The organism is Pseudomonas sp. KUIN-1 (genome assembly GCF_009176725.1).
GTDB lineage: Bacteria > Pseudomonadota > Gammaproteobacteria > Pseudomonadales > Pseudomonadaceae > Aquipseudomonas > Aquipseudomonas fragariae.
In genome coordinates, this window is record NZ_AP020337.1 from 2233582 (window position 1) to 2290953 (window position 57372).

The 57372-nt window shown below is 59.5% G+C and carries 52 protein-coding genes (2 of these 52 cut by a window edge); 41 read left to right on the top strand and 11 right to left on the bottom strand.

The window, feature by feature from the left end:
* From leuC to KUIN1_RS10420, 9 genes are all read left to right on the top strand, one after another.
* On the top strand, positions 1–292 hold the 3' portion of the coding sequence (gene leuC, locus KUIN1_RS10380) for a 3-isopropylmalate dehydratase large subunit (protein WP_003406190.1). 1133 nt of this gene lie to the left of the window's left edge; 292 of the gene's 1425 nt are visible here — the last part of the coding sequence; the start codon falls outside the window, past its left edge; the stop codon is at positions 290–292.
* Between the two features lie 10 nt (positions 293–302).
* The gene (gene leuD / locus KUIN1_RS10385) at positions 303–944 is read left to right on the top strand and encodes a 3-isopropylmalate dehydratase small subunit (RefSeq protein WP_011267363.1); all 642 of its coding nucleotides are present in this window, start codon (positions 303–305) and stop codon (positions 942–944) included.
* A 155-nt stretch (positions 945–1099) separates the two neighbouring features.
* Positions 1100–2182 carry a 3-isopropylmalate dehydrogenase gene (gene leuB / locus KUIN1_RS10390; RefSeq protein ID WP_011267364.1) on the top strand — a complete coding sequence of 361 codons (1083 nt, stop codon included), beginning with the start codon at positions 1100–1102 and terminating at the stop codon, positions 2180–2182.
* A gap of 70 nt (positions 2183–2252) precedes the next feature.
* On the top strand, positions 2253–3365 hold the full coding sequence (asd, locus tag KUIN1_RS10395; RefSeq protein WP_002552957.1) for an aspartate-semialdehyde dehydrogenase: 1113 nt from the start codon (positions 2253–2255) through the stop codon (positions 3363–3365).
* Between the two features lie 180 nt (positions 3366–3545).
* Positions 3546–4550 carry a 2-dehydro-3-deoxygalactonokinase gene (locus tag KUIN1_RS10400; protein WP_011267365.1) on the top strand — a complete coding sequence of 335 codons (1005 nt, stop codon included), beginning with the start codon at positions 3546–3548 and terminating at the stop codon, positions 4548–4550.
* A 1-nt stretch (position 4551) separates the two neighbouring features.
* Positions 4552–5187 (top strand): 2-dehydro-3-deoxy-6-phosphogalactonate aldolase, encoded by a 636-nt coding sequence (locus tag KUIN1_RS10405; RefSeq protein ID WP_024640844.1) that lies wholly within the window; start codon positions 4552–4554, stop codon positions 5185–5187.
* A gap of 12 nt (positions 5188–5199) precedes the next feature.
* Positions 5200–6405, top strand: a complete 1206-nt coding sequence (gene dgoD / locus KUIN1_RS10410) for a galactonate dehydratase (RefSeq protein WP_011267367.1) — start codon at positions 5200–5202, stop codon at positions 6403–6405.
* 326 nt (positions 6406–6731) lie between these two features.
* Entirely contained in the window at positions 6732–8042 is a 1311-nt protein-coding gene (locus KUIN1_RS10415) for an MFS transporter (RefSeq protein WP_003366669.1), read from the top strand.
* A gap of 79 nt (positions 8043–8121) precedes the next feature.
* Complete coding sequence (locus tag KUIN1_RS10420; RefSeq protein WP_011267369.1) at positions 8122–8931, top strand: IclR family transcriptional regulator; 810 nt, start codon at positions 8122–8124, stop codon at positions 8929–8931.
* A gap of 11 nt (positions 8932–8942) precedes the next feature.
* Here KUIN1_RS10420 and KUIN1_RS10425 read toward each other — a convergent pair whose 3' ends face one another.
* Positions 8943–9995 (bottom strand): NAD(P)-dependent alcohol dehydrogenase, encoded by a 1053-nt coding sequence (locus KUIN1_RS10425; protein WP_003406175.1) that lies wholly within the window; start codon positions 9993–9995, stop codon positions 8943–8945.
* A 179-nt stretch (positions 9996–10174) separates the two neighbouring features.
* Between KUIN1_RS10425 and KUIN1_RS10430 the strand changes: the two genes are divergently transcribed.
* Complete coding sequence (locus KUIN1_RS10430; protein WP_054091721.1) at positions 10175–11068, top strand: AraC family transcriptional regulator; 894 nt, start codon at positions 10175–10177, stop codon at positions 11066–11068.
* Between the two features lie 52 nt (positions 11069–11120).
* On the opposite strand, the gene KUIN1_RS10435 is transcribed toward KUIN1_RS10430, so the two are convergent.
* Positions 11121–12776, bottom strand: coding sequence for an electron transfer flavoprotein-ubiquinone oxidoreductase (locus KUIN1_RS10435; protein ID WP_003406170.1), 1656 nt, complete (start codon positions 12774–12776; stop codon positions 11121–11123).
* A gap of 519 nt (positions 12777–13295) precedes the next feature.
* Here KUIN1_RS10435 and KUIN1_RS10440 point away from each other — a divergent pair.
* From KUIN1_RS10440 to KUIN1_RS10480, 9 genes are all read left to right on the top strand, one after another.
* Positions 13296–14045: an electron transfer flavoprotein subunit beta/FixA family protein gene (locus tag KUIN1_RS10440; RefSeq protein ID WP_003406168.1), complete on the top strand. Its 750-nt coding sequence runs from the start codon at positions 13296–13298 to the stop codon at positions 14043–14045.
* Complete coding sequence (locus KUIN1_RS10445; RefSeq protein WP_003366683.1) at positions 14046–14975, top strand: electron transfer flavoprotein subunit alpha/FixB family protein; 930 nt, start codon at positions 14046–14048, stop codon at positions 14973–14975. It abuts the gene before it with no gap.
* Positions 14976–15091: 116 nt separating this feature from the next.
* Positions 15092–15919 (top strand): substrate-binding periplasmic protein, encoded by an 828-nt coding sequence (locus KUIN1_RS10450; protein ID WP_011267373.1) that lies wholly within the window; start codon positions 15092–15094, stop codon positions 15917–15919.
* Between the two features lie 10 nt (positions 15920–15929).
* Complete coding sequence (locus KUIN1_RS10455; RefSeq protein WP_116830345.1) at positions 15930–16283, top strand: DUF4398 domain-containing protein; 354 nt, start codon at positions 15930–15932, stop codon at positions 16281–16283.
* Complete coding sequence (locus tag KUIN1_RS10460; protein WP_011267374.1) at positions 16280–17095, top strand: OmpA family protein; 816 nt, start codon at positions 16280–16282, stop codon at positions 17093–17095. Before KUIN1_RS10455 ends, KUIN1_RS10460 begins: the two co-directional genes overlap by 4 nt.
* Before the next feature lie 217 nt (positions 17096–17312).
* Entirely contained in the window at positions 17313–18752 is a 1440-nt protein-coding gene (locus KUIN1_RS10465; protein WP_003366691.1) for an aminotransferase-like domain-containing protein, read from the top strand.
* A gap of 114 nt (positions 18753–18866) precedes the next feature.
* Positions 18867–19508: a hypothetical protein gene (locus KUIN1_RS10470; protein ID WP_011267375.1), complete on the top strand. Its 642-nt coding sequence runs from the start codon at positions 18867–18869 to the stop codon at positions 19506–19508.
* 94 nt (positions 19509–19602) lie between these two features.
* Entirely contained in the window at positions 19603–19860 is a 258-nt protein-coding gene (locus tag KUIN1_RS10475; RefSeq protein WP_003406159.1) for a YkgJ family cysteine cluster protein, read from the top strand.
* Between the two features lie 56 nt (positions 19861–19916).
* Positions 19917–20528, top strand: a complete 612-nt coding sequence (locus tag KUIN1_RS10480; protein WP_003406158.1) for an START domain-containing protein — start codon at positions 19917–19919, stop codon at positions 20526–20528.
* 64 nt (positions 20529–20592) lie between these two features.
* Here KUIN1_RS10480 and gltA read toward each other — a convergent pair whose 3' ends face one another.
* Positions 20593–21882: a citrate synthase gene (gene gltA / locus KUIN1_RS10485; protein WP_002552974.1), complete on the bottom strand. Its 1290-nt coding sequence runs from the start codon at positions 21880–21882 to the stop codon at positions 20593–20595.
* Between the two features lie 362 nt (positions 21883–22244).
* On the opposite strand from gltA, the gene sdhC reads away from it, so the two are divergent.
* From sdhC to sucD, 9 genes are all read left to right on the top strand, one after another.
* The gene (sdhC, locus tag KUIN1_RS10490) at positions 22245–22619 is read left to right on the top strand and encodes a succinate dehydrogenase, cytochrome b556 subunit (RefSeq protein WP_003423585.1); all 375 of its coding nucleotides are present in this window, start codon (positions 22245–22247) and stop codon (positions 22617–22619) included.
* On the top strand, positions 22613–22981 hold the full coding sequence (gene sdhD / locus KUIN1_RS10495; RefSeq protein ID WP_003316551.1) for a succinate dehydrogenase, hydrophobic membrane anchor protein: 369 nt from the start codon (positions 22613–22615) through the stop codon (positions 22979–22981). The genes sdhC and sdhD overlap by 7 nt, the downstream gene beginning before the upstream one ends.
* Before the next feature lie 3 nt (positions 22982–22984).
* Complete coding sequence (sdhA, locus tag KUIN1_RS10500) at positions 22985–24757, top strand: succinate dehydrogenase flavoprotein subunit (protein ID WP_003394562.1); 1773 nt, start codon at positions 22985–22987, stop codon at positions 24755–24757.
* Between the two features lie 12 nt (positions 24758–24769).
* Positions 24770–25474 carry a succinate dehydrogenase iron-sulfur subunit gene (locus KUIN1_RS10505; RefSeq protein ID WP_003316554.1) on the top strand — a complete coding sequence of 235 codons (705 nt, stop codon included), beginning with the start codon at positions 24770–24772 and terminating at the stop codon, positions 25472–25474.
* Between the two features lie 259 nt (positions 25475–25733).
* A complete protein-coding gene (locus tag KUIN1_RS10510) occupies positions 25734–28565 on the top strand; it encodes a 2-oxoglutarate dehydrogenase E1 component (RefSeq protein WP_003366703.1) in 2832 nt (943 codons plus the stop codon).
* Between the two features lie 41 nt (positions 28566–28606).
* Positions 28607–29842, top strand: a complete 1236-nt coding sequence (odhB, locus tag KUIN1_RS10515; RefSeq protein WP_011267377.1) for a 2-oxoglutarate dehydrogenase complex dihydrolipoyllysine-residue succinyltransferase — start codon at positions 28607–28609, stop codon at positions 29840–29842.
* A gap of 172 nt (positions 29843–30014) precedes the next feature.
* Positions 30015–31451, top strand: coding sequence for a dihydrolipoyl dehydrogenase (lpdA, locus tag KUIN1_RS10520; RefSeq protein WP_011267378.1), 1437 nt, complete (start codon positions 30015–30017; stop codon positions 31449–31451).
* 208 nt (positions 31452–31659) lie between these two features.
* The gene (sucC, locus tag KUIN1_RS10525; RefSeq protein WP_003316561.1) at positions 31660–32826 is read left to right on the top strand and encodes an ADP-forming succinate--CoA ligase subunit beta; all 1167 of its coding nucleotides are present in this window, start codon (positions 31660–31662) and stop codon (positions 32824–32826) included.
* Positions 32826–33707 carry a succinate--CoA ligase subunit alpha gene (sucD, locus tag KUIN1_RS10530; RefSeq protein WP_003316562.1) on the top strand — a complete coding sequence of 294 codons (882 nt, stop codon included), beginning with the start codon at positions 32826–32828 and terminating at the stop codon, positions 33705–33707. The genes sucC and sucD overlap by 1 nt, the downstream gene beginning before the upstream one ends.
* Before the next feature lie 98 nt (positions 33708–33805).
* On the opposite strand, the gene KUIN1_RS10535 is transcribed toward sucD, so the two are convergent.
* Positions 33806–34381, bottom strand: coding sequence for a GNAT family N-acetyltransferase (locus tag KUIN1_RS10535; protein WP_024660985.1), 576 nt, complete (start codon positions 34379–34381; stop codon positions 33806–33808).
* Positions 34382–34682: 301 nt separating this feature from the next.
* Between KUIN1_RS10535 and brnQ the strand changes: the two genes are divergently transcribed.
* Positions 34683–35996: a branched-chain amino acid transport system II carrier protein gene (gene brnQ, locus KUIN1_RS10540; protein WP_152091975.1), complete on the top strand. Its 1314-nt coding sequence runs from the start codon at positions 34683–34685 to the stop codon at positions 35994–35996.
* Between the two features lie 94 nt (positions 35997–36090).
* Here brnQ and KUIN1_RS10545 read toward each other — a convergent pair whose 3' ends face one another.
* Positions 36091–36351 carry a lipoprotein gene (locus KUIN1_RS10545; RefSeq protein ID WP_002552985.1) on the bottom strand — a complete coding sequence of 87 codons (261 nt, stop codon included), beginning with the start codon at positions 36349–36351 and terminating at the stop codon, positions 36091–36093.
* A gap of 313 nt (positions 36352–36664) precedes the next feature.
* Between KUIN1_RS10545 and htpG the strand changes: the two genes are divergently transcribed.
* Positions 36665–38572, top strand: a complete 1908-nt coding sequence (gene htpG, locus KUIN1_RS10550) for a molecular chaperone HtpG (protein WP_003406139.1) — start codon at positions 36665–36667, stop codon at positions 38570–38572.
* 90 nt (positions 38573–38662) lie between these two features.
* A complete protein-coding gene (locus KUIN1_RS10555) occupies positions 38663–39391 on the top strand; it encodes a dienelactone hydrolase family protein (protein WP_058822265.1) in 729 nt (242 codons plus the stop codon).
* Positions 39392–40045: 654 nt separating this feature from the next.
* Here KUIN1_RS10555 and fabB read toward each other — a convergent pair.
* From fabB to KUIN1_RS10575, 3 genes are all read right to left on the bottom strand, one after another.
* Positions 40046–41269 carry a beta-ketoacyl-ACP synthase I gene (gene fabB / locus KUIN1_RS10565; RefSeq protein WP_152091976.1) on the bottom strand — a complete coding sequence of 408 codons (1224 nt, stop codon included), beginning with the start codon at positions 41267–41269 and terminating at the stop codon, positions 40046–40048.
* Between the two features lie 10 nt (positions 41270–41279).
* Positions 41280–41795, bottom strand: a complete 516-nt coding sequence (fabA, locus tag KUIN1_RS10570) for a 3-hydroxyacyl-[acyl-carrier-protein] dehydratase FabA (RefSeq protein WP_003316569.1) — start codon at positions 41793–41795, stop codon at positions 41280–41282.
* Positions 41796–42016: 221 nt separating this feature from the next.
* A complete protein-coding gene (locus KUIN1_RS10575) occupies positions 42017–43954 on the bottom strand; it encodes an ATP-binding protein (RefSeq protein WP_003406132.1) in 1938 nt (645 codons plus the stop codon).
* 284 nt (positions 43955–44238) lie between these two features.
* Between KUIN1_RS10575 and KUIN1_RS10580 the strand changes: the two genes are divergently transcribed.
* The 8 genes from KUIN1_RS10580 to KUIN1_RS10615 all read left to right on the top strand — a co-directional run bounded on the left by KUIN1_RS10580 (position 44239) and on the right by KUIN1_RS10615 (position 50576).
* The gene (locus KUIN1_RS10580) at positions 44239–45264 is read left to right on the top strand and encodes an NAD(P)H-dependent glycerol-3-phosphate dehydrogenase (protein WP_003406131.1); all 1026 of its coding nucleotides are present in this window, start codon (positions 44239–44241) and stop codon (positions 45262–45264) included.
* 24 nt (positions 45265–45288) lie between these two features.
* The gene (locus KUIN1_RS10585; RefSeq protein WP_003343544.1) at positions 45289–45633 is read left to right on the top strand and encodes a DUF4389 domain-containing protein; all 345 of its coding nucleotides are present in this window, start codon (positions 45289–45291) and stop codon (positions 45631–45633) included.
* Positions 45630–46085 (top strand): phosphohistidine phosphatase SixA, encoded by a 456-nt coding sequence (sixA, locus tag KUIN1_RS10590; RefSeq protein WP_003406129.1) that lies wholly within the window; start codon positions 45630–45632, stop codon positions 46083–46085. The genes KUIN1_RS10585 and sixA overlap by 4 nt, the downstream gene beginning before the upstream one ends.
* 62 nt (positions 46086–46147) lie before the next feature.
* A complete protein-coding gene (locus tag KUIN1_RS10595) occupies positions 46148–46591 on the top strand; it encodes a hotdog fold thioesterase (RefSeq protein WP_003406128.1) in 444 nt (147 codons plus the stop codon).
* A 250-nt stretch (positions 46592–46841) separates the two neighbouring features.
* Positions 46842–47651, top strand: coding sequence for an alpha/beta fold hydrolase (locus KUIN1_RS10600; protein WP_024660660.1), 810 nt, complete (start codon positions 46842–46844; stop codon positions 47649–47651).
* Positions 47648–48502 (top strand): alpha/beta hydrolase, encoded by an 855-nt coding sequence (locus KUIN1_RS10605; protein WP_024660659.1) that lies wholly within the window; start codon positions 47648–47650, stop codon positions 48500–48502. Before KUIN1_RS10600 ends, KUIN1_RS10605 begins: the two co-directional genes overlap by 4 nt.
* A gap of 139 nt (positions 48503–48641) precedes the next feature.
* On the top strand, positions 48642–49460 hold the full coding sequence (locus tag KUIN1_RS10610; protein ID WP_024660658.1) for a DUF4892 domain-containing protein: 819 nt from the start codon (positions 48642–48644) through the stop codon (positions 49458–49460).
* A 69-nt stretch (positions 49461–49529) separates the two neighbouring features.
* Complete coding sequence (locus KUIN1_RS10615; protein WP_003406124.1) at positions 49530–50576, top strand: AI-2E family transporter; 1047 nt, start codon at positions 49530–49532, stop codon at positions 50574–50576.
* Positions 50577–50621: 45 nt separating this feature from the next.
* Here the strand turns inward: KUIN1_RS10615 and xopAW are convergent, their stop codons facing one another.
* The 3 genes from xopAW to KUIN1_RS10630 form a co-directional block, all read right to left on the bottom strand.
* Complete coding sequence (xopAW, locus tag KUIN1_RS10620; protein WP_024660657.1) at positions 50622–51377, bottom strand: XopAW family type III secretion system calcium-binding effector; 756 nt, start codon at positions 51375–51377, stop codon at positions 50622–50624.
* 115 nt (positions 51378–51492) lie between these two features.
* Positions 51493–52527, bottom strand: coding sequence for a sensor histidine kinase (locus tag KUIN1_RS10625; protein WP_011267386.1), 1035 nt, complete (start codon positions 52525–52527; stop codon positions 51493–51495).
* Positions 52524–53273, bottom strand: a complete 750-nt coding sequence (locus tag KUIN1_RS10630) for a response regulator (RefSeq protein WP_024660656.1) — start codon at positions 53271–53273, stop codon at positions 52524–52526. The genes KUIN1_RS10625 and KUIN1_RS10630 overlap by 4 nt, the downstream gene beginning before the upstream one ends.
* A 409-nt stretch (positions 53274–53682) precedes the next feature.
* Between KUIN1_RS10630 and KUIN1_RS10635 the strand changes: the two genes are divergently transcribed.
* Both KUIN1_RS10635 and KUIN1_RS10640 read left to right on the top strand, forming a co-directional pair.
* Positions 53683–55761: a hypothetical protein gene (locus tag KUIN1_RS10635; RefSeq protein ID WP_011267388.1), complete on the top strand. Its 2079-nt coding sequence runs from the start codon at positions 53683–53685 to the stop codon at positions 55759–55761.
* Positions 55762–56056: 295 nt separating this feature from the next.
* Positions 56057–57372 carry the 5' portion of an autotransporter outer membrane beta-barrel domain-containing protein gene (locus KUIN1_RS10640; RefSeq protein ID WP_116886718.1) on the top strand. It continues 883 nt past the right edge of the window, so the window shows 1316 of its 2199 coding nt (coding positions 1–1316); its start codon is at positions 56057–56059; its stop codon lies off the right edge, out of view.

Below are 57372 nucleotides of genomic sequence, written 5' to 3' on the forward strand. Positions count from 1 at the left end.
GGCCATCGTGGTGCCGGGTTCGGGGCTGATCAAGGCGCAGGCCGAGAAGGAAGGGCTGGACAAGGTGTTCATCGAAGCCGGCTTCGAATGGCGTGAACCGGGCTGCTCCATGTGCCTAGCGATGAACCCGGACCGCCTGGGTTCCGGCGAGCATTGCGCGTCGACCTCCAACCGTAACTTCGAAGGTCGTCAGGGCGCCGGTGGCCGGACGCATCTGGTGAGTCCGGCGATGGCCGCTGCCGCTGCAGTGAATGGCCGTTTCATCGATGTTCGCGACCTGATCCAGCACTGAGGAGTCCCGTATGAAAGCCTTTACCCAGCACCATGGCCTGGTCGCTCCTCTGGATCGTGCCAATGTCGACACCGACCAGATCATTCCCAAGCAGTTTCTCAAGTCGATCAAGCGCACGGGTTTTGGCCCGAACCTGTTCGATGAATGGCGTTATCTGGATGTCGGCCAGCCGTATCAGGACAACTCCAAGCGCCCGCTGAACCCTGACTTCGTCCTCAATCATGAGCGGTATCAGGGTGCCAGCGTGCTGTTGGCCCGGGAGAACTTCGGTTGCGGTTCCAGCCGCGAACACGCGCCTTGGGCACTGGAAGAGTACGGTTTCTGCGCAATCATTGCGCCGAGCTATGCGGACATCTTCTTCAATAACAGCTTCAAGAACGGCTTGTTGCCGATCATCCTGTCCGAGGAAGACGTTGATCAACTATTCAAGCAGGTGGAAGCCTCGCCCGGTTATCAGTTGAGTATCGATCTGCAGGCGCAGACCGTGACCCGTCCGGATGGCAAGGTCCTGAGCTTTGAAATCGATGCGTTCCGCAAGCATTGCCTGCTCAATGGTCTGGACGACATCGGCCTGACGCTGATGGACGCCGAGGCCATCGCCGGTTTCGAGAGCAGGCACCGCGCCAGCCAGCCGTGGTTGTTCCGCGACTGATCGATTGATCGATCGACAGCGGATGCATGTTTGCCAGTAAGGTGTAATTGCGCCTTGCTGGCAAAAGTGTTTTGGCCGGACGCTAAATTTTCTGTGGTATTGAGCGTTTCAAGCAGGCGTTGTCAAAGACGCCGATGCACAAAATCGAGGATGTTATGAGCAAGCAGATTCTGATTCTCCCAGGTGACGGTATTGGTCCGGAAATCATGACCGAAGCGGTCAAGGTGCTGGAGCTGGCCAACGAAAAGTATCAACTGGGCTTTGAATTGACCCACGACGTGATCGGCGGCGCGGCCATCGACAAGCACGGCGTGCCGCTGGCCGATGAAACCCTGGAGCGTGCCCGTGCGGCCGACGCCGTGCTGCTCGGCGCAGTCGGCGGACCGAAATGGGACACCATCGAGCGTGACATCCGTCCTGAGCGCGGTCTGCTGAAAATCCGTTCGCAACTGGGCCTGTTCGGCAACCTGCGTCCGGCGATCCTTTATCCGCAACTGGCCGACGCGTCGAGCCTGAAGCCGGAAATCGTCGCCGGCCTGGATATCATGATCGTTCGCGAGCTGACCGGTGGCATCTATTTCGGCGCGCCACGCGGCACGCGGGTGCTGGATAATGGCGAGCGTCAGGCTTACGACACGCTGCCTTACAGCGAAAGCGAGATCCGCCGCATTGCCAAGGTCGGTTTCGACATGGCCATGGTGCGTGGCAAGAAGCTCTGCTCGGTGGACAAGGCCAACGTGCTGGCGTCCAGCCAGCTGTGGCGCGAAATCGTCGAGCAGGTCGCCAGGGATTACCCTGAAGTCGAACTGAGCCACATGTACGTCGACAACGCTGCCATGCAACTGGTGCGTGCACCCAAGCAGTTCGATGTGATCGTGACCGACAACCTGTTCGGCGACATCCTCTCCGATCAGGCATCGATGCTCACCGGCTCCATCGGCATGCTGCCGTCGGCCTCGCTGGACACGGCCAACAAGGGCATGTACGAGCCATGTCACGGTTCGGCGCCGGACATCGCCGGCAAAGGCATTGCCAACCCGTTGGCGACCATTCTCTCGGTGTCGATGATGCTGCGTTACAGCTTCAATCTGACCGATGCGGCCGACGCCATCGAAAAGGCTGTCAGCCTGGTTCTGGATCAGGGTATCCGCACCGGCGACATCTGGTCGGAAGGCAAAGTCAAAGTCGGTACGCAGGAAATGGGCGATGCGGTAGTCGCCGCGCTGCGGAATCTGTAATCTCTCTGGCCCGCCGCCTGCTGTGTACGCGCAGAGCGGCGGTCCCACTTTTATTCAAGGTGTAGTTGCGATGAAACGTGTAGGTCTGATCGGTTGGCGTGGCATGGTCGGTTCCGTGCTCATGCAGCGGATGCGGGAAGAGCAGGACTTCGATCTCATTGAGCCGGTGTTCTTCACTACTTCCAATGTCGGTGGCCAGGCGCCTTCGGTGGGCAAGGATGTTGCGCCCCTGAAAGATGCCTACAGCATCGACGAGCTGAAAACCCTGGACGTGGTGCTGACCTGCCAGGGTGGCGACTACACCAATGAGGTGTTCCCCAAGCTGCGCGAAGCGGGCTGGCAGGGTTACTGGATCGATGCGGCGTCCAGCCTGCGCATGCAGGATGATGCGGTCATCGTGCTTGACCCGGTGAACCGCAAGGTCATCGACCAGCAACTGGATGCGGGCACCAAGAACTATATCGGTGGCAACTGCACCGTCAGCCTGATGCTGATGGGCCTGGGCGGCCTGTTCGATGCCGGTCTGGTCGAGTGGATGAACGTCATGACCTATCAGGCGGCCTCCGGCGCCGGCGCGCAGAACATGCGTGAGCTGATCAGGCAGATGGGCGCGGTGCATGCTTCGGTGGCCGATGATCTGGCCAACCCGGCCAGCGCCATTCTGGACATCGACCGCAAGGTGGCTGAAGCCATGCGCAGCGAGTCGTTCCCTACCGAGAACTTCGGCGTACCGCTTGCGGGCAGCCTGATCCCGTGGATCGACAAGGCCCTGCCAAACGGCCAGAGCCGCGAAGAGTGGAAAGGCCAGGCCGAGACCAACAAGATCCTCGGTCGCTTCAAGAGCCCGATCCCGGTGGACGGCATCTGCGTGCGCATCGGCGCCATGCGTTGCCATAGCCAGGCGCTGACCATCAAGCTGAACAAGGATGTGCCGATTGCGGACATCGAAGGTTTGATCAGCCAGCACAACCCGTGGGTCAAGCTGGTGCCGAACAACCGCGAAGCCAGCATGCATGAGCTGAGCCCGACGGCGGTGACGGGCACCATGAGCATTCCGGTGGGGCGTCTGCGCAAACTGAACATGGGTTCGCAATACCTGGGCGCTTTCACCGTGGGTGACCAGCTGTTGTGGGGCGCTGCGGAGCCGCTGCGTCGCATGCTGAGAATCCTGCTGGAGCGTTGAGGCTTCGGTTTCACAGCCAACCCGCTTCCTGAAAGGGAAGCGGGTTTTTTAATGGCTGATACTTTTGGTTGATCGCCCTTTGTCCCTATATATGGGATTGAAATTTACATATTGAGATAAGTGTAACAACGGGTTTATAGTCGTCCTGCACTCACTTCCAAAAAAACAACAGGTGACGCAATGCAGGCGCAATTGATCGCGCTCGATTGGGGGACAACCTCACTTCGTGCTTATCGACTTGGCGAACATGGCCAGGTACTGGAACAGCGCGCGTTGAGCGCGGGCATCATGCAGTTGCCAACCACGCCGCGGCTGATCGCGGGGCAGTTCTGCAGTGACGGTTTCGAACTGGCCTTCGACCAGGCGTGCGGCGACTGGCTCGATGCCCAGCCGGATCTGCAGGTGATTGCCTGCGGCATGGTCGGCAGCGCGCAGGGCTGGCGCGAGGCGGCTTATCGGGAAACGCCGGCCAGCGTCAACGAGCTGAGCGCAGCGTTGCAGACGGTACGCAGCGTGCGCGGCGTGACGGTGCACATCATCCCCGGCGTCCTGCAGCGCTCGACCCTGCCCAACGTCATGCGTGGCGAAGAAACCCAGGTGCTGGGTGTGCTGGCAGGGCTCGAAGACGGGCAGGGCAGCCAGCCGCTGCTGATCGGTCTGCCGGGCAGCCACTCCAAATGGGTGCAGGTAGAGCGCGGTCGCATCGTTCACTTCGATACCTTCATGACCGGTGAGGTTTACGCCGCGCTCTGCGCCCACACCATTCTCGGGCGCACCATGCAGCCTGCCGAGGCGTTCGATGAGCAGGCCTTTGACCGCGGCTTGTCGATTGCCCTGTCCGACGCGGGCTCCGCCGGGCCACTGTCGACTATTTTCAGCACGCGAACGCTCGGCCTGACCGGGCAATTGAGTGCCAGCGCGCAACCTGACTATCTTTCCGGCCTGTTGATTGGCCATGAACTGGGCGCCATCGCCAGGCTGCATCTGCACAACCACGAACAATTGCCTGCGGTGATCCTCATCGGCAGCGATTCGCTGTGCACGCGTTATGCACGCGGGCTGGCCGTTTGTGGCTTTCCCGGGGTGACATTGGCCGAGCAGGCGACCGAGCGCGGCCTCTGGCAGGTCGCCGTGCAGGCCGGCCTGATCGCGCGCCGCTCGTCCCAACACATTCGAGAGGTTTGACATGCTCAAGCAAGCATTGAAAGAAAATGGTCTGGTCGCGATTCTGCGCGGCCTGCGTCCCGAAGAAGCGCCTGCCATGGGCGATGCGCTGTACGAAGCGGGTTTTAGGGTCATCGAAGTGCCGCTCAATTCCCCGCAACCGTTCGACAGCATCCGCCTGTTGCGTCGGCAGTTGCCTGCCGATTGCCTGATCGGTGCTGGCACCGTGCTCACCCCTGAGCAGGTGACTCAGGTCAAGGACGCCGGCGGGCAAGTGATCGTCATGCCGCACAGCGACGCCAAGGTGCTGCGTGCGGCCAAGGCGGCCGGGCTATTCCTGTCGCCAGGCGTCGCGACGCCGACCGAAGCCTTTGCGGCACTGGCCGAAGGCGCCGATGTGCTCAAGCTGTTTCCTGCCGAGCAGATGTCGCCGGCGGTGGTCAAGGCGTGGCTGGCGGTCTTGCCCAAGGGCACGATTCTGCTGCCGGTCGGTGGTATCTCGCCGGACAACATGAAGGTATTTCTCGACGCCGGTGTGAAGGGGTTTGGTCTGGGCTCCGGGCTGTTCAAACCTGGCATGAGCGTCGCAGACGTCACCGAGCGTGCCCAGGCCTATGTGGCGGCCTGGAAGCAGCACAGCGCAGCGCTTGCAGACTGACCGGCGCAGCAGATGCCGCCGTGCAGTAGCCGCTATCCAATAAGAGAATCAACAAGAGAAACCGCACCCATGAAAATCACCAAACTCACCACGTTCATCGTTCCGCCGCGCTGGTGCTTCCTCAAGGTCGAGACCGACGAGGGCGTTGTCGGCTGGGGCGAGCCAGTGGTCGAAGGCCGCGCGCATACCGTCGCCGCTGCCGTGGAAGAGCTGTCCGATTACCTGATCGGCAAAGACCCGCGCAACATCGAAGACATCTGGACCGTGCTGTATCGCGGCGGCTTCTACCGCGGCGGCGCGATCCACATGAGTGCGCTGGCCGGCATCGATCAGGCGTTGTGGGACATCAAGGGCAAGGCGCTGGGTGTGTCGGTCAGCGACCTGCTCGGCGGTCAGGTGCGTGACAAAATTCGCGTCTACTCGTGGATTGGCGGTGATCGGCCCGCCGACACGGCGCGCGCCGCCAAGGAAGCGGTGGAGCGCGGTTTTACGGCGGTGAAGATGAATGGCACCGAAGAGCTGCAGTTTCTCGACACCTTCGACAAGGTCGACCTGGCGCTGGCCAACGTGGCCGCCGTGCGTGATGCGGTGGGGCCGAATGTCGGCATCGGTGTGGACTTCCACGGCAGGGTCCACAAGCCGATGGCCAAGGTGCTGATGAAAGAGCTGGACCCGTACAAGCTGATGTTCATCGAAGAGCCGGTGCTCAGCGAGAACTATGAAGCACTGAAGGAACTGGCGCCGCTGACCAGTACGCCGATTGCGCTGGGCGAGCGGCTGTTCTCGCGCTGGGACTTCAAGCGCGTATTGAGCGAAGGCTACGTCGACATCATCCAGCCGGATGCCTCGCACGCCGGTGGCATTACCGAAACCCGCAAGATCGCCAACATGGCTGAAGCCTACGACGTCGCACTGGCGTTGCACTGCCCGCTGGGGCCTATCGCGCTGGCGGCGTGCCTGCAACTGGACGCGGTTTGCTACAACGCCTTCATCCAGGAGCAGAGCCTGGGTATCCACTACAACGAAAGCAACGACCTGCTCGATTACGTCAAACACCCGGAAGTCTTCGACTACGACAAAGGCATGGTCAAGATCCCCAACGGCCCCGGCTTGGGCATCGAAATCAACGAAGAATACGTCATCGAACGCGCCGCCATCGGCCACCGCTGGCGCAACCCGATCTGGCGTCATGCGGATGGCAGTTTTGCCGAGTGGTAGAACAGCAAATCCGCTAGCCATCTTTTCGGCGCTCTGCGCTCATTGCCATACATAAGTCCTGAAGAGCCTGGAAAATGGGCGTTCAGGCTTCTGCCCACAGGGCGTGGGAGCGAACTTGTTCGCGAAAAGGCCGACATGTTCTCTGAAAATGTTTCGTTTGAACAATTGTCTTCGCGAACAAGTTCGCTCCTACGGCCTTCGGCCAGAATCAAAAGCGCACTTGCGTATAACGATGAGCGCTCTGCGTGGGAACGAGAATCGGCGTGCCTTCAGCTCGGTTATATCGAAATACAGACCTCAATAAATCCAACAAGAGGCTACATTCCATGCGCACTCGAACTCTGGAGGGTGCGGCATCCCTGGTGACGCCGTCCCGCAAACGTTTCTTTATCATGGTGCTGCTGTTCATCACCGTAGTGATCAACTACCTGGACCGCAGCAACCTGTCGATTGCCGCACCAGCGCTGACCTCCGAACTGGGCCTTGACCCGGTGCATGTCGGGCTGATCTTTTCCGCGTTCGGCTGGACCTACGCCGCCATGCAACTGCCCGGGGGCTGGCTGGTGGACCGCGTGCCGCCGCGCATTCTCTACACCGCAGCCCTGTTGCTGTGGTCCATCGCGACCATCATGCTCGGCTTCGCCGCCAGCTTCATCGCCCTGTTCGTACTGCGCATGGCGGTTGGTGCGCTGGAAGCGCCTGCTTATCCGATCAACAGCCGCGTGGTCACCACCTGGTTTCCCGAGCGCGAGCGGGCTACCGCCATCGGCGTCTACACCTCCGGACAGTTCGTTGGTCTGGCGTTTCTGACCCCGGTGCTGGCCTGGCTGCAGGCGCACTACGGCTGGCACATGGTGTTTGTCGCTACCGGTGGAGTCGGCGTGCTGTGGGCGTTGATCTGGTACACGGTGTATCGCGAGCCACGTGATTTCAAGGGCGTCAATCAGCAGGAAATCGAGCTGATCCAGGAGGGTGGCGGGCTGGTGGACATCCAGAAGGACGTCGAAAAACAGAAGCAGGCGTTCAGCTGGCTGGACCTGGGTATTGTGTTGAGCAAGCGCAAGCTGTGGGGCATCTACCTGGGGCAATTCTGCCTGAACTCCACGCTGTGGTTTTTCCTGACCTGGTTCCCGACCTACCTGGTGAAATACCGGGGCATGGACTTCATCAAATCGGGCCTGCTGGCGTCGTTGCCGTTCCTCGCCGCGTTTGTCGGTGTGCTGTGCTCGGGCTTCTTCTCCGACTGGCTGATCCGCCGCGGGCATAGCGTAGGCTTTGCACGCAAGTTGCCGATCATTGCCGGGCTGCTGATCTCGACCTCGATCATCGGTGCCAACTTCGTCGACTCCACGCCGCTGGTGATCACCTTTCTGGCGCTGGCGTTCTTCGGCAACGGTCTGGCGTCGATCACCTGGTCGCTGGTCTCGACCCTGGCGCCAGCGCGCCTGCTGGGCCTGACCGGTGGCACGTTCAACTTCATCGGCAACCTCTCTGCCATCGCCACCCCGATCGTGATCGGCTTTCTGGCGTCGGGAGACTCGTTTGCGCCTGCCATTACCTACATATCGGTCCTGGCACTGCTGGGCGCGCTGTCTTACATCCTGCTGGTAGGGAAGGTGGAGCGTATCGAGCTCTGATGTCGACGCGTCTGGACACTGGCGGTGATAATGCCGCCCGTTTTCGATCCGAACCCTTTTGATCCGAGCAAGGTTTTTCATGCATAACGATTCGATCACTCCTGAAAAGACTATCGGCAAGGAATCCGTACCCACCGGGACCCAGACCTTGCTGCGCGGGCTGGGGGTGGTGCAGGCGGTTGCCGGTGGCGCACGGGACCTCAAGGAGATCGCCCGGCTGATCGGCACCACGCGCAGTACCACGCACCGTCTGGCCAGTTGCCTGGTCGAGGAGCGTTACCTGCGCATCGTTCCTCAGGTGGGCTATCTGCTTGGGCCGAAATTGATCGAGCTGGGGTTTCAGGCGCGTGAAGAAGTGCCCCTGGCGATGCTGGCCCGGCCGTATCTGGATCGCTTGTCGGAGCTGACCGGCGATACCGTGCATCTGGCGGTGCGGGAAGGGGATGACGTGCTCTATCTGCACAAGAATCCCGGTCGCAATGGTCCGGAAATGCGTTCGCGGGTCGGGCATCGGATGCCGCTGGTGCGCACCGGTATCGGCAAGGCACTGCTGCTGGACAGTGCTCAGTCCGAGTGGCAACGGCTGTATGAAATCAGCATGCCGAGCACAGGCAGAAATCCGCTATGGCCTGCTCATGAGCAGCAAACCTGGGAGCAGTTGAAGGCGCGGCGGGAGGAGTATGTACAAGGAGGGTATGCATTCGATCTGGAGGACAACGAACCGTCGATCCGTTGTGTCGCAGCGCCGGTACGTGATGCCAGCAAACAGATCGTTGCCGGCATCAGTGTCGCCAGTACCGTGCCCTACATGCCGCTGGAGAAGATGGCCGAGCTGGTTCCGCTGATCAAAACCATCGCGGCGGAACTCTCGGCCGATCTCGGCGGCTGATCGGCAGTCGATCAGGCCTTCAGCGTGGCCATGTCGATCACGAAGCGGTACTTCACGTCACCGGCCAGCATGCGCTCGTAGGCTTCGTTGATGTTGCGGATATCGAGCATTTCGATGTCGCAGGTGATGTCGTTCTCGGCGCAGAAATCCAGCACTTCCTGAGTTTCCGCGATACCGCCGATCAACGAACCGGCCAGCACGCGGCGGCTCATTACCAGATTGGCTGCGTGTACTGGTGGCTCGATCGGCTCGATCAGGCCGACCAGAATGTGGGCGCCGTCGAAACGCAGGGTTTCCAGGTAGGGGTTCAGGTCGTGCTGCACCGGAATGGTGTCGAGCAGGAAGTCGAAGTGCCCGGCAGCAGCCTTCATCTGTTCGGCATCGGTGGACACGATCACATGATCGGCGCCTTGACGATGTGCTTCCTGAGCCTTGGCGGCGGAGCGGGTGAACAGGGTCACTTCAGCGCCCATGGCCTTGGCGAACTTGATGCCCATGTGGCCCAGGCCGCCCATGCCCAGAATGCCGACCTTGTCGCCCGCCTTGACGCCGTAGTGCTTGAGCGGCGAATAGGTGGTGATGCCTGCGCAGAGAATCGGCGCAGCAGCGGCCGGATCGAGTTTTTCCGGGACGCGCACGACGAAGTGCTCGGCGACCACGATGCTGTTCGAGTAACCGCCCATGGTGTTGCTGCCGTCCACACGATCTGGCGTGGCGTAAGTCATGGTCGGGCCTTCCAGGCAGTACTGCTCGAGGTCCGACTTGCAGGCCGAGCATTCGCGGCACGAATCGACCATGCAGCCGACACCGACCATGTCACCGACCTGGTATTGGGTTGCACTGCTGCCGGTGGCAGTGACGCGACCGACAATTTCGTGGCCCGGCATCAGCGGGTAGACGGCAATGCCCCATTCGTTGCGTGCCTGGTGAATATCGGAGTGGCAGACGCCGCAATAAAGGATTTCGATGGCAACGTCGTCGGCACGCAGAGCGCGACGTTCGAAGGTCATCGGGGCGAGGGGAGCGGTAGCTGACTGTGCGGCGTAACCGATAGCTGTGTACATGTTTGACCTCGCAAGGTGTGACGGAAGAGAGGCGAACCATTGTCCTGATACGGGCCCTTCGCGGCTATGGTGAATCCTCCGTGTTTCATGCCTATTCCTCCGGCCTGATATTTCAGGGTCGGCGCTGAGGCGCAAATCTGCGATGATACGGCTGTCTGTTTCTCTGTCAGGCTGTGCCCATGACCTTACCCGTTGTGCCGGATGGCAATGCCATCCTTGTTTCCCTGATCCAGCCGCTGGCGGTGCGCCCGGGGTTTGTCGCTACGCCGTTGCCGGAGGTCCGCGTGCTTTCGGCGTTTGGTTATGTCGCCAGCAGCCCGCAGATCTACGAGCCGAGCCTGATGATCGTCGTGCAGGGCAGCAAGGTCGCGTGCCTGGGGCCGCGTACGTTCGAATACGGCACCGGGCATTACCTGATTCAGGCGCTCTCTGTGCCGTTCAAGTGCGAAACCTTTGCCACTCCGGAAAAGCCGCTTTACGGCGTTTCGGTGGCCATCGACCGGGTATTGCTCGGTGAGCTGGTGCAGGCGATGGGCCCGGTCACCGGGCACGAGAGTCAGGTGCAGACACCGGAATCCATGACCTCGGTGCGCATCGACAACACCATGCGCGACAGTGTCGAGCGTCTGCTGCGTTGCCTGCATGATCCGCTGGAGTGTCAGGCCATGGGCCAGGCACGGATTCGCGAGGTGCTGTACACCGCGCTGCGTGGACCGCAGTCCGGGGTGTTGCGTGCACTGGTCGAACAGCAGGGGCAGTTTGCGCGAATTGCCTCGGCCGTGACCTATCTGCATGAGCATTATGACCACGCGCTGAACGTCGACACGCTGGCCAGTTGCGCGAACATGAGCACGTCGACCTTTCATGAACATTTCAAGCGCAGCACGCTGTTGTCGCCGGTGCAGTACCTCAAGCGCCTGCGCCTGCTCAAGGCTCAGCAATTGCTGGTGGCCGATGGATTGAACGTAGCGCAGGTCGCGCTGAAGGTCGGCTATCAAAGCGCGTCGCAGTTCAGTCGTGAATACAAACGTTACTTTGAGCGCAGACCGGGCGAAGAGGGATGTAGGGGTTAGCTGCAAGCTTCAAGATCAAAGCTTGTAGCTTGTAGCTTGTAGCTGCTTCACCTCACATATTCGGGTAGGTCGGGCCGCCAGCGCCTTCCGGTGCTACCCAGGTGATGTTCTGCGAGGGGTCCTTGATGTCGCAGGTCTTGCAGTGCACGCAGTTCTGCGCGTTGATCTGGAAGCGTTTCTCGCCGTCTTCCTTGGTGATGACTTCATACACGCCGGCCGGGCAATAACGCTGAGCCGGCTCGTCGTACAGCGGCAGGTTCTTGCTGATCGGGATGCTCGGATCGGTCAGCTTCAGGTGGCAGGGTTGTTCCTCTTCATGGTTGGTGCTGGAGAGGAATACCGAACTGAGCTTGTCGAAGCTGAGCTTGCCGTCGGGTTTCGGGTAATCGATCTTCTTCGAGTCGGCTGCCAGCTTGAGGCAGGCGTAGTCCGGCTTGGTGTCATGCAGCGTGAACGGCAGCTTGCCACCGAAGATGTTCTGATCGATGAAGTTGAATGCGCCGCCCTTGATCGCGCCGTATTTGTGGATCGCCACGCCAAAGTTGCGGCTGGCGAACAGCTCTTCATGCAGCCAGCTGGCCTTGAAGGCATCCACGTAGGAGGTCAGCACGTCGCCGCCTTCCTTGCCGGCCAGCAGCGCGTCGGCCACCGAATCGGCAGCCAGCATGCCGGACTTCATCGCCGTGTGGCTGCCCTTGATCTTGGCGAAGTTCAGCGTGCCCAGATCGCAGCCGATCAGCGCGCCACCGGGGAAGACCATTTTCGGCAGGGAGTTCAGGCCGCCCTTGGTGATCGCGCGGGCGCCGTAACTGATGCGCTTGCCGCCTTCCAGGTATTGCTTGATGACCGGGTGATGCTTGTAGCGCTGGAATTCGTCGAACGGCGACAGGTACGGATTGCTGTAGGACAGGTCGACGATCAGACCGACCACTACCTGATTGTTTTCCAGGTGGTAGAGGAACGAGCCGCCCGGATTGTCATCGTTCAGCGGCCAGCCTGCGGTGTGAACCACCAGCCCCTGTTCATGTTTTGCCGGGTCGACTTCCCAGATTTCCTTGAGGCCGATAGCGTAATGCTGCACGTCGGCTTCGTCGTCGAGGTTGAAGCGCTTGAGCAGCTGCTTGCCGATGTGACCACGGCAGCCTTCGGCGAACAGCGTGTACTTGGCGCGCAGTTCCATGCCGGGGGTGTACAGGCCTTCCTTCGGATTGCCTTCGCGGTCGACACCTAGATCGCCGGTGACGATGCCGCGTACCACACCGTTCTCGTCGAACAGCGCTTCCTGGGCGGCAAAGCCCGGATAGATTTCGACACCGAGGTTTTCAGCCTGCTGAGCCAGCCAGCGGCACAGGTTGCCCAGCGAGATGATGTAGTTGCCATGGTTGTGCATGGTCTTGGGGACGAAAAAGTCCGGTATTTTCTGGGCTTTTTCGGCATCGCGCAGCATATAGATGTCGTCGCGCTTGACCGGCGTGTTGAGCGGGGCGCCCAGTTCCTGCCAGTTGGGGAACAGTTCATTCAGCGCGCGGGGCTCGAACACGGCACCGGAGAGGATGTGCGCACCGACTTCGGAACCTTTTTCCACCACGCAGACGCTGATTTCCTGGCCAGCTTCAGCGGCCTTCTGTTTAAGGCGGCAAGCGGCAGAAAGCCCGGACGGGCCGGCTCCGACGATAACGACGTCGAATTCCATGTATTCGCGTTCCACAGGCTATCTCCTACTCTCAAGGCTCACGGTGTTTTTATGGGCACTGCTTTTTTAGTCGCTGCAGGCCGACGCATGGAGGTATTGAACCGCCCCGTCTTTTAATGGTTCGCATTATATCTACACCACTGCGCGGGTCCAATACAAACGTTTGTTTGAATCGGCCGCAGGCCAGATAAATCAAAGACACCAGACTCGGAACTGGCCGATTTGGCGTATTGACCGGAAAAGGCGTTGCGGTCAATATACGGGCGGTTTTGCGTTTGCCGTAGGCTGAAACGAGGTTCCCGGATTGCGGGCAATCTCTGAAAAGGCATCAGGCAGACGCGCTGCAGGCAACAGGTCAACGTCGCACGGCGCATTTTACACACCCAGCCGCTGCTTGACGGGTGACTCCCGGCTTTTATAGGGCTTTTTAAAGCCGTCCGAATGGCCTGCACGCATAACGATTGCTTGTTGAGGACACATATCGATCGCCTGGTGCCGCCGGGCGACTTCTTTTCACCGGAGAGTGAGGAATCCATGAAGGTTCTTGTAGCTGTCAAACGAGTGGTCGACTACAACGTCAAGGTTCGCGTCAAGGCGGACAACTCCGGCGTCGATCTTGCCAACGTCAAAATGTCCATGAACCCGTTCTGCGAAATCGCCGTTGAAGAGGCGGTTCGTCTTAAAGAGAAGGGTGTAGCCACCGAAATCGTCGTCGTCACCATCGGCCCGACCACCGCTCAGGAACAACTGCGTACCGCCCTGGCACTGGGTGCCGACCGTGCCGTGCTGGTCGAGTCCGCCGAGGAGCTGACTTCTCTGGCCGTGGCTAAGCTGCTCAAGGCCGTGGTCGACAAGGAGCAGCCGCAACTGGTGATCCTTGGCAAACAGGCCATCGACAGTGATAACAACCAGACCGGCCAGATGCTGGCTGCGTTGAGCGGCTACCCGCAGGGTACGTTCGCATCCAGGGTTGAAGTGACCGGTGACAAGGTTGCCGTGACCCGTGAAATCGACGGCGGCCTGCAAACCGTTTCCCTGAGCCTGCCAGCCATCGTGACCACGGACCTGCGTCTGAACGAGCCACGCTACGCTTCGCTGCCCAATATCATGAAGGCCAAGAAAAAGCCGCTTGAAGTGCTGACCCCGGATGCACTGGGCGTTTCCACGGCCTCGACCAACAAGACCCTCAAGGTCGAAGCGCCGGCTGCACGCAGCGCCGGCATCAAGGTCAAGTCGGTGGCTGAACTGGTCGAGAAACTGAAAAACGAAGCGAAGGTAATCTAAATGACGATCCTGGTTATCGCTGAACACGACAACGCGACCGTAGCCCCGGCTACGCTCAACACCCTTGCTGCTGCCCAGAAGATCGGCGGTGACATTCATTTGCTGGTGGCCGGTTCCGGCGTGAGCGCCGTTGCCGACGCCGCCGCCAAAATTGCCGGTGTGACGAAAGTGCTGGTGGCCGACCACGAAGCCTACGCGCACCAACTGCCTGAAAACATCGCTCCCCTGGTTGTAGAACTGGCTGCGGGCCATAGCCATGTTCTGGCTGCGGCAACGTCCAATGGCAAGAACATCCTGCCGCGCGTCGCTGCTCAACTGGATGTCGATCAGATATCCGAGATCGTTTCGGTGGTTTCCGCCGACACCTTCACCCGTCCGATCTACGCCGGTAACGCCATCGCCACCGTGCAGTCGACGGCTGCGGTCAAGGTCATCACCGTACGAGCCACCGGCTTCGATCCGGTGGCTGCAGAGGGTGGCTCGGCCGCTGTTGAAGCGGTTTCGGCTGCTCACGATGCGGGCAAGTCCAGTTTTGTGGGTGAAGAACTGGCCAAATCCGATCGTCCGGAGCTGACAGCAGCGAAGATCGTCGTTTCCGGTGGTCGCGGCATGCAGAACGGCGACAACTTCAGGCACCTGTACACGCTGGCCGACAAGCTCGGTGCGGCAGTGGGTGCTTCCCGCGCTGCGGTCGACGCCGGTTTCGTACCTAACGACATGCAGGTCGGTCAGACCGGTAAGATCGTTGCGCCTCAGTTGTATATCGCGGTCGGTATTTCCGGTGCGATTCAGCATCTGGCCGGTATGAAGGATTCCAAGGTGATCGTTGCGATCAACAAGGATGAAGAGGCGCCAATCTTCCAGGTCGCCGATTACGGTCTGGTGGCTGACTTGTTCGAAGCCATCCCCGAGCTGGAGAAGCTGGTTTAAGCCACGCGCTTGCACTATAAAGAGAACCCGTTCGATTCGGGGTTCGCGCACCGGCGGTTTACGGTGCGCCTGCCCGGATCGAACGGGTTTTTTATTGAGTATCGAAAGGACTTCTCATGGTGCATTCCCGGCTGCTGTCTTCGCTTCTCTTCGGGCTGATCACGCTGCCGACACTGGCATCCGCCGCAGGCAAGTGCGAGCGTCTGATCGTGACCGGCAGCCCGGACGCGCCGCCTTATCTGTGGCGTGATCCCCAGGACCCGCGGCACCTGATGGGCGCCAATGCCGATCTGCTGACGCAGGCAGCGGGCGAGCTGGGTATCAAGGTCGAGTTTCTGTATGGCGGCAAGCGCAGTCAGGCACTCGAAGAAGTGCGCACCGGGCGCATGGACCTGCTGGCTGACGCACCGTTGAATGCCGCACAACTCGAAGCGCTGGATTACATTCATCCGCCGATCGTGCAGAACGAGATCATGGTCTGGACGCGTCACGATCACAGCGTGCCGTTCAATGCCGTCAGCGAGCTGCAGGGCCATCCCGGCGCCATGTCGGAAAAGACCCGTTTGACGCCTTCCTTTGATGCGCTGGCCAGACAGAATCTGACTCTGGAGCGCCTGCCTGCACTCACGCCTGCCTTTCAGAAGCTGGCCTTGGGTGAGGTGGATTACGTGCTTGCCGGGCGTTATGCCGGTATGGTTATGGTGCAGACGCTAGGTCTTTCCACAGACCTGACAGCGCAGCCGTTACCGGTCGATACACCGGGTTTTTACCTGGCCTTGTCGTTCAACTCGGCCTGCAATGAACCATGGTTGCGCGGACAGCTGGCGAAAAAGATGACAGAATCGGCCGCCTCTGGCCTTGCGGGCGATGTCATCAGGCACAACCTGGCATTGTGGAAAGCCCAACTGCTGCAGCCTGCCAGCGCCAGCGCACCCAACAAGTAGGGATGTTTTTGTGAGTATTCGTTTTTCAATTGCCTTCATGGCAATCGCCACGCTGGCCGGCTGCGCCAGTGATCCGGTACCAACCGAGCAGTTCAAACTGACCGAGCAGGCGCTGGAGCAGGCCAAGGCGGTCGGCGCCAGTGACGATCAACCCGAGATGGAAGTCGCTCAGGCCGGATTCGCCGAAGCCCGCGCCTCCATGGCAAGCCACGCCTACAAGGACGCGCGCATGAAAGCCGAGCAGGCCGAGCTTGATGCGCGCCTGGCCGAGGCGCGAGTGCTGACCCTCAAGAGCCAGGAGCAGATCAATCAGTTGAATACCCGCCTCAATCGCTTGCGCAAGCAGCTGGGGGAGGCGCAATGAAGCGTATTCCTCGTGTCCTGAGTGTGTGTCTGTTGCTGGGGTCGGCTGGCCTATACGGTTGTGCCGGTCACAAGGACAGTGGCCAGGCCTTGCAGCAGGCCAGCGCCGACTTCCAGAAGGTCAAGGAAGATACCGATGTGCTGCGCAGTGCGCCCAAGGATGTCATTCGCGCGGGTGAATCACTGGCCCGCGCCGAGCGTCTGTCCAGTTATCTGGGAAGCGGTGCCGATGTCGCTCACTACGCCTACCTCAGCAGCCGCTACAGCGAGATCGCGCGTGAGCACAGCAATCTGATGTTGAGCCAGGAGCGTCTGGCGAAAATGGACATGGAGCGCCAGCGTATGCAGCTGGCACTGCGTGAAGCCAAGCTGGCCAGCGCCCAGCAGCAGGGCCGTTGGCTGGAAGATCAGATTCTCAGCCTGGCCACCACCGAAACCGACCGCGGGCTGGTCATGACCCTGGGCGATGTGCTGTTCGACGCCGGACATGCCGAGCTGAAAAACTCGGCAAGTCGCACCATTCTCAAGGTTGTACAGTTTCTGCAGATCAACCCGCGCCGAGTGGTCCGTATCGAGGGTTATACCGACAGCACGGGCGATCGTCAGGAAAACCTGAAGCTGTCGAAAGACCGGGCACAAGCCGTCGCTGACGTGCTGATGGACCTGGGCATCGATGAAAAACGTATCCATGTCGAAGGCTATGGGCAGGAGTTTCCTGTGAATGCCAACACCTCCGAGCGGGGCCGCGCGCAAAACAGGCGTGTCGAGATCGTTTTCTCGGACGAAAAAGGTCAGCTGGGCGCAGCTCGCTGATAAAAAGCCGGTAAAAAGCCCGACGCCGGAAACGGCCTCGGGCTTTTTTGTCTTTAATCACGTTGATTATGGCGTTTCTGCCCGCGTTTATTTTCACTCAGCAAGCATCAATGCTGGCCTGATTTCAAACTGTTCCCGTACACTTCCGATCTGTGCCGGTTATTACGCATCTGTATGTTCAAAAATAATAAATCGCCGGTCTTTTTGAGGCTGTGTCATGACCAATCTCTTGCTCTACCAGCGTATCGCTCAGCAGTTGGCCGAAGACATCCGTCGTGGTGTTTATCAGCCCGGCGAGCGGGTGCCGTCCGTTCGCAAAATGAGTTCGCAGCTCAACGTCAGCCATGCCACTGTATTGCAGGCTTACGCGAACCTTGAAGACCAGGGGCTGATCCGGGCACGTCCTCAGTCCGGCTATTACGTCCATCAAACGCCTGCGCTGACGGCATCGACCCCGGATATCGCGCGGGTCGAGCGGCCCGGCCTGGTTACACGCAGCAGCATTATCCAGCAGGTCCTCGAAGAGTCCCGCCGCGAAGGCGTGTTCGCCCTCGGGGCTGCGGTGCCCCATGTGGATTACCTGCCGGTACGCGCGCTGCATCAGCAACTGGCCAAGGTCACGCGTTTTCACAGTCCGCGGGCCTTCAGTTACATGTTCAGCCCCGGCTTCGAACCCTTGCGCAGGCAGGTCGCGATTCGTATGCGCGACGCCGGGGTGGTGGTCGATCCGTCTGAAGTGGTGATCACTCACGGCTGCGTGGATGCGCTGCAGATGGCCCTGCGGGTGCTGACCCGGCCCGGCGATCTGATAGCCGCCGAATCGCCAGCCTATTACGGGTTGCTGCAACTTGCCGACCTGCTGGGTTTGAAGGTCATCGAAATCCCCAGTGATCCGGCCACCGGCATCAGTCTTGAAGCCTTGCAGCTGGCGGCCAATCAATGGTCCATCAAGGCTCTGGTGCTGACCTCACGGCTGAGCAATCCACTGGGCGGCACCATGCCGGAGGAGCGGCAGAAAAATCTGCTGCGGCTCACCTCGGATTTCGATATCCAGGTGGTTGAAGACGACGTCTATGGCGAGTTGATGTTCGAAGTAGGGCGGACCAAGGCGCTCAAGGCGTTTGACCGGTTGGGGAGGGTGATTTACTGCTCGAGCTTCTCCAAGACCTTGTCGCCGGGTGTGCGCATCGGCTGGATGATAGCCGGCAAATACCAGGCGGAAATTCAGCGCCTGCAAACCTTCAGCACTCACTCGGCGTGCAGCGTCACGCAAATGGCTGTCGCGGCTTACCTCGAAAACGGCGGCTACGATCGGCACCTGCGCTTCATCCGTCTCGAATACCGCAAGAATCTCAGTGCCTATCAGCTGGCGGTGCAGCAGTTCTTCCCCGAAGGCACGCAGATGAGTCGTCCCGCGGGAGGCTTTATCCTCTGGGTCAGTCTGCCGGGCAGGGTCAACACCCAGGAGTTGCACGTGCGTGCGCTCGAGCAGGGCATCAGCATTGCGCCCGGATTGATTTTCAGTAACACCGAGCAGTTCAACCACTGTATTCGTTTGAATTGCGGCATGAAATGGAACAAGGAAGCCGAACGGGCCTTGATGACATTGGGGATTCTGGCCAAGCAGTTATGTCAGGAGGCTGTTCAGGCGTATTGATCGGCAAAGATTTTTGTCAATTCTTCGGAACTCTTGTCTTGTCAGGTTGGCCTCAAAAGGACAGCATGTGTTTCTTTCCGGCTTTTTGCCACTGTCTTGCCTGACTCTTTGCCTATGAATGTTTTTCGCTGTCTCGGATTGCTTGTCGTCGTACTTCTGAGTGGTTGTGACGCTCCGGACACCTCTGTGCCCAAACCCAAGACCGAGGCGGTCATCACCGCGCCGGTATCGCCCGAGGTGCATCTGAAGACTGAGGCACCTGCGCAGGCAGTCGCCACCGATGCCAAGCAAATCAAGGCGCCGGACACCATGCATCAGCTGATGCCGGGCGTGCCTGTCGTGCCTGTGGTGGTCGGAAAGGAAAAATCAGAACCTGCAGCACCTCAGAGCGTCAAATCGGCGACTTCCGAAAAACCCTCTTCCAGGGTTGTGGCAGCCAAGGCGCCTGCGAGCAAGCGCAAGAACGCCAAGGATGCCAAGACCGCCAGCGTCAAGGATGTGCGAATCAAAGCACCCAGGCTGGACCTGAGCCTGCCTCCCGAGCTGGTCAAGGAGCTCGACCCGCCTGCCAAGGTGATTACCAACAAGCGCAAGCCGATATTGCCGCAGATGTTCAGCGACAAGGGCGATTCTGCGAACCCCGGCCCGTTCGAGCTCGAGGGGAGATTGCTGACCAACGAAATGCAATTGCAGATGCGTAATGACAACCGTCGCGATGTAGAAGGTGCTGCGCTGGACTTCAAATTCAAGCAGTAAGTCCTGCCTGTCGTCCGATACGGCGTTTTCAAACAGACGTTTTGACGGTTAATATCCTTTCTCTTTTTCAATTTTCAAACAAGGGTGTCTGGTCATGGACTGCCGTTCCGGTTGTGGCGCGTGCTGCATAGCGCCTTCCATCACGTCTCCCATACCCGGTATGCCCGACGGAAAGCCTGCTGGCGAACGCTGTCTGCATCTGTCGGTCGAGTTTTTGTGCGCCTTGTTCGGCAGGGCTGAGCGGCCCGCGGTGTGCAGTCAGTTCAAGGCGGCAGAGGATGTCTGCGGTGCCGATCAGGCGGATGCCATTCGCCTGATCGGTTGGTGGGAAAAAGCCACTGCGGTGGCCTGAAAAAGTGTTTTCGAGCACAAATGCTTCTTCGGAACTTCAAAACAAGGAATAAAACAATGGGTCCGCTGTATCGCATGGCTGTTGCTTGTGGCTTCACTGTAATGCTTGCCGGAACGGCGCAGGCTGAAGAGTGGAAAGAGGTCAAGAATCAGGATGGCATCAAGGTCTCGTTGAGCGACGTGCCTGGTTCCGATTACAAGGCGTATCAGGGTATTGCGCTGATCAATGCCAGCGTAAGCAAGTTGCGTGCGCTCCAGGAGGATGTCACGGGGGCCTGCGCCTGGATCCATGAGTGCAAGTTGCAGAAAGTGCTCAAGCACGAAGGCAACAAGACCTGGACCTACAGCCAGTTCAATACTCCCTGGCCGGTGACGCCTCGCGATTCGGTACTGTTGATCACCACTCAGGAAGGTCCTGACGGGAGTGTTACCCGAAACCTCGAAGAGCAGCCTTCGTATATCCCCGAGGAGAAGGGGTATGTGCGCGTAACCGAGGTCAAGGGCTTCTGGAAAATGGTGCCCAAAGGGCCGAACCAGACTGAAGTGACCTATCAGGTTCACACCGAGCCGGGTGGCAGTGTGCCGTCGATGTTGGCCAACAAGTTCGTTGTCGATGCGCCGTTCAATACCTTGAAAGCGCTCAGGGAGCGTGCCGCGCAAACCAAATGATCCGCACCGGATAGCGCGCATAAAAAAAGGGCTGCCAATGGCAGCCCTTTTTTGTGCGTGGCGCTTACTTGCGGTCTTGCAGGGCGACGATGTCGCGTTGCACGTTGCCGGTGTACAGCTGGCGAGGGCGACCGATCTTGTAAGGGCTGGAGAGCATTTCTTTCCAGTGCGAGATCCAGCCGACAGTCCGCGCCAGGGCGAAGATCACGGTGAACATGCTGGTCGGAATGCCGATGGCCTTGAGGATGATGCCCGAATAGAAGTCGACGTTCGGGTACAGCGAGCGCTCGATGAAGTACGGATCGGTCAGGGCGATCTCTTCGAGGCGCATGGCCAGTTCGAGTTGAGGATCGTTGGTGATGCCCAGCTCTTTCAGTACTTCGTCGCAGGTCTGCTTCATTACAGTGGCGCGCGGGTCACGGTTCTTGTAGACGCGGTGACCGAAGCCCATGAGCTTGAACGGATCGTTCTTGTCCTTGGCCTTGGCAATGAACTTATCGATGTTCGACACATCGCCGATTTCATCGAGCATGGTCAGTACCGCTTCGTTGGCGCCGCCGTGGGCAGGGCCCCAGAGCGCTGCGATACCGGCTGCGATACAGGCGAACGGGTTGGCGCCCGAAGAGCCTGCCATGCGCACGGTGGAAGTCGAAGCGTTCTGCTCGTGATCGGCGTGGAGGATGAAGATCTTGTCCATCGCCTTGGCCAGCACCGGGCTGATCGGTTTGATCTCGCACGGGGTGTTGAACATCATGTGCAGGAAGTTTTCCGCGTAGCTGAGGTCGTTGCGCGGGTACATCATGGGTTGACCCATGGAGTACTTGTAGACCATCGCTGCCAGGGTCGGCATCTTGGCGACCAGGCGGACCGCGGAAATCTCGCGGTGCTGCGGGTTATTGATGTCCAGCGAGTCGTGGTAGAACGCTGACAGGGCACCGACTACGCCACACATGACGGCCATCGGGTGGGCGTCGCGGCGGAAACCGTTGAAAAAGGTCTTGAGCTGTTCGTGAACCATCGTGTGGTTCTTGACCACGGCCACGAACTGGGCTTTCTGCTCGGCGGTGGGCAGTTCGCCGTTGAGCAGCAGGTAGCAGGTTTCGAGGTAGTCGGACTGCTCGGCCAGTTGTTCGATCGGGTAGCCGCGGTGCAGCAGAATGCCATTGTCACCATCGATGTAGGTGATCTTCGAATCGCAAGACGCCGTGGACATGAAACCAGGGTCAAATGTGAAGCGGCCGGTGGCGGTCAGGCCGCGTACGTCGATCACGTCCGGACCCACTGTACCGGTCAGAATTGGCAGCTCGACGGGGGCAGCGCCCTCGATGATCAACTGCGCTTTTTTGTCAGCCATGTGGCCTCCTATTTATGCTTCAAATCATCAGACAGGCCCCCCACGCAGGGCCCGCATCACTATAGTGAGATAAATTCTAAAGTCAATTTGCCTAAAGTCGTGTTCCGCAAGGGCCCGGCCGTGGATTTTGCAGACGGTTTACTGCCGTTTACGCCTTTTGTCGCGGCAACGCAATGCGCTATTGGCGGTACGTCTGCGCGTTGTCATTAGTAACCTAACTGTCTATACTCGGCGTCCGACCGCCAGAGGCTTTTGGCCTGTTTCAAGGGGGTCGTCACTTCCTGGGTGGTGGGTACCTGACCAGTGCACTTCCCAACAACTTGCCCTGATTGTTAGGGGCTCTTCAGTGTGAAAAAAAAGCCGTGAATAGCCAACGACCTGTAAATCTAGACCTAAGGACCATCAAGCTCCCAGTCACCGCTTACACGTCCATCCTTCACCGCATCTCCGGTGTCATCCTCTTTGTCGGTATTGCAATCATGCTGTATGCAATGGACAAGTCGCTGGCCTCCGAAGAGGGATTTGGTGAAGTCAAGGCGTATATGACCAGTCCGCTGGCCAAGCTGATCATCTGGGGACTTCTGTCTGCCCTGCTGTACCACCTGGTGGCCGGTATTCGTCACCTCATCATGGACTCGGGGGTAGGCGAGACGCTTGAAGGCGGCAAGCTGGGCTCCAAAATCGTTATCGCGGTCTCCGTGATTCTGATTCTTTTGGCGGGAGTATGGATATGGTAACCAACGTCACCAACCTGTCGCGTTCGGGTCTCTATGACTGGATGGCTCAGCGTGTTTCCGCAGTCGTGCTCGCGGCTTATTTCATCTTCCTGATCGGCTACATGGTCTTTCACCCGGGTCTGAGCTACGCCCAATGGCATGGTCTGTTCGCTCACAACGGAATGCGTATCTTCAGTCTCCTGGCCCTCGTTGCCCTTGGCGCTCACGCCTGGGTCGGCATGTGGACCATCGCGACCGACTACCTGACGCCGATGGCGCTGGGCAAGTCCGCCACTGCAGTACGTTTCCTGTTCCAGGCGGTATGCGGCGTTCTGATGTTCGCCTACTTCGTCTGGGGCGTGCAGATTCTTTGGGGTATCTGATCCATGGCTAACATTAATGCGCTTTCTTTCGACGCCATCATCATTGGTGGTGGCGGTGCCGGCATGCGCGCTGCGCTGCAGCTCGCCCAGGGCGGTCACAAGACTGCCGTGGTCACCAAGGTCTTCCCGACCCGCTCGCACACCGTATCCGCCCAGGGTGGCATCACCTGTGCAATCGCTTCCGCCGATCCGAACGATGACTGGCGCTGGCACATGTACGATACCGTCAAGGGTTCCGACTACATCGGTGACCAGGACGCTATCGAATACATGTGTTCCGTAGGTCCGGAAGCGGTCTTCGAGCTCGAGCACATGGGCCTGCCGTTCTCCCGTACCGAGCAGGGCCGTATCTACCAGCGTCCGTTCGGTGGCCAGTCCAAGGACTTCGGCAAGGGCGGGCAGGCTGCCCGTACCTGCGCTGCTGCCGACCGTACCGGTCACGCGCTGCTGCACACCCTGTATCAGGCCAACCTGAAGGCGGGCACTGTATTCCTCAACGAATACTATGCAGTGGATCTGGTGAAGAACAACGATGGCGCCTTTGTCGGCATCATCGCGATCTGCATCGAGACGGGCGAAACCTCGTACATCCGCGCCAATGCAACCGTGCTGGCGACCGGCGGTGCAGGCCGTATCTACTCGTCGACCACCAACGCCCTGATCAATACCGGTGACGGTATCGGCATGGCGCTGCGTGCCGGTGTGCCGGTTCAGGACATCGAAATGTGGCAGTTCCACCCGACCGGCATTGCCGGCGCAGGTGTACTGGTCACCGAAGGTTGCCGCGGTGAAGGCGGTTACCTGATCAACAAGCACGGCGAGCGTTTCATGGAGCGTTACGCTCCGAACGCCAAGGACCTTGCCGGTCGTGACGTTGTGGCACGTTCCATGGTCAAGGAAATCATTGCCGGTAACGGCTGTGGTCCCGATGGCGATCATGTGATGCTCAAGCTCGATCACCTTGGCGAAGAAGTGCTGCACAGCCGTCTGCCAGGCATCATGGAACTGTCCAAGACCTTCGCTCACGTCGATCCTGCGACCGCGCCGATTCCTGTCGTACCGACCTGCCACTACATGATGGGCGGCGTTGCCACCAACATTCATGGCCAGGCGATCACTCAGGATGCGGCGGGCGTCGATCAGATCATTCCTGGTCTGTTCGCGGTCGGTGAAGTGGCTTGCGTATCGGTCCACGGCGCCAACCGTCTGGGCGGCAACTCGCTGCTCGATCTGGTGGTGTTCGGCCGCGCGGCGGGTATCCACCTGGAGCAGGCCCTGCGTGAAGGCGTCGATTATGCGCGCGCTTCCGAGTCCGACATCGATGCTGCCCTCGCACGCCTTGCCGGCCTGAACGAGCGCACCACCGGTGAAGACGTTGCAACCCTGCGAAAAGAGCTGCAGAGCTGCATGCAGAACTACTTCGGTGTATTCCGTACTGGCGAATACATGCAGAAGGGTATTGCCCAGCTGGCTGATCTGCGCGTACGTATCGCCAACGTCAAGATCAACGACAAGAGCCAGGCGTTCAACACCGCCCGTATCGAAGCGCTTGAACTGCAAAACCTGCTGGAAGTTGCCGAAGCCACGGCGATTGCCGCAGAGCATCGTAAAGAGTCCCGCGGCGCTCACGCTCGTGAAGACTTCGAAGATCGCGATGACGAGAACTGGTTGTGCCACACCCTGTATTTCCCGGGTGACAAGAGTGTGACCAAACGTGCCGTGAACTTCTCGCCGAAAACTGTCCCGACTTTTGAACCGAAGATTCGGACTTATTAAGGGGTGACCGATATGTTGCAAGTCAGTGTTTATCGTTACAACCCTGATCAGGACGCTGCACCATTCATGCAGGAGTTTCAGGTCGATACCGGTGGCAAGGACCTGATGGTGCTGGACGTGCTGGCCCTGGTCAAAGAGCAGGATGAAGGCTTTTCGTACCGTCGCTCGTGCCGTGAAGGCGTGTGCGGTTCCGACGGCATGAACATCAACGGCAAGAACGGCCTGGCCTGCATCACGCCGCTGTCGGCTGTCGTTGCCAAGAACAAGCTGATCGTACGTCCGCTGCCGGGTTTGCCGGTTATCCGTGACCTGGTCGTCGATATGAGCATCTTCTACAAGCAGTACGAGAAGGTGAAGCCGTTCCTGCAGAACGACACGCCGGCTCCGGCCATCGAACGTCTGCAAACGCCGGAAGAGCGCGAAAAGCTCGATGGTCTGTACGAGTGCATCCTGTGCGCTTGCTGCTCGACTTCCTGCCCGTCCTTCTGGTGGAACCCCGACAAGTTCCTGGGTCCTGCTGCACTGCTGCAAGCCTACCGTTTCCTGGCTGACAGCCGTGATACTCGCACCAGTGAGCGTCTGGCTTCGCTTGATGATCCGTTCAGCGTATTCCGCTGCCGCGGCATCATGAACTGCGTCAACGTCTGTCCGAAGGGCCTTAACCCAACCAAGGCTATCGGTCACGTGCGCAACATGTTGTTGCAGAACGGCGTCTGATTCATCGCTTTATCTGTTACACCGTTACACCGAAGTGGCTACGGCGCAGGCTTCAACCGGCGCCGTAGTTTTAACCTGAGCAGTAGCTCGCAAAGCTGCGGCTCTTATTTTGAAGAAATGAGACCAGCAGGGGCATCCGGGCTGGTACCCGGACTATCTGCGTGATCCCTGGTGACTTGATACAGTCGCTGCACACGACTATTTCAGGATTGCTCTGGTGTCTTCGCCGGTGGTGTCCCCTTACCGAGGGTGACCAAGCATGCAAGAAAGCGTGATGCAGCGCATGTGGAACAGTGCCCACCTATCCGGTGGTAACGCTGCCTATGTGGAAGAGCTCTATGAGCTTTACCTGCACGACCCTAACGCTGTGCCAGAAGAATGGCGCACCTACTTTCAGAAGTTGCCAGCTGATGGCAGCTCTGCCACTGATGTATCGCACTCGACCATTCGCGATCATTTCGTGTTGCTGGCCAAAAACCAGCGCCGCGCTCAACCGGTATCCGCCGGCAGTGTGAGCAGCGAACACGAGAAGAAGCAGGTTGAAGTGCTGCGACTGATCCAGGCATATCGGATGCGTGGCCACCAGGCTGCCCAACTCGATCCGCTGGGCCTGTGGCAGCGCCCTGCGCCTGCGGATCTGTCGATCAATCATTACGGCTTGACCAATGCCGATCTTGATACGACCTTCCGTGCCGGCGACCTGTTCATCGGCAAAGAGGAAGCGAGCCTACGCGAAATTCATGAAGCGTTGCAGCAGACATATTGTCGCACCATTGGCTCCGAGTTCACTCACATCGTGGATTCCGAGCAGCGCAACTGGTTCATGCAGCGTCTCGAGAGTGTTCGTGGCCGTCCGGTGTTCTCGGCTGACATTCAGAGCCACCTGCTCGAGCGTGTTACCGCAGCCGAAGGCCTCGAAAAATACCTGGGCACCAAATACCCGGGCACCAAGCGTTTCGGTCTGGAAGGCGGCGAAAGCCTGATTCCGATGCTCGACGAGCTGATTCAGCGTTCCGGGTCCTATGGCACCAAGGAAGTCGTGATCGGCATGGCCCACCGTGGCCGCCTCAACGTACTGGTGAACACCTTCGGCAAGAATCCTCGCGACCTGTTCGACGAGTTCGAAGGCAAGAAGAAAGTGGAGCTGGGTTCCGGTGACGTCAAATACCACCAGGGCTTCTCTTCCAACGTCATGACCGCAGGCGGTGAGGTTCACCTCGCCATGGCCTTCAACCCGTCTCACCTGGAGATCGTGTCTCCGGTGGTCGAAGGGTCGGTGCGTGCACGTCAGGATCGTCGCAACGATCCGAACGGTGACAAGGTTCTGCCGATTTCCCTCCACGGCGACGCGGCCTTTGCCGGCCAGGGCGTGGTCATGGAAACCTTCCAGATGTCGCAGACTCGCGGCTTCAAGACGGGCGGCACGATCCACATCGTCATCAACAACCAGGTGGGCTTCACCATCAGCAACCCGCTGGACTCGCGTTCCACCGAGTACGCCACCGACGTTGCCAAGATGATCCAGGCGCCGATCCTCCACGTGAATGGGGATGATCCGGAAGCCGTGATGTTCGTGACCCAGCTGGCCATCGATTACCGCATGCAGTTCAAGCGCGACATCGTGATCGATCTGGTCTGCTACCGTCGCCGTGGTCACAACGAAGCTGACGAGCCGAGCGGTACCCAGCCTCTGATGTACCAGCAGATCACCAAGCAGCGCACCACGCGCGAGTTGTATGCCGAGCATCTGATCAAGACCGGCGTTCTTGACGATGCCCGCGTTCAGGCCAAGGTCGACGACTACCGCAGCGCGCTGGACAACGGTCTGCACGTGGTGAAAAGCCTGGTCAAGGAGCCGAACAAGGAATTGTTCGTCGACTGGCGTCCATACCTGGGCCATGCCTGGACTGCGCGTCACGACACCCGCTTCGATCTCAAGACCCTGCAGGAACTGTCCGCCAAGCTCATGGAGCTGCCGGAAGGCTTCGTCGTGCAGCGTCAGGTTCAGAAAATCTACGAAGACCGCCAGAAGATGCAGGCCGGTGGCTTGCCGATCAACTGGGGCTACGCCGAAACCATGGCGTACGCCACACTGGCCTTCGAAGGTCACCCGATCCGCATGACCGGCCAGGACATCGGTCGTGGTACGTTCTCGCACCGTCACGCCGTGCTGCACAACCAGAAAGACGCCGGGACCTATATCCCGCTGCAGAATCTGTACTCCGGTCAGCCACGTTTCGACCTGTACGACTCGTTCCTTTCGGAAGAGGCCGTACTGGCATTCGAATACGGTTATTCGACCACCCAGCCTGATGCACTGGTTATCTGGGAAGCCCAGTTCGGCGACTTCGCCAACGGTGCCCAGGTGGTTGTCGACCAGTTCATCACCAGCGGCGAGCACAAGTGGGGCCGTCTGTGCGGTCTGACCATGCTGTTGCCTCATGGCTATGAAGGGCAGGGGCCAGAGCACTCGTCGGCCCGTCTGGAGCGTTACCTGCAATTGTGCGCCGAGCACAACATTCAGGTGTGCGTACCGACGACTCCGGCGCAGATCTATCACTTGTTGCGTCGTCAGGTCATCCGTCCGCTGCGCAAGCCGCTGATCGTGCTGACACCGAAGTCGCTGCTGCGTCACAAGCTGGCTGTTTCGACCCTGGAAGATCTGGCCGAAGGCTCGTTCCAGACCGTCATTCCGGAAATCGACACCCTCGATCCGGCCAAGGTCACGCGTCTGGTGCTGTGCAGCGGCAAGGTTTACTACGACCTGCTGGAAAAACGCCGTGCCGAAGGGCGTGAAGACATCGCCATCGTTCGCCTCGAGCAGCTGTATCCGTTCCCTGAAGATGATTTGATGGAAACCATCGCGCCTTACACCAACCTGCAGCATGTGGTCTGGTGTCAGGAAGAACCGATGAACCAGGGTGCCTGGTACAGCAGTCAACACCACCTGCGTCGCAGCATGGGCAACCACAAACGTGAACTCGTTCTCGAGTACGCCGGTCGTGATGCTTCTGCCGCTCCGGCGTGTGGTTACGCTTCGATGCACGCCGAGCAGCAGGAAAAACTGCTGCAAGATGCCTTCACTGTTTAACGCCTTCGCGCATTAGAAACCGAATTAAGGAATTACAGATAATGGCTATCGAGATCAAAGCCCCCTCTTTCCCGGAATCCGTTGCCGACGGCACCATTTCCAAGTGGTACAAAAAAGAGGGCGATGCGGTAAAGCGCGACGAGATGCTGGTCGATATCGAGACTGACAAGGTTGTCCTCGAAGTGCTGGCCGAAGCTGACGGCGTGATGGGAACGATCACCAAGGAAGAGGGTGCCATCGTCCTGTCCAACGAAGTGCTTGGGACATTGAATGACGGTGCTACAGCATCTGCAGCTCCGGCACCTGCTGCTGCGCCTGCCGCGGCACCTGCTTCGGCACCCGCCGCTGCACCGGCTGCAACTGCTGGCGAAGAAGACCCGATTGCTGCGCCTGCTGCGCGTCAACTGGCTGAAGAAAACGGCATCAACCTGGCCAGCGTCAAGGGCACTGGTAAAGACGGCCGTATCACCAAGGAAGACATCGTTGCTGCCGTTGAAGCGAAGAAATCCGCTCCGGCCGCTGCGCCTGCTGCCAAGCCTGCTGCTGCCGCTGCTCCTGTCGTCGCCGCTGGCGATCGCACCGAGAAGCGTGTACCGATGACTCGCGTGCGTGCAACGGTTGCCAAGCGTCTGGTCGAAGCCCAGTCGAACATGGCGATGCTGACCACGTTCAACGAAGTCGACATGACCGAAGTCATGGCACTGCGTTCCAAGTACAAGGACCTGTTCGAGAAGTCGCACAACGGCGTACGCCTGGGCTTCATGTCGTTCTTCGTCAAGGCTGCCACCGAGGCGCTGAAACGCTTCCCGGCCGTCAACGCGTCGATCGACGGTTCCGATATCGTTTACCACGGCTATGCCGACGTCGGTGTCGCGGTTTCCAGCGATCGCGGTCTGGTCGTACCGGTTCTGCGTAACGCAGAGCACATGAGCCTGGCTGAAATCGAAGGCGGCATCGCCACCTTCGGCAAGAAAGCCCGTGACGGTAAACTGTCCATCGATGAGATGACCGGCGGTACGTTCACCATCACCAATGGTGGTACTTTCGGTTCGATGATGTCGACGCCGATCGTCAACCCGCCACAGGCTGCAATTCTGGGCATGCACAACATTCTGCAGCGTCCGATGGCAGTCAATGGTCAGGTTGTGATTCGCCCGATGATGTATCTGGCGTTGTCCTACGATCACCGTTTGATCGACGGCAAGGAAGCGGTAACCTTCCTCGTGACCATCAAGAACCTGCTGGAAGATCCTGCTCGTCTGCTGCTGGATATCTGATGGAGTAGCCTCGAGCTGCAAGCTTCAAGCTTCAAGTCAGAAGCGAAAGGCGAGCAGTCGGGGCTGATGTGTTTCACCTAATTCAATAGGTCGCAAGTCGGCCTCGCGATGAAACGCGGACTGACTTGCAGCTTGCAGCTAAAAGCTCGCAGCTATAGAGGAATTCTTTTTTATGTCCCAGAAATTCGACGTGGTAGTGATTGGCGCAGGCCCTGGCGGTTATGTTGCCGCCATCAAGGCTGCGCAACTTGGTCTCAAGACTGCCTGCATCGAGAAGTATCAGGACAAAGAGGGCAAACTGGCCCTCGGCGGTACCTGCCTGAACGTGGGTTGCATTCCTTCCAAGGCACTGCTCGACAGCTCCTGGAAATTCTATGAAGCCAAGAACGGTTTCAGCGTACATGGCATCTCCACCTCCGACGTGAGCATCGATGTTCCGGCGATGATCGGCCGCAAGTCGACCATCGTCAAAGGCCTGACCGGCGGCGTTGCCAGCCTGTTCAAGGCCAACGGCGTGACCACGCTGCAGGGCCACGGCAAACTGCTGGCCGGCAAGAAAGTCGAGCTGACCGCTGCCGACGGCACCGTCGAAATCATCGAAGCCGACCATGTGATCCTGGCTTCGGGTTCGCGTCCTATCGACATTCCACCCGCTCCGGTTGATCAGAAAATCATCGTCGACTCGACCGGTGCTCTTGAATTCCAGCAGGTTCCACAGCGTCTGGGCGTCATCGGCGCTGGCGTGATCGGTCTGGAACTGGGTTCCGTGTGGGCTCGCCTGGGTGCCCAGGTCACCGTTCTGGAAGCACTGGACAAGTTCATCCCGGCAGCCGACGAAGCGGTTTCCAAGGAAGCACTGAAAACCTTCAACAAGCAGGGCCTGGACATCAAGCTGGGCGCTCGCGTGACCGGTTCCAAGGTCGAAGGCGAACAGGTTGTGGTCAGCTACACCGACGCTGCCGGCGAACAGTCGATCACCTTCGATCGTCTGATCGTTGCCGTGGGCCGTCGTCCGGTTACCACTGACCTGCTGGCTTCGGACAGCGGTGTCGATCTGGACGAGCGCGGTTTCATCTACGTCGATGACTACTGCACCACCAGCGTACCGGGCGTATACGCCATCGGTGACGTGGTTCGCGGTCTGATGCTGGCGCACAAGGCCTCGGAAGAGGGCATCATGGTTGTCGAGCGCATCAAGGGCCACAAGGCCCAGATGAACTACAACCTGGTCCCGTCGGTTATCTACACCCACCCGGAAATCGCCTGGGTAGGCAAGACCGAACAGACCCTGAAGGCCGAAGGCGTTGAAGTCAATGTCGGTACGTTCCCGTTCGCAGCCAGTGGCCGTGCCATGGCAGCCAACGACACCGGCGGTTTCGTCAAGATCATTGCCGACGCCAAGACCGACCGTGTTCTGGGTGTTCACGTGATTGGCCCGAGCGCTGCCGAACTGGTACAGCAGGGCGCAATCGCGATGGAGTTCGGTACCAGTGCAGAGGACATCGGCATGATGGTCTTCTCGCACCCGACCCTGTCCGAAGCGCTGCATGAAGCTGCACTGGCTGTGAATGGCGGCGCCATCCACATTCAGAATCGCAAGAAACGCTAAGACAACAAGAGAAACCACGACGCAGTGCCCGTCGTTGGCCTTGCAAGCAGGGCTTACCGCGGAATCTGCGCCGGACTCGACCTCTCAGGCGGCTTCATGAGTGTCCCACGGCATTTGCGGAGTCCACCCGGAGTAGCGGTCACAGGTGGTGCGGCACGCTGACGTGCAGCACCGAATGCGCAGTACCTAAACGAAGACGGTAATAAGCATGAATCTTCACGAGTATCAGGGTAAGCAGCTGTTCGCTGAGTACGGCCTGCCAGTATCCAAGGGTTACGCGGTAGACACCCCGGAAGCAGCAGCAGAAGCCTGCGACAAGATCGGCGGGACCGAGTGGGTCGTCAAAGCCCAGGTTCACGCAGGTGGTCGCGGTAAAGCGGGCGGCGTAAAGCTGGTTCGCAGCAAGGAAGACGCTGCAGCGTTCGCTCAACAGTGGTTGGGCAAGCGCCTGGTGACTTACCAGACTGACGCCAACGGTCAGCCAGTGACCAAGATCCTGGTCGAGTCCTGCACCGACATCGCCAAAGAGCTGTATCTGGGCGCTGTGGTCGATCGTTCCAGCCGTCGTATCGTGTTCATGGCTTCCACCGAAGGTGGCGTGGACATCGAGAAGATCGCTCACGACACTCCTGAAAAGATTCTCAAGGCCACCATCGATCCACTGGTCGGCGCTCAGCCGTTCCAGGGTCGCGATCTGGCATTCCAGCTGGGTCTGGAAGGCAAGCAGGTCACTCAGTTCGCCAAGATCTTCACCGGTCTGGCCAAGCTGTTCCAGGACCATGACCTGGCATTGCTGGAAGTGAACCCGCTGGTGATCAAGGCTGACGGCGATCTGCACTGCCTGGACGCCAAGATCAACATCGACGCCAACGCCATGTACCGTCAGCCAAAGCTGAAGGGCTTCCACGATCCTTCGCAGGACGATCCTCGCGAAGCTCACGCAGCCAAGTTCGAACTGAACTACGTTGCGCTGGAAGGCAACATCGGCTGCATGGTCAACGGTGCCGGCCTGGCCATGGGTACCATGGACATCGTCAACCTGCATGGCGGCAAGCCTGCAAACTTCCTTGACGTTGGCGGCGGTGCCACCAAGGAACGCGTTACCGAAGCGTTCAAGATCATCCTGTCCGACGCCAACGTCGCTGCAGTACTGGTCAACATCTTCGGCGGCATCGTTCGTTGCGACATGATTGCCGAAGGCATCATCGGTGCAGTGAAAGAAGTCGGCGTTAAAATCCCGGTTGTTGTGCGCCTTGAGGGCAACAACGCTGAGCTGGGCGCTAAAGTACTGGCAGAAAGCGGTTTGAACATCATCGCTGCTACCAGCCTGACCGACGCTGCTCAACAAGTTGTCAAAGCCGCGGAGGGCAAGTAATGAGCGTCCTGATCAATAAAGACACCAAGGTTATCTGCCAGGGTTTCACTGGTTCGCAAGGTACCTTCCACTCCGAGCAAGCCATTGCCTACGGCACCAAGATGGTGGGCGGCGTGACACCAGGAAAGGGCGGCACCACGCACCTGAACCTGCCCGTGTTCAACACTGTTAAAGAAGCAGTAGACACCACTGGCGCAACCGCCAGCGTGATCTACGTTCCGGCTCCTTTCTGCAAGGATTCCATCCTTGAAGCAGCGTTCGGCGGCATCAAGCTGATCGTTTGCATCACCGAAGGCATCCCGACTATCGACATGCTGGAAGCCAAGGTCAAGTGCGACGAGCTGGGTGTGGTCCTGATCGGTCCTAACTGCCCAGGCGTCATCACTCCGGGCGAGTGCAAGATCGGCATCATGCCAGGTCACATTCACTTGCCAGGCAAGGTCGGCATCGTGTCGCGTTCCGGCACCCTGACTTACGAAGCTGTGAAGCAGACCACTGACGCCGGTTTCGGTCAGTCCACCTGTGTTGGTATCGGCGGTGACCCGATCCCTGGCTCGAACTTCATCGACATCCTGAAGCTGTTCCAGGAAGATCCTAAGACCGAAGCGATCGTCATGATCGGTGAGATCGGCGGTTCGGCTGAAGAAGAAGCGGCTGCCTACATCAAGGCACACGTGACCAAGCCGGTTGTTTCCTACATCGCTGGTGTGACTGCTCCTCCGGGCAAGCGCATGGGCCATGCCGGTGCAATCATCTCGGGTGGTAAAGGTACTGCAGACGAGAAATTCGCTGCACTGCAGGACGCTGGCGTGAAAACCGTGCGTTCCCTGGCAGACATCGGCAAGGCCCTGGCCGAGCTGACCGGTTGGCCGACCAAGTAAGCCTCGCTTGCTTTTCGGGTAATCGACAAAAGCCACCTTCGGGTGGCTTTTGTTTGGGCGGGTGAAAAGGTGGCGGGGCGTCCTGGTCCTGTTTTCGTCTATCGATTGTTATTCATCTGCCATTCCTGACGGGTCAACTCCCATATCTGCTCCTGTGTGGTTCCGCAGACAAACTGCGCTTCCTGAACGGTCACAAGGCGCATGCCTTCGCGCCGCGACAGGCGGCACGACGCTTCATTCAAGGCCGATTTGGCCACGCGCAACACGGGGCGTTTGAGGGTTTCAAACCAGAAACGGTCGATGGCCACGCAGACCTCCGATATCAGGCCCAGCCCCTGATAGGGTGGGGATAGCCAGAACCCGCGATTGTTGTCCTCCTCATCCATCATGCACGCGGCACCGATCAGATGATCCTGTTCGCCGCGAAGGCGAATCGACCAGTGCCACTCCTCACCGTCCTGCATGGCCGGCAAGGCGTCCTCGCGGATATAACGCAGCGCTTCTCCGTCCGGATAAGGCCAGGGCACGTGGTGAGTCAGATAACGCACCACCTCCCACTGGTTGAACAGGCTTTGCATCGCTGCGGCGTCGTCAAGCTGCAAGGGCTGCAGGACCAGGCGCGGCGTGAACAGGGTCGGTGTGGGTATCGCGCTCAGATGGGTGATGTCAGGCATGGAAATAAGCTGCCGGGTATAGAGAGGAGGCCCAATCTATCCGTTAGGAAACGGCTGGTCTGTCAGGCATTTCTGGTTTTACAGCGGCTTTTGCAATTGCCAGTTCAAGGTGCGTCGTCGGGTGGCTCGCCCTGAGACAGTGCATTTTCGAGCGAAGTTGGCTACCCTGTCCGCCGTTTTTGCGTTGCCCTCACGAGGGGCGTTTCGCAAGGTACTGCCACGTCTTACGCCGACGGGCTGCGTCTGCCCCATTCATGGGTGACGTCCCATCCCTTATTTCGATTCCGTGTGGTCCCTCGTAATGAAAGTGTTGAAAGGCCAGGACATCCTGGCACTCGGTTTTATGACATTTGCCCTGTTCGTCGGGGCTGGCAACATCATCTTTCCCCCCATAGTGGGTCTGCAGGCCGGGCCGCATGTATGGATGGCGGCGCTGGGCTTTCTGGTCACCGCGGTTGGCTTGCCGGTCATTACCGTGATCGCTCTGGCCAGGGTCGGGGGCGCGATGGATGCCCTGAGCAGTCCGATTGGCAAGATCGCCGGCGGGGCGCTCGCTGCCGTCTGCTACCTGGCGGTCGGCCCTTTGTTCGCCACTCCGCGTACCGCTACGGTCTCGTTCGAAGTCGGTCTGGCGCCGCTGACCGGCGACACCCCGATGGCATTGTTCCTCTACAGTCTGGTGTATTTTCTGGTGGTGTTCTGGGTTTCGCTGTACCCGGGGCGCTTGCTCGATACCGTCGGACGCTTTCTGGCGCCGCTCAAGATCATCGCGCTGGCGGTATTGGGCATCGCGGCATTCGCCTTGCCGGCAGGCGGAATAGGGGAGGCGGAGCCCGCGTACGCCGTAGCACCGTTTTCCCAGGGCTTCATCAATGGTTACCTGACCATGGATACGCTGGGGGCGCTGGTCTTCGGTATCGTCATCGTCAACGCGATCCGCTCTCGCGGTGTCGAATCGCCCCGTCTGATCACGCGTTACGCGATCATTGCCGGGCTGATTGCCGGAGTCGGACTGGCGCTGGTGTATGTCAGTCTGTTTCGCCTCGGTTCCGGCAGCCACGCCGTGGCGGCAGGTGCCAGCAACGGAGCGGCGGTTCTGCATGCCTACGTACAGCACACCTTCGGTTCGCTGGGCAGCGGATTCCTGGCCGTGCTGATTTCCCTGGCGTGTCTGGTCACTGCGGTAGGCCTGACCTGTGCCTGCGCCGAATACTTTGCCAAGGTGCTGCCGCTGTCCTACAGAACGCTGGTGATCATCCTCGCCGTGTTCTCGTTGCTGGTGTCCAATCTCGGGTTGACCAAACTGATCCAGTTTTCGATTCCGGTGCTCACGGCGATTTACCCGCCATGCATCGTTCTGGTCGCGCTGAGCTTCTGCAAGGAGCTCTGGCAGAGCCAGGGACGCGTGGTGGCGCCTGTGATGCTGGTTTCGCTGGTGTTCGGCCTGATCGATGCGCTGAAGGGCGCCGGTTTCGGCAACGCGCTGCCCGATGTTCTGAGCCATCTGCCGCTGGGTGATCAGGGGCTTGCATGGCTGGTGCCCGCTGTTGTCACGCTGGCAGTTGCTGTGGTGGTCGACAGGGTCATGGGCAAGCGCAGCGAGGCGCTGGCTTGAAGGCCGTGCTTTAGACGATTGCGCAGTAAAAAAACGTGTTGCATGAAGAGGCCCGCTATAAGCGGGCCTCTTTAGTTCTGCGAGCGTCTCAGCCTTACTTGGTGGCTGGTGCTGCTTCTGGCGCCTTGTTGGCGTTTTCATTGGTGCGCTGCTGAGCGGCTTCAGCGTTCTTCTGAGCGGCTTCCTGGCTTTCCTTGGCCGCGTCATTCACTTTTTCCTGAGCCTTTTCCATCGACTCCTGGGATTGCTGAGCTGCCTTGTTGGCATCTTGCTGGGTGTTTTCGGACTTTTTGTCACAGGCGGCAAGGCCCAGGGTGGCAGAAAGCATCAAGGCATAGGCTAAAGATTTACGCATGGGGTGTTTCTCCTTATTGATTATTCACGAGCCTAAGAGCCTGCCCCTGAGGGTTAAGTTCCACCGGTGACGACAATAATGGAGGGCGTTGTTTCACGGTCGTTACAGGCTGATCAAAGCGCGCCGGTCATGAGCCGTTCCGGCAAGCTCCGAGCAGGCTGGTTCGCCTCGTGCCCGATGCACGAAACACGCTCCAGGCATCATTGGCTCTTGAAATCCCCGACCCAGCCCCCACCTTGATGACTACCCGCTGTCACACAGGCTGCTGCCTGACCGTGACGGCTTATACCATCCAGATCGGAGTTTGATGATTATGAGTGTGGAAACTCAAAAGGAAACCCTGGGCTTCCAGACCGAGGTAAAGCAACTGCTGCACCTCATGATCCATTCGCTGTATTCCAACAAGGAAATTTTCCTTCGCGAACTGATCTCGAACGCGTCTGACGCGGTCGACAAATTGCGTTTTGAAGCGTTGTCCAAGCCCGAGTTGCTGGAAGGCGGCGCGGAGCTGAAAATTCGTGTGAGCTTCGACAAGGACGCGAAGACCGTTACGCTTGAAGACAACGGCATCGGTATGAGCCGTGAAGACGTGATCACCCACCTGGGCACGATCGCCAAGTCCGGCACCGCCGATTTCATGAAAAACCTGTCGGGCGACCAGAAGAAGGACTCGCACCTGATCGGTCAGTTCGGTGTGGGCTTCTACTCGGCGTTCATCGTTGCCGATCAGGTCGAAGTGTTCAGTCGTCGTGCCGGCACGCCAGCGAGCGAAGGTGTGCACTGGTCTTCCAAGGGCGAAGGCGAGTTCGAAGTCGCCACCGTCGACAAGGCTGATCGTGGCACCCGTATTGTTCTGCACCTGAAAAACGGTGAAGAGGAATTCGCTGACGGCTACCGCCTTCGCAACATCATCAAGAAATACTCCGACCATATCGCCTTGCCGATCGAGCTGCCCAAAGAGCAGGCTCCGGCAGCCGAAGGCGAGGAGCCTGCGGCGCTGGAATGGGAAACCGTCAACCGCGCCAGCGCGCTTTGGACCCGTCCGCGCACCGAGGTGAAGGACGAGGAGTACCAGGAGTTCTACAAGCACGTCGCGCACGACTACGAGAACCCGCTGAGCTGGAGCCATAACAAGGTCGAAGGCAAGCTGGAATACACCTCGCTGCTGTACGTGCCTGCGCGTGCGCCGTTTGATCTGTATCAGCGCGAAGCACCGCGTGGTCTCAAGCTCTACGTGCAGCGCGTGTTCGTGATGGATCAGGCCGAGTCGTTCCTGCCGCTGTACATGCGCTTCGTCAAAGGCGTGGTCGACTCCAATGACCTGTCGCTGAACGTTTCCCGCGAAATCCTGCAGAAAGACCCGATCATCGACTCGATGAAGTCGGCGCTGACCAAGCGCGTGCTGGACATGCTGGAGAAGCTGGCGAAAAACGAGCCCGAGAAGTACAAGGGCTTCTGGAAAAACTTCGGTCAGGTCCTCAAGGAAGGTCCGGCCGAAGACTTCGCCAACAAGGAAAAAATCGCCGGTCTGCTGCGTTTCGCGTCGACGTCCGACGACAGCGGCGAACAGAGCGTTTCCCTGGCCGAGTACCTGGCGCGCGCCAAGGAAGGTCAGGACAAGATTTACTACCTCACTGGCGAATCCTACGCACAGGTCAAGAACAGCCCGCACCTTGAGGTCTTCCGCAAGAAAGGCATTGAAGTGCTGTTGCTCACCGATCGTATCGACGAGTGGCTGATGAGCTACCTGAGCGATTTCGATGGCAAGGGCTTTGTGGATGTGGCGCGTGGTGACCTGGACCTGGGCAATCTCGACTCCGAAGAGGACAAGAAGGCTCAGGAAGAGATCGCCAAGGACAAGGAGGGCCTGATCGAGCGTCTGAAAGCCGCCTTGGGTGAGTCGGTAAGCGAAGTGCGGGTTTCCCATCGCCTGACCGATTCGCCTGCAATTCTGGCCATTGGCGAGCAGGATATGGGTCTGCAGATGCGTCAGATTCTGGAAGCCAGCGGGCAAAAGGTGCCGGATTCCAAGCCTATCTTCGAATTCAACCCTGCCCACCCGTTGATCGGCAAGCTCGATGCCGAACAGAGCGAAGACCGCTTCGGCGATCTGTCGCACATCCTGTTCGATCAGGCTGCGCTGGCCGCTGGTGACAGCCTCAAGGATCCGGCCGCTTACGTGCGTCGTCTGAACAAGTTGCTGGTAGAACTGTCGGTTTGATAGCCGGTTGACAAGAAACCCGCCTCGGCGGGTTTTTTGTTTCAGTTCCCGCGACACGTCTTTCATTTCTCCAACGATCAGGAGTCAGTAATGAGCAGCACTATCGAAATTCGTTCTGTGGTCTATCAGATTGATGGTCAATCTTATGAAAGCCGCCTGGTATACGACACAAAAGCGACTGCTGCACAGCCAGGTCTGTTGATGGCGCCCAACTGGATGGGTGTCAGCCAGGGTGCCGAAGACATTGCCAAAGCCGTGGCCGAGAAGGGCTACGTGGTATTGCTGGCTGATCTTTATGGCCAGCAGATTCGCCCGAGTAACAATGACGAAGCAGGCGCCGCCATGACGCCGCTGAAGAACGACCGTGGTTTGTTGCGCAAGCGCATGCAGGCAGGTCTCGATCAGTTGCTGAGTCAGGCGGATGTTTCGCTGGATGTAAGCAGGATCGCAACGTTCGGCTTCTGCTTTGGCGGCTGCTGCTCGCTGGAGCTGGCGCGTACCGGTGCCGAGCTGAAAGCCGCTATTTCCTTTCACGGCACGCTGGATACGCCTAACCCTGCTGATGCGCATAACATCAAGGGCTCGGTGCTGGTCCTGCACGGTGCTTCTGACCCGTTGGTGCCGAAAGAGCAACTGCCGGCTTTCGAAGATGAAATGAACGCCGCTGGCGTGGACTGGCAGCTATACAGCTACGGCGGCGCATTCCATTCCTTCACCGATCCGCACGCCAACGTGCCGGGCATGATGATGTACGATCCCAAAGTGTCGAGCCGCGCGTTCAAGTCCATGCATGACCTGCTGAACGAAGTGTTCGGCTGAAGGAACACCTATCGTCCCCGCAGGCGTGCTGGAGAACACTATCGTGCCCATGCCCCGCGTGGACATACCGTTCTGGACGCTCTGCGTCCTCTTTCGACGCAGAGCGTCGTGAACTGCATTCCCACGCTGGCGCGTGAGGAACGAGAGGTGTTCGGAAGATCCATCTTCCCGCAGGCGCGCCGGGAAACACTATCGTGCCCATGCTCCGCGTGGGCATGCCGTTCTGGACGCTCTGCGTCCTCTCCTGCATTCCCACGCTGGAGCGTGAGGAACGAGAGGTGTTCGGAAGATCCATCTTCCCGCAGGCGCGCCGGGAAACACTATCGTGCCCATGCTCCGCGTGGGCATGCCGTTCTGGACGCTCTGCGTCTTCTGCTGCATTCCCATGCTGGAGCGTGAGGAACGAGAGGTGTTCGGAAGATCCATCTTCCCGCAGGCGCGCCGGAGAACACTATCGTGCCCATGCTCCGCGTGGGCATGCCGTTCTGGACGCTCTGCGTCCTCTGCTGCATTCCCATGCTGGAGCATGAGCAGCGAGAGATGTTCTGAAGATCCATTGTCCCCGTAGATATACCGAAGAACACTAGCCACTTTGCCCGACTCACAAAAAAGGCGCCTCGAAAGGCGCCTTCTTTGTTTGCGACAAAAGCAGTATTACTTGCCCGCCCAGCGTTTCAACACCAGCGTGGCGTTGGTGCCGCCGAAGCCGAAGCTGTTGCTCATGAGCAGATCGAGCTTCGCATCTTCCTGGGTCTTGAGCAGGATAGGCATGTCGGCAACCACCGGGTCCAGCTCGTCGATGTTGGCCGAACCTGCGATGAAGTTGTTCTCCATCATCAGCAGGCAGTAGATCGCTTCGTGGACGCCTGCGGCGCCCAGCGAGTGGCCCGACAGGCTCTTGGTGGAGCTGATCGCCGGAGCGTTGGCGCCGAATACTTCGCGTACGCCCTCCATTTCCTTGGCGTCGCCGACCGGAGTCGAGGTGCCATGGGTGTTGATGTAGTCAATGGCACCGGAGTCGATATCGCCCAGCGCCATCTTCATGCAACGAATGGCACCTTCACCGCTGGGTGCGACCATGTCGTAGCCATCGGAGGTCGCGCCGTAACCGACGATTTCTGCGTAGATCTTCGCGCCACGCGCCAGAGCGTGTTCGAGTTCTTCGACAACCACCATGCCGCCACCACCGGCAATGACGAAACCGTCACGCTTGGCATCGTACGCACGCGAGGCTTTTTCCGGCGTCTCGTTGTACTGGGTGGACAGCGCGCCCATCGCGTCGAACAGGAACGACTGGCTCCAGTGCTCTTCTTCGCCGCCACCGGCAAAGACGATGTCCTGCTTGCCCAGCTGGATCTGCTCGACAGCGTTGCCGATGCAGTGTGCGCTGGTGGCGCAGGCGGACGAGATGGAGTAGTTCACACCCTTGATCTTGAACGGGGTTGCCAGGCAGGCCGAAACGGTGCTGCCCATGGTCCGCGTGACGCGGTAAGGGCCGACACGCTTGACGCCTTTTTCACGCAGGGTATCCAGCGCTTCCATCTGGTTCAGGGTCGAGGCGCCGCCGCTGCCGGCGATCAGGCCGGTACGCACGTTGGAAACCTGCTCGTCGGTCAGGCCCGAGTCGGTGATGGCGTCTTTCATCGCCAAATAGGCATAGGCTGCCGCATGGCCGACGAAGCGGAAGATCTTGCGATCGATCAGTTCTTCCAGATTCAGGTCGATGGAGCCGGAAACCTGGCTACGCAGACCCATTTCGGCATATTCCGGGTTGAAACGGATGCCAGGGCGGTTAGCACGCAGGTTAGCGGTGACGGTGTCTTTGTCATTGCCCAAGCAGGAAACAATACCCAGACCAGTGATAACGACGCGGCGCATGCGAGTACCCTTAGAAATTTTCAGTGGAAGTGAACACGCCGACCCGGAGGCCTTCGGCGGTATAGATTTCGCGACCGTCGACACTCACCGAACCGTCGGCGATGGCCAGGTTCAGCTTGCCCTTCAGGACGCGCTTGATATGGATGTTGTAAGTGACTTTTTTGGCGGTAGGCAGAACCTGACCGAAAAACTTCACTTCGCCTGAACCCAGGGCGCGGCCACGGCCGGGGTTGCCCTGCCAGCCAAGATAGAAGCCAACCAGCTGCCACATGGCGTCGAGGCCCAGGCATCCGGGCATGACCGGATCACCTTCGAAGTGGCAGGCAAAGAACCACAGGTCCGGATTGATATCCAGTTCGGCGACCAACTCACCCTTGCCGAACTTGCCGCCCTCATCGCTGATGTGCGTGATGCGATCAACCATCAGCATGTTGGGGGCGGGCAGTTGCGCATTACCTGGGCCGAACAGCTCGCCACGACTGCAGCGCAGCAGGTCTTCCCGGGTAAAGGCGTGTTGTTTGGTCATGCGAGCTCCTCAATAATCTTGTGCGGCAGGTTGTGGCGCCACTGGCCCGAACGCCAGTCCTGGCGCGATAATTTCGCCAGGACCCTGTCCGGCAGCCTACTCATAGACTGTTGCGTTGTAATGAAAGTCACAGCGCAGGTGAAATCAAGGTACACCTGTACACTGAATTTTGTCATTCAGCCGATTTTGCTGGCCGATCTGGATGCCAAGACTGCCGTAATTTAACATTTATCGCCAGTCGCAGGTGCTTCAAAGGACAGCCAGCGCTGTAAAACCTGCTGTAAATCAGCATGTTTGAAGGGCTTTGGCAGGTAATCATCCATTCCTGCCTGCAAACAGGCGTCCCGGTCCCCCTGTAACGCGTTGGCTGTCAGGGCAATGATTGGGATTCGTTCCAGCCCGGAAAGTTGCCTGATTCGACGGGTGGCCTCGTAGCCATCCATGACCGGCAGTCGGCAATCCATGAGAATCAGCGCGTGGTTGCCTGCACGTGCCTTCATCACCGCTTCGGCCCCGTCGACGGCGATATCGACCTCACATCCCAGATTACGCAACATGGCCTGCACCACCGTGCGGTTCACCGGGTTGTCTTCGACCAGCAGGATACTGCGCTCCCGGCCATGTGCATCGAGTATCGACAGCGGTTTGGCAATAGCCACCGAGGCATCGCGCGAGAGGGGCAGGGGGATCTGCAGCGTGAACAACGAGCCCGAACCTTCCTTGCTCTCGGCGTACAAGGTGCCGCCCATGCGTTCGGCCAGGGTCCGTGCAATCGGCAGCCCCAGCCCCGTGCCGCCGTAACGCCTGGAAATGGAGCTATCGGCCTGCTTGAACGCATCGAACATCGATTCCAGTCGCTCGGCGTCGATACCGATGCCGCTGTCCTGTACCGCACAGGTAAAGTGCAGCCGCTCATCGTCGAGCATTGCCCACCTGGCGTCCACGCAGACCTTGCCTTGCTCGGTGAATTTAAGTGCGTTGCCGATCAGGTTCACCAGAATCTGGCGAATGCGGGTCGGATCGCCTATGACGTTCATGGTCTCCAGGCCTGGCTGAATGTGCAGCTCCAGCAGCAGGTTGCGTTGCGCGGCGCTGTGGTTGAAGGCGTGGGTCGAGGCGCTGACCAGTTCAGCCAGGTTGAACGGTATGCCTTCCATTTGCAGGGCATCGCGCTCAATGCGGGAAAAGTCGAGGATATCGTTGATGACCCGCAGCAGATGCTCGGTGGATTCGGTCGCCAGCGTCGCGTACTCGCTCTGCTCATGGGTCATGTGCGTGGTTTCCAGCAACTGCAGCATGCCCAGTACGCCGTTCATGGGGGTACGCAGCTCGTGACTCATCATGGCCAGAAAATCCGATTTGGCGCGGTTGGCCTGTTCGGCTTCTTCCCGCGTCTGGATCAGTTGTGCCACCGAGCGCTGCTGCTCGAGGCTGGCGCGGTGCAGGTTCTCTGCCAGATTATTGATGTGCCGCGCGAGCGCGCCCAGCTCGGCGTCGTCGCTGACCGGCATGGGCGTGTGGTAATCGCCCTGTTGAATCGCCTTGAGCGCTTCGCCCATATCGCTGATGGGTCTGGACAGGCTCAAGGCCAGGCTGCGCGCCAGCAGAAAGGCGAACAACAAGGCGACCATCGCCAGGACGCCGGCCTTGAGCAGTATCTCCTGCTGACGTCGGCTGAATGCTTCGCTGGACATGCCCACCAGAACCCGCCCCAGATAACTCTGTGAAGCACCCTGCGCGGGTTGGCCTTTTCCTGCGGCCGGCGCGCCGGGATTGCCGTGAATGGTGGTGCGCTGCGGTTGAACGGGGGCGAGGAAGACTTCCATCTGCCGGGTCTGCTGCTCGTTTTCACGCGGCTGGTCTATGTAGATCACGGCGGTATTGGAGCTGTCCTGAATTTCCACATAGCGAACGCTGGGCATGGACAGGGTGGCGCGCATCAACGCCTTGAGCCCCTCGATATCGCCCGTGGTCACGCCCGGCTCGACCGCGGTCGCCAGTTGATTGGCGATCAGTTGCCCGGTGTGATTGAGCTCCTGACGCAGGTCCTGAATACGTACGAAGGTAAAAAAGCTGATCAGCAAAGCCGTCAGCAACAGGGCAGGGCCAAGGCTGATGATCTGCGTGCGGGTATTGATGTCCCAGTGCCGAAACTTCATCGGCTGTGCGCCTCGCGCGCAAGGCACGGCGGAGGTAGTTCGATTGATGCGTCCATGCCTGTTCGCCCGGTGGTCGCGAATCGGTCCGGCTGCACAAGGCAGTCCGACCATCGCGATGATTCATGCTGTGCGCGCATGTTAACCGAGATGGCGCGTGTTTCCAGCGAACTTGTTGAATGATGACGTACGGAGTGCGTAACCGAACAGCTTTGTCGCTGGCCGATAACGTGTTGCTCCGTATAATGACGGCATCGCCACTTGAATGGCTCTGGATGGATAGTTTTATGACCACACAGCAACCCGTCGCGGTGCTTGGCGGTGGCAGCTTCGGTACGGCCATTGCCAATCTGCTGGCCGAGAACGGCCATCAGGTTCGTCAGTGGATGCGCGATCCGGAGCAGGCTGAGGCCATTCGCGTCAATCGTGAAAACCCCCGCTACCTCAAGGGCATCAAGATTCGTCCTGAAGTCGAGCCGGTCACCGACCTGACGGCGGTGCTCGACGCCAGCGAACTGATCTTCGTCGCCTTGCCATCGAGTGCCTTGCGCTCGGTGTTGTCGCCTCATGTCGCGCGCCTGAATGGCAAGATGCTGGTGAGCCTGACCAAGGGTATCGAAGCGCAGAGCTTCAAGCTCATGAGTCAGATCCTCGAAGAGATCGTCCCGCAGGCGCGTATCGGCGTGTTGTCCGGGCCCAATCTGGCGCGGGAAATCGCCGAACATGCGCTGACCGCAACAGTGGTTGCCAGCGAAGACGAGGCACTGTGTCAGGAGGTTCAGGCTGCATTGCACGGGCGAACCTTTCGCGTCTATGCCAGCAATGACCGGTTTGGTGTCGAACTGGGCGGGGCCCTGAAGAACGTCTACGCGATTATTGCCGGCATGGCGGTGGCGCTGGACATGGGCGAAAACACCAAAAGCATGCTGATCACCCGGGCGCTGGCGGAAATGACCCGGTTTGCGGTCAGCCAGGGCGCCAACCCGATGACCTTTCTGGGCCTGGCCGGGGTGGGCGATCTCATCGTCACCTGTTCCTCGCCGAAAAGCCGCAACTATCAGGTCGGCTTTGCGCTGGGCCAGGGGCTGACGCTGGATGAAGCGGTCACGCGCCTGGGCGAGGTGGCCGAGGGTGTGAACACCCTCAAGGTGCTTAAGGTCAAAGCGCAGGAAGTGCAGGTCTATATGCCATTGGTCGCCGGGCTGCATGCGATTCTTTTTGAAGGCCGTACGCTCAGCCAGGTCATTGAGGCGCTGATGCGGGCCGAGCCCAAGACGGACGTCGATTTCATTTCGATTACCGGCTTTAATTGAATTCAGTCTGATCAGGAGAAGGTCTTGAACGAGTCGAAAATCCAGCACAACGAATCGATCCTGCTGCGCATTCTGTGGATGCTGCTGTTTCTGGGGGTATGGCACGTTGCCCAGATCATTCTGGCGGGCGTGGTGCTGGTGCAATTGGTCTATCGCCTGATTTACGGCGCGCCGAATGGCGGCCTGATGAACTTCGGCGACAGCATCAGCCAGTACCTGGCGCAGATCGGTCGTTTCGGGACGTTTCACAGCGACCACAAACCCTGGCCTTTCGGCGACTGGCCAGCGCCGCGTGCGCCCGAAGGCGAGGTGGCCCATCATGTCCCGCCAGCGGCACAGCCGGTGCGCAATGAGGCGCCAAAGCCATGAAGGTCTGGGTATTGCGTCATGGCGAAGCGCAGTCGCGGGCGCGCAGTGATGCCGAGCGCGAGTTGACTGCACATGGGCGTGAGGAAGTGCTGAAAAGTGCGCTGCACCTGACAGACAAGCCCGTGCAACGGATCATTGCCAGCCCCTACGTGCGTGCACAACAGACTGCCGAGCTGGTGCGTCAGTCGTTGGCATTCGATGGCTCGATCGTCACCGCGCCCTGGCTTACCCCCGACAGCAGCCCGCGTGAGGTGCTGGCGCAACTGGACAAGCTGGGTGTCGATGAAGTACTGCTGGTCAGCCATCAGCCTTTGGTGGGCGAACTGATCGGGGTACTGGCGCATGGCAGTCCGCAACAGGCCGAGCCGATGAGCACGGCCAGTCTTGCCGAACTGGAAGGCGAGTTCGTAGTGGCAGGCGGCATGCGCCTCAACAGCGTCAGGCACGTCTGAACAGCCTGTACGCGCAATGAATGACCGCCGCGAATGCGGCTCTCCCGGGAAAAGGATTCAGCATGAGCATATGGCGTCAGGCTCCCGATATCGAAGCCCTTATGGCGGCTCAAAAAAACACCATCGGCGAAGTGCTGGATATTCGCTTCGAAGCATTCACCGATGATTCTCTGACGGCCAGCATGGTGGTCGATCAACGTACCCATCAGCCTTTCGGGCTGCTGCACGGCGGTGCCTCCGTGGTCCTGGCCGAGTCGCTGGGCTCGATGGCCAGTTACCTGATCGTCGACCCGAGCAAGTATTTCTGCGTCGGGCTGGAGGTCAACGCCAACCATTTGCGTGGTGTGCGTAGCGGGCGTGTCACCGGTGTGGTCAGGCCTGTGCACATAGGCCGGACCACTCATGTATGGGACATCCGCATCAGCAACGACGAAGGCAAGCCAAGCTGCATTTCGCGCCTGACGGTTGCCGTCGTAGCGCATGGCAAAGAGCCTCCAGTCAATTGAGGGTTCTCAGCTATTAATCCCTCTGCTTAAGCCAAGGCTCTCTTCAGGCAGTCTTTTGGTTTTCAGGTCGCCTATATAAAGGCTTGCCTGGACCGGTTCACCCAGTCTTTATAGGCCTTCATGCTGCTCCGACCGCCGTATCGGGTCATCCTGATGGCCGGAGTGACACCTGCGATGGCGGTTCCAGTCATTGCCGATCTGCGAAGCAACTTGGCACAATCGTGACTCGCCCGCTCATGGAAGTATCGGCATGTCGCAACCGGTGTTTTTTGCTCACGCCAATGGCTTCCCTTCGGCGACGTACAGCAAGCTGTTTTGCGCGCTGGCACCGGAGTATTCGGTGACTCATCTTGAGCAGCATGCCCATGACCCGCGTTTTCCGGTGGATGACAATTGGCTGAGTCTGGTCGATGAGCTGATCCACCATCTGCGTGAGCAGCCGGGCCCGGTGTGGGGGGTAGGGCACTCGCTCGGTGGCGTGTTGCACCTGCATGCCGCATTGCGCTGCCCGGAACTCTACCGGGGCGTGGTGATGCTCGATTCGCCGGTGCTGGGCCTGGCTGACCAGTTGTTCATACGCGCCGCCAAGCGGCTGGGCTTTATCGACCGCATCACGCCAGCGGGTCGCACCCTGGGCCGACGTGAGGCGTTTGACGATCTGCCGTCGGCACGCGCCTACTTCGCGGGCAAGACCCTGTTCAGCCGCTTCGATCCCGACTGCCTGACCGCTTACCTGCAACACGGTCTGCGCGAGGAGTGCGGGCAGTGGCGTCTGCGCTTCGACCCGGCGACCGAGATCAGCATCTACCGCAGTATCCCGCACACCAGCCCGGTGCCGTCACGGCAACTCAAGGTGCCGCTGGCCATGGTGCGCGGTCAACACAGCCGGGTGATCATGCCTCATCATGGCTATCTGGCCCGACGCATGCGCGAAGGCGAATACCTGTCCATGCCCGGAGGGCACATGTTTCCCCTTGAACGACCGGATGAAACCGCATGGCTGCTCAAGACGCTGCTGGCTCGCTGGGACGCGCGCAGCGCCTCAAGGGTGACGGCGTGACGTTTAGCGTGGAGGAGGTCCGTTTCAATCTGGGGCATATCGAACTGGCTGCCCATCTTTACGGCCCCGAGGACGGCCAGCCGGTGATTGCCGTGCACGGCTGGCTCGACAATGCCAACAGCTTTGCCCGCCTGGCGCCGCAACTGGATGGCCTGCGCATCGTGGCGCTCGATCTGGCCGGGCATGGTCATTCACAGCATCGGCCTGCCGGGGCGTCCTATGCGCTGGCCGACTACGTGTTCGACGTGCTGCAGGTCGCCGAGCAATTGGGCTGGCAGCGTTTCGCCCTGATGGGCCATTCACTGGGCGCGATCATTTCGGTATTGCTGGCCGGGTCGTTGCCGGAGCGTGTCACGCGGCTGGCACTGATCGACGGTTTGATTCCCTTGACCGGCGACCCCGAATCCGCCGCCGAGCGGATGGGCTCCGCGCTGCAGGCGCAGCTCAGGCTGTCGGGCAAGAAAAAGCCGGTTTACGAGGATCAGCAACGCGCTGTTCAGGCGCGTATGAAAGGCGTCGTCCCGGTCAGTCGCGAGGCTGCCGAATTACTCGCCCAGCGCGGTCTGATGCCGGTACCCGGCGGCTATACCTGGCGCAGCGACAGCCGCCTGACGTTGCCATCTGCGATACGTCTTACACATCAGCAGGCGATGTCTTTCGTCAACGCTATCCGTTGCCCGACGCAACTGCTGGTCGCTACAGGCGGCATGCTGACGAAAAATCAGCTCATGCTGTCCGGGCTGCCTTTCGACGTCGTGCAGCTTGAAGGCGGTCATCATCTGCACCTGGACGACGAGCAGGGCGCGAGCGCTGTTGCACACTGTATCAATCGCTTCTTCGCTGCTTCTTGACTTGAGCCCGGCAACTGCCGACGCTGGGCGGGTTGAAACAGGAGTCAACCGTGATGGATCAATCCGCAGCCTCTGGTGACCGCCTCGCTGGCGATCTTTTATATTTTCGTTCCCTGCTTGCCTGCCAATGAGAGCACTCATGCGTTTATCAAGTGTTCCCGTTGTCGCCTTGTGCCTGTCGATGTTCAGCGCTGTGCTGTGCGCCGCCGATGTAACAGGCAGCCGCGATCTGCAGATTCTGCCGCGTCTGGCCGACACGGAAATCGTCGATTATCGTCCGGCTGCCGAGCTCGAGCGGGTCTACCCGATGGGCTCGATCCGCAAGATCAGCGGCCAGTTGCGTTTCGACGGGCAGGTCAGTGCGCGCGGCAATCTGACGTCTGTCACCTATCAATTACCTGCCGAGCGCACTGCCGACGACGCTTTCACTGCGGCGCGCGAAGCCTTGCAGCAGCAGGGTGCCGAGCTGCTGTTCTGGTGTCAGGCGCGCGACTGCGGAGAAAGCAGCCTGTGGGCCAACGAAGTGTTCGGCAACGCCAAACTGTATGGCGCGGATGATCGCCAGGCTTACCTGCTGCTGCGTCTGGCAGAACCGCGCAATGACACGCTGGTAGCGCTTTACAGCATCACCCGTGGCAACCGCCGTGCCTACCTGCACGTCGAGCAGTTTGAATCCGCTGCGCCACTGGGCGAACTGCTGCCGACCTCGGCCACCTTGCTGCGCCAATTGCGAAGCACCGGCACGCTGGAACTTCCGCGCCTGGGCGGCGAGCCACAGGATGCCTGGGTTACTCTGGTTTCCCGCGCCCTTAACCAGGACAGTGGCCTGCGCGCCACGGTGTCCGGACCCAGTGCCGGCGCCTGGCTTGACGCCCTGATCACCAAAGGCGTTCGCGCTGCCCGGCTCGAGGCTGGCGTCACTGAAGGCAAGGGGCTCAAGATCGAGGTTATCCGCTAGAACAGCGATGGCGGACTGGCAGGTTCGCCATTATGCTCGCTCTCTCCGATCCTTTTTAGTGAATGGCGCATGTTCAACAATGACCGTCTGTTGGTGCAGATTCTGCTGCTGGCGCTGTTTGGTGCCTGCCTCTGGGTGATGGCGCCGTTCTGGTCGGCGCTGGTCTGGGGCGCGGTACTGGCCTTCGCCAGCTGGCCGCTGATGCGTTTGCTGACCCGCTGGTTCAAGGGCCGTGAGTCGCTGGCTGCGCTGGTGATGTGCCTGTGCTGGATGCTGCTGGTCGCGGCGCCGCTGGTGTGGCTGGGCTTCAATCTCGCCGACCATGTGCGTGACGCCACGGGCCTGATCAAGGACATTCAGGTCGACGGCTTGCCCGATCCACCGCAATGGCTGGCGGGTATTCCGCTGGTGGGCGAAAGACTGGTAGCGCTGTGGACCACCATCGATCAGCAAGGCGCGGCATTCATGGCGACGCTCAAGCCGCATCTGGGTCAGGTCGGTAACTGGATTCTGGCACGCAGTGCGCAGATCGGCAGCGGGATTCTGGAGCTGACCCTGAGCATCGTCTTCGCCTTCTTCTTCTACAGGGACGGTCCGCGGCTGGCCGCCTTCGTGCTCAGCCTGCTGGAACGCCTGATCGGGGAGCGCGCCCAGTATTATCTGGATCTGGTCGCCGGCACGGTGCAACGCGTAGTCAACGGGGTCATCGGTACGGCAGCGGCCCAGGCGGTGCTGGCGCTGATCGGCTTCCTGATCGCGGGCATTCCCGGTGCACTGGTGCTGGGGATTCTGACCTTTCTGTTCAGTCTGATTCCGATGGGCCCGCCCTTGGTCTGGCTGCCTGCCACTGCCTGGCTGGTCTGGCAGGGCGAGTACGGCATGGCGATATTTCTGGGCATCTGGGGGATGTTCATCATCAGTGGCGTGGACAACGTGCTCAAGCCATATCTGATCAGCAGGGGCGGCAATCTACCGCTGGTGATTGTCTTGCTGGGTGTGTTCGGAGGCTTGCTGGCCTTTGGCTTCATCGGCCTGTTCATCGGCCCGACGCTGCTGGCAGTCGCTTACAGCCTGTTGACCGACTGGGTCGGCAGCGAGCGTGCCCGCAGCCGCTGACGGCGAAAGTTTCCGCCGCGCCCTGACGCGCGGCGGAGCCTCGCCTTACGCAGCGGTGTCCAGGTACTTGCCGACTGGCTTGCTGCTCTGGGTGTCATATTTTTCGCTGAGTGCGGCGATCATCTTGTTCAAGGCCTGAGTGGCGATCTGGTCGGTATTGCCCTGATCAATGGTGCTGTCACTCTGCTTCAATGCGGCAGACAACTCGGAAGCGCTGATACTGTCGTCGCTATTGCTGTCCAGCGTACTGAACAGGCTGGTGCTTTCAGTGGCACTGGAAGTGCTCACCTGCGCAGACGACATACCGGCAGAAGGCTGTTGCGGCTGCATGCCGGCGACCAGCTCTTCAAGGCTGACTGTGCCGTCTTCGTCAGTGTCCAGTGCATCGAACACCTGGTTGCTGTTTGCCGTGCTGCCCGTATTGCTCAGCCCCGTGGTCAGCTCGTCGCTGCTGATTGCGCCGTCGCCATCGCTGTCCAGCGCGCCGAGCAGGTCTTCTGCCTGCTCGTCGACCGACTGCATGGGCGGCGGAGGTGGTGTCATGGCGGCCAGCTCGTCGGCATCCAGGCTGTCATCGTCATTGCTGTCCAGGTCGCTGAACGCCTTGCTCAGGCTCACCGTGACACCATCCTTGCTGTTCGACGACAGGGCCGAGCTCAGCTCGTTCTTGGCAATGCTGCCGTCGCCATCGGTATCCAGCTTGGCCAACAGCTCTTCCTGAAACTTCTTGTTGCTGGTGCTGGAGGTTGCACTGGTCGAACTGGTGTAGCTGGAGAAACTGCTGCTTATTCCACTGATCATTGGTCTCACTCCCCTGAGATGAATGTGCCCGATAACGGTGTACCGGCTTTTGCAGCCTCGGGGCGTCAGTTGTCGAGGGAATGTAAGCTTTGTACGTGGCGTGATACAGAATATGTCAGAGGCGTGGCAGGACCAGTATTGCCGTCAGGCCGCCGCCCGGGGTCTGCGCAAGCGACAGCTCGCCGCCGATACGCCGCGCCGCTTCCCGGGCGATACTCATGCCCATGCCGATTCCGCCGGAGTTGCGATTGCGCGAGCTTTCCAGGCGAAAGAATGGTTCGAATACCGTCTCGTGAAACTCGGGCGCAATCCCTGGTCCGTGATCAACGACGGATATGCGCACGTGATCGGCGCTGTCCTCAATCACAATGCGCGCGCTGCCGGCATAACGCAGAGCGTTGTCGACCAGATTCTGCAGGCACGAGCGCAGTGCCATCGGCTGCGTCTTGAGCGGCTTGCACTGGCCTTCGTATTGCACGTCGTCGCCATTGTCCTGGGCATTCTCGGCCTGCGACTCGATCAGCGCCTGCAGGTCGAACTGCTGCAGGCCTTCGCTGCGCCGGTGCTCATTGAGGTAGGCAAGCGTGGCGTCGAGCATGCTGATCATGTCATTGAGGTCCTGAGTCATCTGGCCGTGCAGCCTGGGCTCCTCGATCTGTTCGACACGCAGCTTGAGCCGCGAAAGGGGCGTGCGCAGATCATGGGAGACCGCAGCCAGCATGCGCCCGCGCTGCTGCATCTGTTCGCGGATCTTGCGCTGCATCAGATTGAACGTCTGCGCAGCCTGTCGGGCTTCCTGCGGGCCGCTGATTTCCAGTGGCGGGCTGTCGAGGTCTTCACTCAGGCGTTCGGCGGCTTCGCTCAGGCTCCGCACGGGACGGCTGAGGGCCTTGGCGCCATACCACGCGGCAATGATCAGGGTGATGAACTGGAAGAACAGCAATATGAGCGGGCCACCGAGGATCGGCGGTCTGTGCATGGGCCGCTGATCGAATTGCCCATGCTCGGCGTTGAACTCGTTGGGCGTTGGCGGCGGGGGGCGCATGCCGTACTGGGTGAACCAGATGAAAGCCAGCAGGTGCGCCAGCAGGATAGCCAACAGAGCGCCACCAAACAGTCGCGCGAACAGCGTATCGAATCTGCGGATCAACCCAGCTCCCTGGCATCGAACAGATAGCCTTCACCGCGCACGGTCTTGATCAGTTGCGGATTCTTCGGGTCATCGCCGAGCTTCTGGCGCAGACGCGAGACCAGCAAATCGATACTGCGGTCAAACGCCTCGATCGAGCGGCCTCGGGCAGCATCGAGCAACTGTTCACGGCTCAGCACCCGGTGTGGCCGCTCGAGAAACACGCGTAACAAACGAAACTCGGCGTTGGACAGCGGCACCACCAGGCCATCGGCCGCGGTCAACTGACGCAGGACGCTGTTCAGGCGCCAGGCGTCAAAACGAATGGTGGTGCGCTGATCGCTGCGCTCGTCACGGACCCGGCGCAGAATGGTCTGGATGCGCGCGACCAGTTCGCGCGGCTCGAACGGTTTGGCCATGTAATCGTCGGCACCCAGTTCCAGGCCGATGATCCGGTCAGTCGGTTCGCAGCGGGCGGTCAGCATCAGGATCGGGATGTCCGACGTACTGCGCAGCCAGCGGCACAGTGACAGGCCGTCTTCACCGGGCAGCATCAGGTCCAGCACCACCACGTCGAAGGTTTCGTCGGTCAGTGCCTGACGCATCTGCGTGCCGTCGGTGACGCCACGGGCGTTGATATTGAAGCGCGTCAGGTAGTCGCAGAGCAGTTCGCGAATGGCCACATCGTCATCGACGATCAGCGCACGAACGCTCCAGCGCTGATCGGTCGATGCGGCATCCAGGGTAGTGTCGGGAAGTGCTTGCATAATGCGTCTGTCGCCTGCTTGTGCCGCCATGGACTGGCTGCTGTTGAAGATCAACGCTGCCCCTCATGCTACTTCGCCGGGAGGCTCGGCGGTAGGGTGGCGCGACCGAATGTCGGGGGCATGTCATAAATGTATCTAGATTGATACGAGACGCCTGTCGAGCGTGCCCTGCGAAGCGCGCCCCTGGTAGTTCTGACAGTATCCAGTGTCACGCAACTACCGTTTAATCGAACGGGCTACTGGCCTGGACGGCTGGTTCTGGCAGACAAACTTTTGTCGAGAAGGCCAGGGTCTGTTGCCGTTTCATCGCGGCTCGGGATGAAATGGCAGCAGGCCCTGGGCGCATTATCAATCCGCCCGCACGTTTTCTACATAAACAGGGCGGCAATCGGATAGCAAGGGAGTGCTGATGATGGTCGATTCAAAAACAACAGCAACGTTGGATGACAAAAAAAAAGCGCGTATCGCCTACCGGCTGGCGCGCACTCAACGCGGTTCAGGGATCGACGCAGACCTTGCCCTGGCACAGGTGGCGGGTATTGTGGACCCTGCCGATGGAACGCTGAACAAGGATGTCCTGCTCGGCGAGTTTCTTGAGGTTACCCTGCCCGAGTGGGCAGGACTGGTCACTGACCAGGGCGACTCCGATACTTTTTTCATCGAGTGGGCCATCGGCGCGGCGGCGGACAACGACGCGTTTAAAGAGGTGTTTAGCGGTATCGTTACCGCACCGGTGGCCCCTGGTACCTTTCCCAAGAAGATCGAGATTCCGTTGAGCAGTTTTCTGCCCGGCTTCGACAAGCCTGCAGACGGTGCTTACAGTCTGCGCTACCGGATCAGACAGCCGAATGATCAAGAGACCGTCAGCCCGTCGATCAACCTGATCGTCGATACCACGCCGCCGGGCGAGCATCTTGAGCCTGAGCAGATGAGTCTGGAAACAGATCAGTTGACCCAGGCGTTTCTGGACGTACATCCCGAAGGTCTGGTCGGCACGCTGCCAGACTATGACGACTGGAAACCCGGCGACAAGGTAGCCTTCTATTGGGTTGGCACGCCGTTGCCCGACAATGCCGCAGACCTGCCAGCTCCGGTGGATTTCGTTGAAGTGGAACGCCCGACGAATAATACGGTGACATTCCCCGTTTCGGCCATAGACGCGTCCCGGGACGAGCCCTACTACGCCGTTTACATTCTGGTCGACAAAGCCACCAATCGCAGTCCGCTTTCCAGCCCAAAACGCATCGACGTGGCGCTGGGGCTGTTGGCCGACAACTTGAAAGACCCCGTCGTGCCATTGGCAGAGCCTCCAGAAAAGTTGATCAACCTGCCTGATGCGAGACTCGGGGTCGAAGTGTTGATCGAGTCGTTCGATAACTGGAAGCCGGCCGACCGTATCGAAGTCACCTGGGGCACTGAACCGCTACGATCCGAGGAAGTCGGCAGCTCTCCAGATTTTCCGATTTCGATCAAGATTCCTGATCCGGTTCTGCGTGCTCAATACAATCAAGTGACTGGCGGCGTCCAGGCCACCGATGTGAGTTATCGAATCCTGCGTGGCGTCGTTCCGTCCGAAGTGAAAAGCACCAGCGTCAATGTCAATTTCGCCACTATCGGACCCGACCCGATCACCGATCCTGAGTGGCCGGATCCGGTCAACGACGCATTACTGCCGGTCGAAGTCCGTGGCCAGACGTCCAATTTAGTGAACGTCCTGACAGCAGCGGACAACAACCAGGCTGCCAAGGTCACTTTCAAACTGTATGAAAAGCTTCAACCGGGAGAAATTATCGATTTCTACTGGGGCACGAGCCATGTAGCAGAGGCGCAATACACCGTGGCTGTTTCTGACACGGCAGGCTCCGAGCGTGAGGTTGAAATACCCTGGAGTTATATCGATTATGAAGGCAATCGCGCTGACTTGCCGGTTCATTACCGCATCCATGCGCCCGATTCAGAAAACACGACACACTCGCCGGACACGCTGGTCAACGTAAGTGCCATTGTCATCACCCCGGACGCACCGCTCTTTGAGGGCACCAGTTCAAACGGCTGGTTGAACTGCGACTCACTCTTTGCCGATGGCATCGGGAATCCTGGCCCGGATGAACCGGGTATACGGGTTCGCGTTCCAGATCTTTCGAAATATCTGTCGGACGGTGAAACTGTCACTTTGCACTGGTATGGCTCCGGGGGACCTACAGGCGACGCTCCTATTGCCGGTACCGAAAAAGACGAGGTTATCCAGCTGGGAGTCAGCCGTCCTGTCACCGGTTTCATCTGGCTGGTCACCCCCTACGATAAACACATTCTGCCCATCTACGATCCTTCAGGCAGCAGCCCGAACGGGAGCGCGAGGATCAAGTACTCCTTCAGCATGGGAGGCGAAACCATTACCTCGCTGGAAACCACCGCCCGGGTAGGGATGTACGACGCAACCGGGCCTTGTCCTATCGTGCTCAAAACAGGTCAACCAACGAAAAACTAAGGAGGGTCACCGGCAGAGGGTGCCTGCGGCCTGCCGCAGTCACCCTGCCGGGTATAAGCAGACTCAGGTTGCTCCCAAACGGTTTAGGAATGTCAGTGCTTACCAGGTCATGTCACCTACGCTTATCGGTATTTCCCCGACGATCCTCTGCTGTCAGAACCTCCCTACGTTTGCCTAGGAAAGGTCCTACAGAGCATTCAGCTGGATCCCCGTAGTCTTTCGGCCTTCCTCCCGAGGCCGCTTTCGGGCTGTCGTCACGGGGTTCAATCTGATCACCTTAAGGTAATGCATCGTCATGAATGCTCCATTCGTGCTGCGTCCGCTTTCATGGACATTGAAAACCGTTATTTTTCTCTCTCCCTTGCTGCCTGGCAGTCATGCCTTTGCGCAAATACTTGTCAATGCGCCGCAGACCATCGATGCAACAGGCCCGCTGGACAGTTATCGGGTTGTCAGCACCGGAAATCTGACAGCCAACGGCGCGACTACCCTGCAAATATCCACGATCACCGGCGCGAAGCTGACGCTCACTGGCAGTCAGGTCAGTGCGGGCACCAGCTCTTCAGCCGTATCGTTGACCGGGGCAGATGCGTTGATTGTCGGTAGCGTGCTGACAGGTGGCGCGGATGGCCTGGGGATGGGCAATGAAAGTGCACGACTGGTCGGTTCCACGGCCACCGTCATCGGCAGCACGATCACGGCCACGAATCGCGGGATAAACGCCGGCTCGCTCAGCAACCTGACCCTGGAAGGTACTTCAGTAACGGCCACTGGCGCCAATGGCAGAGGCATGGAGATGTGGGACTCCACAGTGAAGGCGTCCGGCAGCACCATCACCGGGCAGCAATATGGCGTGCGCTTGCGCGCTGACCCGGCCGTACCCTCAAGCAATCAGCTGGTTCTGGACGGAACCCGGGTCGAAGGTATCACGGGGTCGGCGCTGATCGTCGGAATGCCCACCGGCGCGCCCGCGACTGCCGATATCCGGGTCAACAATGGTTCTACGCTGACCGGCGGCAACGGCCGGATACTGGAGTTGATCAACGGTTCAACGGCTCATATGACCGTGGACAACAGCCATCTGCTGGGCGATGTATCGGCGGATGCGGGCAGTACCGCCAGCCTGTCACTGCAAAATAACGCGACCCTGACCGGGCGCCTGGAGAACGTCTCCAGCCTGTCGCTCAGTAGTCAGGGCCAGTGGGTGATGGTCGAGAACGGTCAGGTGAATGCATTGGCCATGGACGGTGGGTCGGTCAGGTTTGGCGACGCGGCCTCGTTTTACACGTTGTCACTCGCAAGCCTGTCAGGGAGCGGTACGTTCATGATGGACGTGGATTTCGCTGGCAAGGCCAATGACTTTCTTGACATCACGGGCAGCGCGACCGGCAGTCATACCTTGCTTGTCGGTAGCACGGGTGTCGATCCGCTCAGCGATACCAGCCTGCACGTCGTGCATGCGGCAGCCGGCGATGCCAGCTTCTCGCTCGCAGGCGGCGCAGTGGATCTGGGCGCCTGGTCCTATGACCTGATCAAGCAGGGCGACAATGACTGGTATCTGGATACCTCCACCCGAACCATCAGCCCCGGCGCACAGACTGTCATGGCGCT

Excerpts from the sequence above, each read along its gene's own strand:
- leuD (WP_011267363.1), top strand. The coding sequence starts at position 303 with ATGAAAGCCTTTACCCAGCACCATGGCCTGGTCGCTCCTCTGGATCGT.
- leuB (WP_011267364.1), top strand. The coding sequence starts at position 1,100 with ATGAGCAAGCAGATTCTGATTCTCCCAGGTGACGGTATTGGTCCGGAA.
- asd (WP_002552957.1), top strand. The coding sequence starts at position 2,253 with ATGAAACGTGTAGGTCTGATCGGTTGGCGTGGCATGGTCGGTTCCGTG.
- KUIN1_RS10400 (WP_011267365.1), top strand. The coding sequence starts at position 3,546 with ATGCAGGCGCAATTGATCGCGCTCGATTGGGGGACAACCTCACTTCGT.
- KUIN1_RS10405 (WP_024640844.1), top strand. The coding sequence starts at position 4,552 with ATGCTCAAGCAAGCATTGAAAGAAAATGGTCTGGTCGCGATTCTGCGC.
- dgoD (WP_011267367.1), top strand. The coding sequence starts at position 5,200 with ATGCCGCCGTGCAGTAGCCGCTATCCAATAAGAGAATCAACAAGAGAA.
- KUIN1_RS10415 (WP_003366669.1), top strand. The coding sequence starts at position 6,732 with ATGCGCACTCGAACTCTGGAGGGTGCGGCATCCCTGGTGACGCCGTCC.
- KUIN1_RS10420 (WP_011267369.1), top strand. The coding sequence starts at position 8,122 with ATGCATAACGATTCGATCACTCCTGAAAAGACTATCGGCAAGGAATCC.
- KUIN1_RS10425 (WP_003406175.1), bottom strand. The coding sequence starts at position 9,995 with ATGTACACAGCTATCGGTTACGCCGCACAGTCAGCTACCGCTCCCCTC.
- KUIN1_RS10430 (WP_054091721.1), top strand. The coding sequence starts at position 10,175 with ATGACCTTACCCGTTGTGCCGGATGGCAATGCCATCCTTGTTTCCCTG.
- KUIN1_RS10440 (WP_003406168.1), top strand. The coding sequence starts at position 13,296 with ATGAAGGTTCTTGTAGCTGTCAAACGAGTGGTCGACTACAACGTCAAG.
- KUIN1_RS10445 (WP_003366683.1), top strand. The coding sequence starts at position 14,046 with ATGACGATCCTGGTTATCGCTGAACACGACAACGCGACCGTAGCCCCG.
- KUIN1_RS10450 (WP_011267373.1), top strand. The coding sequence starts at position 15,092 with ATGGTGCATTCCCGGCTGCTGTCTTCGCTTCTCTTCGGGCTGATCACG.
- KUIN1_RS10460 (WP_011267374.1), top strand. The coding sequence starts at position 16,280 with ATGAAGCGTATTCCTCGTGTCCTGAGTGTGTGTCTGTTGCTGGGGTCG.
- KUIN1_RS10465 (WP_003366691.1), top strand. The coding sequence starts at position 17,313 with ATGACCAATCTCTTGCTCTACCAGCGTATCGCTCAGCAGTTGGCCGAA.
- KUIN1_RS10470 (WP_011267375.1), top strand. The coding sequence starts at position 18,867 with ATGAATGTTTTTCGCTGTCTCGGATTGCTTGTCGTCGTACTTCTGAGT.
- KUIN1_RS10475 (WP_003406159.1), top strand. The coding sequence starts at position 19,603 with ATGGACTGCCGTTCCGGTTGTGGCGCGTGCTGCATAGCGCCTTCCATC.
- KUIN1_RS10480 (WP_003406158.1), top strand. The coding sequence starts at position 19,917 with ATGGGTCCGCTGTATCGCATGGCTGTTGCTTGTGGCTTCACTGTAATG.
- gltA (WP_002552974.1), bottom strand. The coding sequence starts at position 21,882 with ATGGCTGACAAAAAAGCGCAGTTGATCATCGAGGGCGCTGCCCCCGTC.
- sdhD (WP_003316551.1), top strand. The coding sequence starts at position 22,613 with ATGGTAACCAACGTCACCAACCTGTCGCGTTCGGGTCTCTATGACTGG.
- sdhA (WP_003394562.1), top strand. The coding sequence starts at position 22,985 with ATGGCTAACATTAATGCGCTTTCTTTCGACGCCATCATCATTGGTGGT.
- KUIN1_RS10505 (WP_003316554.1), top strand. The coding sequence starts at position 24,770 with ATGTTGCAAGTCAGTGTTTATCGTTACAACCCTGATCAGGACGCTGCA.
- KUIN1_RS10510 (WP_003366703.1), top strand. The coding sequence starts at position 25,734 with ATGCAAGAAAGCGTGATGCAGCGCATGTGGAACAGTGCCCACCTATCC.
- odhB (WP_011267377.1), top strand. The coding sequence starts at position 28,607 with ATGGCTATCGAGATCAAAGCCCCCTCTTTCCCGGAATCCGTTGCCGAC.
- lpdA (WP_011267378.1), top strand. The coding sequence starts at position 30,015 with ATGTCCCAGAAATTCGACGTGGTAGTGATTGGCGCAGGCCCTGGCGGT.
- sucC (WP_003316561.1), top strand. The coding sequence starts at position 31,660 with ATGAATCTTCACGAGTATCAGGGTAAGCAGCTGTTCGCTGAGTACGGC.
- sucD (WP_003316562.1), top strand. The coding sequence starts at position 32,826 with ATGAGCGTCCTGATCAATAAAGACACCAAGGTTATCTGCCAGGGTTTC.
- KUIN1_RS10535 (WP_024660985.1), bottom strand. The coding sequence starts at position 34,381 with ATGCCTGACATCACCCATCTGAGCGCGATACCCACACCGACCCTGTTC.
- brnQ (WP_152091975.1), top strand. The coding sequence starts at position 34,683 with ATGAAAGTGTTGAAAGGCCAGGACATCCTGGCACTCGGTTTTATGACA.
- KUIN1_RS10545 (WP_002552985.1), bottom strand. The coding sequence starts at position 36,351 with ATGCGTAAATCTTTAGCCTATGCCTTGATGCTTTCTGCCACCCTGGGC.
- htpG (WP_003406139.1), top strand. The coding sequence starts at position 36,665 with ATGAGTGTGGAAACTCAAAAGGAAACCCTGGGCTTCCAGACCGAGGTA.
- KUIN1_RS10555 (WP_058822265.1), top strand. The coding sequence starts at position 38,663 with ATGAGCAGCACTATCGAAATTCGTTCTGTGGTCTATCAGATTGATGGT.
- fabB (WP_152091976.1), bottom strand. The coding sequence starts at position 41,269 with ATGCGCCGCGTCGTTATCACTGGTCTGGGTATTGTTTCCTGCTTGGGC.
- fabA (WP_003316569.1), bottom strand. The coding sequence starts at position 41,795 with ATGACCAAACAACACGCCTTTACCCGGGAAGACCTGCTGCGCTGCAGT.
- KUIN1_RS10575 (WP_003406132.1), bottom strand. The coding sequence starts at position 43,954 with ATGAAGTTTCGGCACTGGGACATCAATACCCGCACGCAGATCATCAGC.
- KUIN1_RS10580 (WP_003406131.1), top strand. The coding sequence starts at position 44,239 with ATGACCACACAGCAACCCGTCGCGGTGCTTGGCGGTGGCAGCTTCGGT.
- sixA (WP_003406129.1), top strand. The coding sequence starts at position 45,630 with ATGAAGGTCTGGGTATTGCGTCATGGCGAAGCGCAGTCGCGGGCGCGC.
- KUIN1_RS10595 (WP_003406128.1), top strand. The coding sequence starts at position 46,148 with ATGAGCATATGGCGTCAGGCTCCCGATATCGAAGCCCTTATGGCGGCT.
- KUIN1_RS10600 (WP_024660660.1), top strand. The coding sequence starts at position 46,842 with ATGTCGCAACCGGTGTTTTTTGCTCACGCCAATGGCTTCCCTTCGGCG.
- KUIN1_RS10610 (WP_024660658.1), top strand. The coding sequence starts at position 48,642 with ATGCGTTTATCAAGTGTTCCCGTTGTCGCCTTGTGCCTGTCGATGTTC.
- KUIN1_RS10615 (WP_003406124.1), top strand. The coding sequence starts at position 49,530 with ATGTTCAACAATGACCGTCTGTTGGTGCAGATTCTGCTGCTGGCGCTG.
- xopAW (WP_024660657.1), bottom strand. The coding sequence starts at position 51,377 with ATGATCAGTGGAATAAGCAGCAGTTTCTCCAGCTACACCAGTTCGACC.
- KUIN1_RS10630 (WP_024660656.1), bottom strand. The coding sequence starts at position 53,273 with ATGCAAGCACTTCCCGACACTACCCTGGATGCCGCATCGACCGATCAG.
- KUIN1_RS10635 (WP_011267388.1), top strand. The coding sequence starts at position 53,683 with ATGATGGTCGATTCAAAAACAACAGCAACGTTGGATGACAAAAAAAAA.